Source organism: uncultured Porphyromonas sp. (genome assembly GCF_902489635.1).
GTDB lineage: Bacteria > Bacteroidota > Bacteroidia > Bacteroidales > Porphyromonadaceae > Porphyromonas.
Window position 1 is genome coordinate 1 of the sequence record NZ_CABUAN010000007.1, and the last position, 57,671, is coordinate 57,671.

Here is a 57,671-nt window from a genome sequence, read left to right on the forward strand (position 1 = left end):
GAGACTGTTGCAAAAGTCAACAGTCTCACAATCTTGCTTGCAAGATTGTCTAGACTTTGCAGAAAGGATGAAGCGCAAGGCGCTGAGGGTGAGGTCTGAAGGGAGCATACCTCCGTATGTGACCGAAGCCGAATCCCGAAAGCAACACAGCGATTCGCCTTTATGCAATAGTCTCTTTAGAGCTTGGTAGGGTCACTCGGCATCGTGCGGTGTAGGGTGCTGCTGATTGCGGGGGTGGTAGCGCAGGATGTCAGCACGAAGTGCAGAGCGGTCCACGTGGGTGTAGACCTCTGTCGTCGCTATGCTCTCGTGCCCCATCATCAGCTGGATAGCGTGCAGGTCGGCTCCACCCTCGAGTAGGTGCGTGGCAAAGCTATGTCGCAGCGTGTGCGGACTAATCTCCTTCTGTATGCCCGCGAGCTCAGCAAGCGTGCGGATCAGACAGAAGACCGTGATGCGAGAGATCGGTTGACCACGACGTGAGATGAAGATATACTGATCATACTCCGGCTTCGCATTGTAGCGACAGGGATCGTTGAGATAGCGCTGCACGTCAGAGACTGCCTTAGGACTCATCGGCACCAGACGCTCTTTGCGTCCCTTGCCCCAGACGTGCAAATAGCCTTCATCGAGGAAGACATCGGAATAGGTTAGCCCGCAAAGCTCCGAAACGCGTAGCCCGCAACTGTAGAGAACCTCTATGATCGCCGTGTCTCGTGATGCCTCGATACGATCCTCGTCGATAGCTGCGAGGAGGCTGTCTATCTCTGCCAGCGTGAGCACCTCAGGGAGCTTCTTATGTATCGGTGGGGTCTGTAGCATATCTGTCGGGTCATGCTCTATCTCCTCCTCTAGCGTTAGGAAGCGAAAGAAACTCTTAACACCGCTCAGCACACGCGCCAGCGAACGCATCGAGATGCCTAAGTCCAGCAGATGCGCCGCAAAGTTGTTGAGATGCTGCAACGTTACCTCCCGCAGACTCAGCCCCATATCGTCTATGTAGGTGTAGAGCTTGTCCACGTCGTAGAGGTAGGAGTCGATGCTATTGTCCGAGAGGTGCTGCTCCAGCCTCAGATAAGTTTTGTAGCGCTGTATCAGTTGCTGTCTTGGTTCTAGACTCATTGCAAGGGAGTTTCTTACTATCTTTGCCGTACGAAGTTAGCCATTTGCATCTAAACCGACAAGTTCACTAAATGGCATCCTTCCTATCCGAGAGGCAAAGAACACCCCAAGCTAAAGTTCACTAGCCCTTGTTTAGTACGATTATTTGTAGTACTTTTGTAACGTCAATAAGAGATCAAAAAGATGAGGCAAGAAACAATTCAAATGGAGGTAACACTCGCAGAAAAAGAACTCATCGAGACACTGCGAAACTACAACCGCTCCTATCCTAACGGCTATCCCGAACTATCATGGGACTTGCAGCAACTCTTTGACTCAATGGTACGACAACCATACGAGTAATCGCGCCCCACAGCAGACTAGTATCAAGAAAAATACCTTTCAAACACTACAGCACAATGGAAACAATAATCACTACGCCAGAACTCATCACTGATATGAAAAAGAAGATGCAAGGGATACTACAAGCGATTTCGTGGAGAGACTTTGCAAACACATACTTCCACCGATCTTCATCGTGGTTCTACCACAAGATGGACGGCATTGACGGAAATGGCAATCAAGGGGGCTTCAATCAAGAAGAAGCCTCACAGATGCGAGACGCACTCCTCGACCTAAGCGAACGTATTAGACAAGCAGCCGAAAGTATATAGGCGGGGTCTCATCACCCCCTTATTGACTAAAGTCGCTCTAGCCTATAGAGCGCACACCAGCCCCCACTAGCCGACTAGCCCGTGGGGGCTATTTGTATAGCCAAAATCACTACCTTTGCGAACAGAGTGAGCGACACCCAAGGTCCCTAGTTTGTACGCTTTTGATGCTCACTTGTTGCTCACTAAAGAGCATCTAAACCGACAAGTTCACTATGTCTACAAATAGTTTGATCGAATCTCTCTCTACCCCGACCACGGGCAAGCCAGCCATACTCATACTCAACGGTCCTAACCTAATCCAAGTGGGTCAGCGCGAAGCTGAGATTTACGGCTCGACGCCATTAGTTCCCTACTTGGAGCAGCTCGCCCGTGAGACCACCGAGGCGACAGTTGCTATCCGCTACTCGCACTACGAGGGCGCACTCATCGAGTACCTCTACATGGCTCAGGAACTAGGCTACCAGGCAGTCATACTCAATGCGGGGGGCTACACGCACACCTCCGTAGCTATCGCAGACGCGATACGCGCTATCGCACTACCAGTCATCGAGGTGCACATCTCCCAGCCACTAGCCCGTGAGTCCTACCGCCACACCTCGCTCATAGCGCCCTCCTGCCGTGGTAGCATCGCCGGCTTTGGCGTAGCCAGTTACGACTTAGCCGTACAGGCTGCCATTCAGCTGAGCCGTTGACATCTTATATTATATAGAGTATGGACGCAGAGCTAGAGCTTTATGCCCAGCAGCACAGTTCCTTCGGGCATCCCCTACTGGATGAGCTGCTACGCACGGCCTATGTGCGACTCTTACAGCCGAGGATGGTGTGTGGTGCTACACAGGCAGGGCTACTCTCGATGCTCATTAAGCTCAGTGGTGCCCAGCGTGTCCTAGAGCTGGGAGCCTATAGTGGCTACTCAACGATCGCCATGGCGATGGCACTAGAGCCTGTGGCGGGTGAGATCGACTCCATCGAGTGCGATGCCGAGATGATCCACTTCCTCTCCCCCTTTGTAGCGCGTAGCGGCTGTGCCGAGCGCATTCACATACACCACGGTCAGGCTCTAGAGCTGATGCCCGCACTACTCGCACAGCACGACTACGACCTCGTCTACATCGATGCCAACAAACGTCAGTACCCCGACTACTACCAGCTACTGCGCAAGCAACTACGCCCCGGGGCGATTATCCTTGCGGACAATACCCTCTGGGACGGCAAGGTAACCGCCCCCTCGCCCCATCACGACTTGCAACTCGAAGGGATCCAGCACTTCAACGAACTGATCGCTCAAGACAGTGGCGTGGAGCAGCTCCTCCTGCCGCTTCGTGATGGGCTGACGATCATTCGCATCCTACCAGCTTAGTCAGGCTGAGCCGGAGCGATAGGCTTTGCCGCCTGTGCTGCAAGCTCTGCTGGTGTAGGCATTGCCTTAGGCGCATCAGCCGTAGCAGACTGAGCGTTGCCACTCTTCGCCTGCATTTTATGCGAGGTCACCTCGTTGCGCAGCTTGATCAGCTCCTCACGCTGCTCAGTCGTGAGCTTATTGAGCTTGAGCCACTCTAGGAGGGCACGCACCGCCAGTCCGATCGTGATGACCGTGACAGCTCCGATAGCACCCGACCAAGAGACCGTAACAAAGGGCAGATCCTGCGTAGGCGTACGCCACCCGAAGAGTGCCTTGCAGAGGATCGGCATAAAGAGCGCGACCACCGCCACGATCACCACAAAAGCGATATAGCCGCCAAAGTGCCGACGGCGCATCATGTGCCCAGCTACATAGTAGTAGTTGAGGTAGAAGATCGCGATCAGAAAGATGTCGAGCAGCCATGTAGAGAGATAGTGTGATGGAGCCTGAAAGAAGGACTTAGCCATCGTGCTACTCTGCCCGATCAGTATGGACTGTATCAGCACGATGACGAGCCATGCCGCCAGATAGATGAGCCAAGTATAGCTTTTCGTCGAGTTTTGCTTTGCAGCAGTTGCGTCTTGTTTCATAGTACAGGTAGACTTATAGTTATTACACCACAAAGATACAACAGGATAATGAAAGAAGCCTATGTGTCCGCTCACATAAATGAACTATATTTGTAGCATCAACAACAATCAACCAAATCTATGAAGCGATTAGGAGTCGGTCTAGTGATCTTACTAGGTCTAGTGATGATCAGCATGAGCAGTCAAGGCAAAGAGCTACACACGCCCCAAGCGAATCAAGAAATGGAGGTAAAAGATGCTGAGAGAACTCATCCCAAAGACTCTCTTACCTACATCAACAAGGAGCTTAAGGCTCACCCCGAGGATCCCGTAGCCTGGGTTAAGCTCACCCTCTTCTATAGCAATTCAAAATCTGAGCTAGAAGATATAGACAAGCTCTACAAGGCTATCATGAAGAGTGTCATATTTATGCACAAGCACCCCAAGCGTGGCAACGAAGCCTATGCTATGTGGAGAGCAGCCTACCTTCCTGCGAAGCAGAGGACAAAAAAGCTCAAGGCCTTAGACAAGGCTATCCAAAAGGATCCTAACAATCTAGACCTCTATGAGCAGCGAGCTAATCTCTACTTATCAATGGAACAACAAGAACTCGCTCAGGTGGACTTTCTGCAGATGATCTATGTATCGCCTAATGATAAAAAAGGCTACGAAGCCTTGGAAGAACTGGGGAACGACAACCTTTCTCCAATTTGGGCTAGCATCTTAACCCTTGCGCCCACTGCTCCTAAAGCATATTACCGAGCCTCTGAGTATTTTCGTATGAGTGGCTCTCCAGATGAGGCGATGGACCTTGCTATAGAGGGATTAAGCAGACATGGCGACGACAAGGATCATACGCTCTATAAGCATCTATGTTTTTTGTTGACTCGGTCTGACGATGACGCAAGATGGATATCTAAGCTCCAAGAGGAGATGCGTAAGCAACCCAATCGTCCCGAGTGGGTGCTCCTGCTCGCGACACTATACGATAGCTCGTGTCATGCCGATTGTGAGCAAGCTGTTCACTACTTTCAGAAAGCTCTAAAAGCGGTACCCCAAGGTGGTTACTTTTACTTATCAACTATTGAGCAGATGGCAATATGCTACGTAGAGTTGGGAAGTCTAGACTCCGCTCTATTGTACACAGATATGGCGATCGAGACAGACCCTTCCTTCGCAGGCTATCACTACAACAAGGCGATGATGCTCCACGCTTTTGGAGATACAAAAGCTGCCATCACAGAGCTCGATAACTACTTTGCACATCCCAATTGCAACAAGGACGACGCTCATGCTTACTACAAGCTTGCTTACTACAAGAGTGAGATCAAAGACCTCTCTGGCGCACTCGCTGATGTAGAGCAAGCAATGGCGAAAGACTCCCATCCCGCCCCCTCAGCCTACCTCCTTCGTGGAGACATCTATGCTGCTCAAGGTAAAGGCAAGCAGGCCAAAGCCGACTACAAGACCATACTAGAAAAAACCTCTGGCGATAAATCCCTCACACGCGTCTTTGCCCTCGTTGGTTCGGGGGATAAGAAGCAAGCAATGCAAATCCTAACCGATAAGATCAAGGAGTGTAAAGAGCTAGATATCTTAAACGATAGCAACTTCTATCTCCTGCTTCGTACGCTCATAAAGCATGGGCATGTAGAGCTAGCACGCTACTTCTGGGAGGTTTCTGCGGAGTGGGGTTATCCCTATCCTTGCATCTTTGAAAACATACGAGTCTTGAAAAACAACCCAAAGTATAAGGAGCTACAAAAAAGGGGGGTCAACATCCTGTAATCCTCCTGCGGGTTATGGCGCAGCCAGACAGGGCTGACGCATTATAATTGCTCTGACAGGAGCTACACAACCAGACCAAGCACTCCGACATTTGCGAGGATTCGGATCTCTCCCGAGGAAATCCCCAATAGCTACGTGAAAAACAAAAAGTCTCCACGTAGGCGAGAAATAAAACTTCGGAAGAATCAAATGAAACTTCGGAAGAATGAAATCATAAGTCCGAAGAATTTTTCCACCCCTCACTAGATAATCAGAGATCTCTACCAGGGTATTTTCGATTTCCTCCATAGAGAGCTAGATGGGCTCATTATATATAATGTGTCCGCCCTGCTCTCTAATCTCTAACCTCTAATCTCTATTTACATATCTTTACGGGGAAATTCGTCCGATTCCCTCCTTTCTCGAATATCCACGTGGAAAATCTCAAATCTCCACGTGGATATTTTTTATTTTCCACGTGGGCGTCAAACAATTCCTCCGAAGTTTCATTTGATTCCTCCGAAGAATTTTTTATTCCCTACCTGGGAAATAAAAAATATCCACGTGGAGATTTCGAAATATCCACGTGGAAATCACTTTTCACCGACACAGCGCCGTATCGATATGTAGTCGGCTCTAAATTATTGTAACAAGCCGGCGTTGGATTTCCCCAGCCAGGGGTGACGCATTTTTGGCGATAAATCCGACCCTTCTTCGCAAATCGCGAAAAGAACTCGGAAGATATCACGGGTACCTCTCGGAGTCGTTAGATGGATACGGCTCCGATCAGCTCTTGAACGTCTGATATATGATTTTCTTCGAGATAGTTAGATAGCTGGTGGACAAGCTTGGAGGCTATGTCTGGCTCGACGAAGTTGTAGGTACCCACTTGCACAGCAGTAGCGCCCGCCAAGAGGAATTCGATCACATCTTCGATAGTAGCGATGCCTCCTAGCCCTATGACTGGTATCGACACCGCCTGCGCCACTTGCCACACCATACGAACGGCTATCGGCTTGACAGCAGGGCCACTCAGTCCTCCAGTGATTGTCGATAGCTTAGGTCTTCGCGTCTTGACATCAATCGCCATACCGAGGAGCGTATTGATGAGCGAAAGGCTATCAGCGCCAGCCTCTTCGGCAGCGCATGCGATCGATGTGATATCGGTGACATTGGGCGAAAGCTTGACCATCAGATGCCCTTTGTAAGCTTTTCGCACCGCCGAGACAACTTCGTAGGCACTGTCGCAATTGACACCAAAAGACATTCCGCCCTCCTTTACATTCGGACAGCTGATATTGAGCTCGATAGCACGCACCTTCGGGTGGTCATTTAGTCGCTCAGCGCAGGCTACATAATCTTCGATCGTAGAGCCACTCACATTGACCAGTATCTCTGTATCATAGTGACTTATCTCAGGTAGGATATGCTCTACCAGGTAGTCTACGCCCTTGTTTTGTAGGCCTACACAATTGAGCATACCAGCCGTCGTCTCTGCCATACGGGGGTATGGATTCCCTTGTCTGGGATGCAGGGTAGTTCCTTTGACTATAAATCCACCGAGCTCATTGAGATCTTGAAATGGAGCAAACTCCAACCCATATCCAAAAGTACCAGAAGCTGTTAGAATGGGGTTCTTAAGCGTAATGCCCCCTCCTATATTGACCGATGTGCTTACCATAATAGTTGATCAAAGTTAAATACAGGACCATCCGTACAGACGCATGTATTCCCCTGGTTTGCAATATTCTCCACACAGCAAAGGCATGCCCCCACACCACAAGCCATAAGGTTTTCGAGCGAAGCTTGGCCTGGCACGTTGTGCTTCTTAGCCCAGCTATGGATAGCTCGCATCATAGGGCGAGGACCGCAAGTGTAGACCATCGAGTAGTCGTCTTGCTCTAGCTCAGGAGCTGCCAAGACGGCTCCCCGAGTACCGTACGACCCATCGTCAGTCGTATAACTATAGGAGCAACCGATCTGCTCAATTTCATCGCGAAGTATCAGTAAAGAAGAGGTGCGAGCACCTATGATCAGATGCGGGTGCACTCCTGATAGTTGCTGCAAGTGGTGCGCCAGCATAATGATGGGAGCCATACCGACCCCTCCAGCAATTAGGAGCGGACGCGCTCCAGCAATGGCGGGATCTGTCGCAAAGGGCGTGCCCAAGGGACCAATTATATTGACCTTGTCACCCGCTTTTAGATCGCACATATAGTTACTGCCACGTCCCACACGCTGCACTAAGAGGGTCAGGCATAGCTCCTCGCTAGACCACTTATATATAGATATGGGGCGTCTCAAGAGTATTCCTGCTGGGCGACAGTCTATTTGCACGAACTGTCCAGGAGCCACCCCTTGTAGCCACGATGCACTAGAGCTAGAGCTGATCTCCAGCCTTAAGTAAAGTAGGTGATAGCGTGGAGCTACCTGCTTATTGTTTATGACAACAGCATCAACGCTCGCAGGCTGTGATGATTTGGTCCGATCCATATCCATTCATTTGTGTGCGTATAGAAAACTATCGAGAGCCTCTCTTTGGGACTCCTAGCTTCTGCTGAGACAAAAGTACGGCTTTTTTGCCGTTTGCTCCATATAGGTGAATAGCCAGGAGAAGGATCATAAGCGAATCACAAATGAAAAACCAACCAATCACAAACAAACAAATTGAAGTTACAACTCCAAAATCAAACCAACACAAACGTAACATCCAATACTTTACACAAGTGACACTCTCATTGCAAATACAGAAGCAACACTGTCGATTTAGTTGTGAAAGGAGTCGTTTCACGATATTATCATCGTCGCTAAATGTTTTTCTATAACCTATGTATGAGATAGATACAAGTAGACTGATAAGTGAGTCTACACTATTATATTGCTATATATAGGCATCTAATAGCCCCGTCCCTACCCTACTCTACTAGACGTATCGCTAACTATCAAATAACCAACCAATAGAATTTGATATACGTAGCTGAAGTGCAAGTAGAAAAGTAGCTACTTACTAAGCAATACCCTATTTGGATCCTATTTGTCAGCCAAGTTGCTTGTCGTTTCAATTGTATTTACTACATTTGTATCGAGAAGGTCGCTTGACACAATTCAACTGTCTACAATTTCACGCGTCACAAATGTATTGTTAAGGAAGAAGACTATGCTAATAGAATCTGAGAGAATTATAGAGCGTGTCCGCTATATGATGGAGTCTATGGAGCTAAATGCTACAGCGTTTGCTACTGAGGCGGGGATTACGCCGTCTGTTATTAGTCACATGCTCAACGGGCGCAATCGCCCCACCATAGAGACACTCAACAATATCATAGCTGCCTATCCATCGTGGAGCTATGAGTGGTTGCTCTTTGGCAAGGGGACACCTAAGCGTGAGGAGCAAAGCGTCTCACTACCCATAGAGAGTAGTCTCTTCGGGAGTTATGAGACCAGTGCACCATCTTCACAGACAGCGCACGCGACCCCCTCTTCTGAGTCAACATTACAGAGCGGGCTCACCTCCATACCGTTTACTTCAGAGGAGGTCGAGCAGATACGTCAAGTGCTACTTCAGCAGCATACAGCCACCCGTGAGGTGAGTGAAATACGCATCTTCTATAGCGATGGAAGCTATGAGATATTCGTTCCTCAGAGCAGTGCGAAGTAGTGATCGCATCTGACTGCCACCACTAAGTTAGTCGGCTATATCTCAAGCTTGAAGCCTAATCTCTACCTAGGCCAGAAATAAAACTCCCGACCTCAACTCCGCAAATCTCACGAGTAATGCACCGGCCGCAGCTTGTCGGAGCGTCCGTTGTCGTACAGCGAGACGAGTATCCGACCGCTTGCGGTCGGACGAATCATAGCCCCCAGTCGGAGGAGCAAAGCTCCGAACGACTGGGGGAGGGGGAAGCCACACGAAACAAGCGACCTCCCCTGTGTGGGAGGTCGGACTGGGACTATAAACCCGTCTAGTCCGACCCACAAGGGGTCGATAAACTACTGCCGTCTTGTCCCCGTGGGTCGTTCGGGGCTTTGCCCCTCCGACCCACGGCTATGATTCGTCGGACCTCTTACGAGGTCCTATCCATCGAAGTGATCGGAGGACTTAGAGGTTAGAGACTTAGAGCGAGACTTGTAGCCCGTGTAGGGAAGCATGACAGTGTCTAGCGGGAGGGTGTCCGTTGTCGTACAGCTAGACGAGTACTGAAGTCAAAGCGTGTGGTGCATTGTAATCTTTGACACCGCAAGCACGAAGCGACTGAGGCAGCTTGGGCGAATAGCAGTAACAGCGAAGTGACGGCTATGTGCCAAAGAACTTCACCCAATACGGATTCTCTCTATCGAAGATTGCTTTCTGCTCCTTCGTTAGTCGATCTGGATAGTCTTCAAAAAGATTGTAGACCATCTTCTTGTCAAATGAGAACAGATGCGAGTCTAGCTTGTCTATCTCAGAAGTCCAATAGATCACATCGTCTTCATTCTTCTTGTCAAAGTCGTAGAGAGCTTCGTATTCGCTTACATCTTTCATTTCTCAACGCATTCTGCACCAAAGGCACAAACTAACGACCAGCTATCGTGCAGACTATCTTACTATAAATACTGATGTAGCACCTAGAGTTGTCCATAAGACTATGAGCGACCTATGAGATACAGAGAGTCCTCCACTGAAAGCTCCCTAGCCACGCCATCCTTGACAAGAATAGCGGGAGGAATACCAACATACCTCATGGTATTAAGGTCTCCCAAGAAAGCCTTTCCTCCTTTGTACTCACAGACGAAACCAGCAAAGTCGTACCCGCACGAACGAGCCAACTCGTCAGCGAGCCTTTTCTCTTCAGCGGTATATCCTGCTTTGCCCATCTTCATAACTCAACCTATTCAACGCCAAAGGTACAAACTAACGACCAATAACACAACAAAGTATACCCCCCGCAGCCAGCCCGACAAGCTCTACGAAGAGCTCAGAACCCTAACGATAGGCACTACGAAGTACGACGAGTTAAAGCGGAAGTCTATCGAGTACTACGCACACTTCCAAGACTAGAAACAATCGTACGTCTCTTTGGAGACAATATCTCCAGCAAGAGTACATTCGAACGCCAGCCGATCGCCTTGAGGTTCCATCACAGTTATTCCTCCAGCGCTTTTCGCACCTTTACACTCGACCTTATCCCCGAATTTTGGGGAGTAGTGTACAGCAAGATCAGAGGCGTAGTCAATGATATAGGCATCACGACCAGCCGTGAGCTGTTCGTAAACGTAATCTAAGTTGCACATAAGGTAATTGGATTGATTGCACTCCAAAGATACAAACTAACGACCAATACTTCAACTTTGCAGAGTGAAAAGAAATCGATCCGAGATTAGGACAGTTAAACGGGTTGGTCTTACCTTTGTTGTAGTAAAGGTAAGGACAGCAACCAGAGGGGGATCTATCGTTCCTGCAGGTCATTGGCAATGAGATTTTCGAAGTGGAGTGTGGTCTCGTGTGCACTTTTTGGTCTCGTCTTTTTTGTATATCTTCGCACCTATAGAAAATCAGATCACTCATTTTCACACAAACCATATATCTATGAAACTACTCTCGAAGACTAGAGACTGTCAGACACAAAAGTCTCACAAACAAAGGCGTAGCTACTCAGTAGCACCTGGACTCTTCTCACTAGTGCTCTGTATGAGTGTACTGCTATTGGGAGCATGTCGTAAATCGCCCAAGGCGGTTACCCCAGTAGCTACGGATGGGAACTTGACGATACAGTTGAATTGCCGAGGAGTAGATCTTAGAGCTGGCGAGAATGATCCTATGTCCGCAGTAGAGAAACTAGATCTATACTTCTTCTCGAATGAGTCTGAGCCTGCAGAGCGGACGCTGGTAGCTCACCGCACTTTTGGCAAGGCTGAGCTGACGACGAACACTCCCCTATCTATGTCATTGCCAGTATCTTCCTATTATCTAGTCGCTGTGCTCAACGGCACACCGGCTATCCAAAGCACCTTTGGTCAGGGAGTCTCGTGGAGCAAGCTCTTTGACTCGACATACAAACTCGTAGATTTATACACTAAGTCAGGTGACAAGGTTACTTCTGTCGTATGGAGTAACGATCAGGGTCCTATCCAGATTGATAAGAGTGCATTTGACAAAGGAGCCTCACCAGTACTTGTTACACTGACACGGGCGATGGCTCGTGTGAGACTATTTGGAGAGCCTAAAGTCCCTCAGTATATGTCGATTGACTTGACCAATGGTGGTACATTTAAGGTCGGGAATAGCTCTCTTAAGTCGTTCTTAATGCGCGAGCTAGCTACACTTATCGGGACTGAGAGTGTCATGGAGAAGCCTGGTGATGGCTCAACCTTTGCTACGCGATATGCTTACTCCCCAGGTTATCAGGAGATCGCAAGTAGTAATCAGAGTAACCAAAAAGCTCTTCTTGATACTTACAGACTCCACAATAACAATAATACGATCTGCAACCTAGAGTCTCTCAAGCTCGTACCCAAGACACTTGATGAGTGTGATCTGACCTATTATGGGCACTACGCCTTGGAGACAACGGTCGATCCCGATCACAACACTTATTACTTCCTGCCAGCTCTGCTCATTGGCTACAAGCTTTATCCTGCTAGTTTGGATGCGCTTGGTGACTTTAAGTCTGACGAGGGGTGGGTTAGCTTCGACGGGCGGTACTATCGTGGGCATGACTTTGACACTTACCTCAAGGCCATCCACAAGCGCAACAAGGCTACGAGCAATCCGAAACCTGTCGTAAAAGTACCAGCGGGTTATCCGAAAGCTTTGCAAGAGGTCTGTGAAGAGTATGTAGCTACTCAAGGTGATAGGATGCTTATCACGACTCCTGAGCATCGTGGAGAGCTAATACCTATTGACTACAAGGGGTTGCGCTACTACCTCAGGAGCTACAACTACTATTATTTACCCGTTCAGCACGCCACGACTCAGGAACGTTACGGACGCTACGGCATTGTTCGAAACAACGAATATCGTATCGAGATCACCAGTATCTCAGACTTTGGCACTCCGCTCATGTTGAAGCCTGCGGATCATCCTGAGGAGTACATCCCCAAGCAGCCCATCTCTGCCACCATAACCCTCACGCCTCTTGAGGAGCACAATGATAAAGCCGACTTGTAGTCTCCCTTATCCAACAGATCACACTTAATTATAGACGCCACGCTTAGGAAAATAAGCTATTCTTCCTGAGCGTGGCGTTGCCTTTGCACAGTCATTGATCAGATTGGATCGCTTACACTCTTTCGATGCTTTTCCTTGCAACAAAAGAGACGATATGTGGCGTGATTTGCGTAGCTTTGTGCAGGAAGTTTGAATTTGCAATGAAGACGATATGAAGAATAGACTCTGCGACCTACTAGGCATACGTTACCCGATCATCGCTGGCGGTATGGTCTGGTGTAGCGGTTGGCGACTGGCCTCGGCTGTGAGCAATGCGGGGGGGCTCGGTCTCCTAGGTGCTGGCTCGATGTACCCGGAGGTGCTACGCGAACATATAGCCCGCTGCCGTGAGGCTACGGATCGACCTTTTGGGGTTAATGTACCGCTACTCTACCCTGAGATCGATACGTTGATTCAGATTATCATCGAGGAGCAGGCGCCTATCGTGGTCACCTCGGCTGGTAGTCCCAAGCGCTTTACTCCCCTCCTCCATGAGCACGGTATCAAGGTAATGCACGTGGTCAGCAGTACGAAGTTTGCCGTCAAGTGCCAAGAGGCAGGTGTCGATGCGGTAATCGCTGAGGGCTTTGAGGCTGGTGGTCACAACGGTCGTGAGGAGACGACGACGCTGGCGCTGATACCGGCTGTGGCGCAGGCTATTGACCTGCCCCTCGTGGCGGCTGGTGGGATAGCTTCGGGACGCTCTATCTTGGCTGCTCAGAGCCTAGGAGCCGATGGTGTGCAGATCGGGACGCTCTTTGCGCTGAGTGAGGAGAGTAGCGCGCATGCAGCCTTCAAGGAGGCGTGTGTCAAGAGTAACGAGGGAGACACGATATTGACCCTCAAGGAGCTCGCTCCGACACGCTTGCTGAAGAATGAATTTTACCAACAGGTGGCCACCCTGCAAGCTCGGGGTACCTCTACCGATGAGCTACGAGAGCTACTAGGGCGGGCCAGAGCGAAGCGCGGTATCTTCGAGGGAGATCTCGAGGAGGGCGAACTAGAGATTGGCCAGGTGGCTGCGCAGATAGAGCAGGTGCAGCCAGTGGCTCAGATCTTCGAAAATCTTATTGCTGAGTACAATGCTGCTCGTGCGGAGCTGCTCGATATGAACTGGACAAATTGCTAGGGGTTATACCTTATTATATATGTACGACAAATACACTTACCATCCTTATCGCCATCTGACGGGTGCTGGCGTGGCGTTGATTACTCCATTTCTGGAGAATGGGCAGGTGGACTCGGCTTCGCTGAGCCGTCTGACGGAGCATGTGGTCTCAGGCGGGTGCGACTTTGTGGTGCTGCTCGGCACTACGGGCGAGTCGCCTACGGTCGTTTATCCTGAGCGACTGCTACTGATCGATGTGGTGCGACGAGCCATCGATGGTCGCTGTCCGCTGGTGATCGGTGTCGGGAGCAACAACACGCAGGACCTGTGCCAGCGTATGAGCGACCCGATCTATGACAATGTCGATGCGATCCTCTCGGTAGTACCTTACTATAATAAGCCGACGCAGGAGGGACTATACCTCCACTTTATGGCTGTTGCGGAGGCGAGCAAGAAGCCGATCATACTGTACAACATTCCCTCGCGTACGGGTTGCGACCTGCTGCCCGATACTGTGGCACGGCTGCAGCGTGACTCGACAAAGATCATCGGCATCAAGGAGGCTTCGGGACATGTAGAGCGAATCGGAGAGATTCGTGAGCTATGCCGTCCTGACCTGCTGGTCTACTCAGGCGATGATCACCTGACGAAAGATATCATCCGTACAGGAGGCGATGGAGTCGTCTCAGTCGTAGCAAACGCTTATCCGCAAGCGATCAAAGCACTCGTCTCGGCTCTGATTACAGAGCAACGGGAGCGGGCGGATGCGATTGATGCACTCTTTGCGGAGATGTATCAATTGCTCTTTAAGGAGGGCAATCCCGTTGGCATCAAAGGGCTGCTACACACCATTCAGCTCATAGAAACCTGTGCGGTGCGCCTGCCACTCTGCCACGCTACGAAGCAACTCACGAGCCGACTACGTGCGGCACACGAAGAGCTACTCGCACCCATGCAGGAGTTAGGAATAGAGCCTCGACTATGATACTAAGCTCGCTGAGTGTCATCAACTTTAAGAATGTCGCTACGGCAAACTGTCACTTTGCTCCCAAGCTCAACTGCTTCTTCGGAGGCAATGGCATGGGCAAGACCAATCTCCTAGATGCTATCCACTACCTCTCGGTGGTGCGTGGGCATCTAGGCACGACCGATCGCTACGCCATACGCCAGGGGGCACAGGAGGCGATCATCCAGGGTGAGTACCTATGGGACGATGGGCAGGAGGACAAGATCAGCCTGCGCATCTCCACTGAGCGGAGCAAGCAACTCTCTCGCAATGGTCGTCTCTACAAGCGTCACAGCGACCACATAGGGCGCTACCCTCTGGTTATCATCTCGCCACACGATCAGAGACTCATACGTGGAGGAAGCGACGAGCGCAGACGCTCTGTGGATCGTATTCTCTCACAGCAAGATGCGACCTATCTGGCGAACTTGATCAACTACAATAGAGCACTCGACCAGCGCAACAATATGCTGCGCAACCAGATCCACGAGCCAGCTCTGATGGATATCCTCGAGGAGACCTTAGCGACGACGGGACTAGCGGTCACGACGATGCGACAAGCTTATGTCGAGGAGCTCGTCCCCACCTTCGATCAGATCTATCAGCATCTCGCTGCGGGTGTAGAGCGTGCCGTCCTATCCTTTAGTGCCGGCAGTGCCAGCACCACCGAGGAGCAGCTGCGCATACTACGAGACCGTCGTCAACGAGACTACGAGTATGGCTTCACGGCGACCGGTTGCCACAGAGATGACTTTGAGATGCTCCTCGGCGAGAACCTCATGCGCAAGATAGGCTCCGAAGGTCAAAACAAGACTTACCTCATCGCCTACAAGCTAGCCGAGTACCGCTATCTGCAGCAGCATCTGACCAATCAGACCGCTCCCCTACTGCTCCTCGATGATATCTTTGACAAGCTAGACAGTGACCGCGTGGAGCGCATCATCGAGCTCGTCGCTACGGACACCTTCGGGCAGATCTTTATCACCGACACGAACCGCAAGTACCTCGATGAAATCATCTCCTCGAAGCAAGTCCCCTACCGCCTCTTCCAAATCCAAGAAGGCTCTCCGACAGAAGTCACAGCTGGGTAATAAACTGCTGAGAAAGAGATCTGACGGGGCACTTTTCAGTTCGAAAAGAGAACTTTAGCGCAAAGTCTTGTGGAAATAGTTTGTTTCTCCACTTTAATTCCGTATCTTTGTAGGGGCAAAGAGAGGAGACTCTAAAAAGCTTTCCCTTTGTCCCTTCTAACGTAAAGCAAAAGGAGGTCACAGCGACCGCCCATTGCCTAGATAGACAAGCATATAATCCCAAAACAATAAATATAGTAAGATGAAAAAGCACAACTTCTATGCTGGTCCCTCGGTACTAAACCGTGGCGTGATCGAGCGCACTGCTGATGCGGTGCTGAACTTTGCTGACATGGATCTCTCACTCCTTGAGATCTCTCACCGCAGCAAGCAATTCCAAGCTGTAATGGACGAGGCCGTAGCTACCTTTAAGGAGCTACTAGACATCCCCGAGGGTTACGAGGTACTCTTCCTCGGTGGTGGTGCTAGCCTCCAGTTCTACATGGTACCGCTCAACCTCATGGGCAAGAAAGCAGCTTACCTCAACACGGGTACGTGGTCTACTAACGCTATCAAGCAGGCAGGCTTCGTAGACAAGGTCTTCGGTACGGAGACAGTTGTTGTCGCTTCTTCAGAGGACAAGAACTTCACCTACATTCCTAAGAACTTCACCATCCCCGAGGATGTGGACTACTTCCACTACACCTCCAACAATACCATCTACGGTACAGAGATCCGCAAGGACTTCGACTGCAAGGTACCTCTTGTTGCCGATATGAGTAGTGATATCTTCTCTCGTCCAGTAGACGTCAGCAAGTACGACTGTATCTATGGTGGTGCTCAGAAGAATATGGGTCCTGCTGGTACGACCTTCGTAGTCATCCGCAAGGATGCGCTAGGCAAGATCGATCGTCCACTACCTACGATGCTCGACTACCAGACGCACGTCAAGAAGGGCTCTATGTTCAATACGCCTCCTGTCCTACCTATCTACACTTGCCTCCAGACCATGAAGTGGTACAAGGAGATGGGCGGTGTCAAGGCTATGGAGCAGCGTGCTAAGGAGAAGGCTGACGCTCTCTACACAGAGATCGACCGCAACAAGCTCTTCCGTGGTACTGTCGAGGCTGAGGATCGCTCTCGCATGAACGTATGCTTCGTCCTCAACGATGAGTATGCAGAGCTGCAGGATGACTTCTTCAACTTCGCTACCGAGCGTGGTATGGTAGGTATCAAGGGTCACCGCTCTGTAGGTGGCTTCCGTGCATCTCTCTACAACGGCCTCGAGATGGAGAGCGTACAGGCTCTGATCAAGGCTATGCAAGACTTCGAGAAGAAGCACTAATATCTCTCTCATCACTTACATAACTCTATCTGTCCTACCCCGCAGCACCTCACACCAATAGGGGGTCTACGGGGTAGGCTCCTAAATAAAGATATCACTCAATTACTATGACTAAAGTACTTATCGCAACTGAGAAGCCCTTTGCACCAGTCGCTGTAGATGGCATTCGCAAGATTGTAGAGGGTGCTGGCTTTGAGCTAGTACTCCTAGAGAAATATACAGAGCGTCAGCAGCTCCTCGATGCTGTCAAGGATGTAGACGCTATCATCGTACGTAGCGACAAAATCCAGGCTGACGTCTTTGAGGCTGCTAAGAACCTCAAGATCGTCGTACGCGCTGGTGCTGGCTATGACAACGTAGACCTAGAGGCTGCTACCAAGCACAACGTCTGCGTCATGAACACCCCCGGACAGAACTCCAACGCTGTCGCTGAGCTCGCTTTTGCGCTCATGCTCGCTATGGTGCGCAACCACTTCAACGGCAAGTCTGGCTCTGAGCTCAAGGGCAAGAAGCTCGGTATCCAAGGCTTCGGACACATCGGTCGCTGCCTCGCTAAGATCGCTCAGGGCTTTGGCATGGAGGTTTACTACAACAAGCGTCACCGCCTCGATGCAGCTGAGGAGAAGGAGCTCGGGCTCACCTACTGCAGCCAGGAGGACCTCTTTAAGCAGTGCGACATCGTATCGCTCAATACGCCTAAGACCGCTGAGACTGTCAAGAGCATCAACGGCAAGTATGTCAAGATGATGCCTAAGGGTGGTGTCATCGTCAATACGGCTCGTAAGGAGATCATCGACGAGGAGTGCTTCCTAGCAGCTCTCAAGGAGCGCACAGACGTACGCTACGCTACCGACATCCAGCCTGACATGCACGAGGAGTACCAGAAAGAGCTACAGGATCGCTACCTAGCTACCGCTAAGAAGATGGGTGCTCAGACGGCTGAGGCAAACATCAACGCTGGCCTAGCTGCTGCTAACCAGATCGTTGGCTTCATCAAGGATGGTTGCGAGACTTTCCGCGTCAACTAATCTCTAAATGACTTAGAGACTTTGGTCCCCTCAACTTGAGGGGACCGAAGTCTCTCTTTCTTTTCATTCTCACCCTACAAAGACTCTCTATTATGGCTATAATCAAACCATTCAAAGGATACAGACCACCTCAAAACCTTGTTGAGAAGGTCAACTCTCGTCCCTACGACGTGCTAAACTCTGACGAGGCTCGCAAGGAGGCTGAGGGCAACCCCATGTCTCTCTATCACATTATCAAGCCAGAGATCAACTTCCCCGCAGGCACCGACGAGCACGATCCCAAGGTCTACGACGAGGCTGTCAAGCAGTACCAGCACTTCAAGAAGGAGGGCTGGCTCGTACAGGACGACAAGGAGTGCTACTACGTCTATGCTCAGACGATGAACGGCAAGACACAGTATGGTCTCGTCATCGGTGCTTACGTCAAGGACTACCTCAACGGTGTCATCAAGAAGCACGAGCTCACACGTCGTGACAAGGAGGAGGATCGTATGAAGCACGTTCGCATCAACAATGCGAACATCGAGCCGGTCTTCTTCGCTTACCCTGACAATGCTGAGCTGGACAAGATCGTCGCTAAGTACACCGCCGAGAAGCCTGTCTACGACTTCGTCGCCAACGATACCTTCCAGCATCAGTTCTGGATCATCGACAACGATCAGGATATCAAGCGCATCACCGAGCTATTTGGCGAGATGCCTGCACTCTACATCGCTGACGGTCACCACCGTAGCGCTGCTGCCGCGCTCGTAGGTGCTGAGAAGGCTAAGCAAAACCCCAATCACCGTGGTGATGAGGAGTACAACTACTTTATGGCTGTCGCTTTCCCCGCAAACCAGCTCACCGTCATCGATTACAACCGTGTCGTCAAGGACCTCAACGGGCTCACCAGCGAGGAGTTCCTCAAGAAGCTCGAGAAGAACTTCGTCGTCGAGAAGAAGGGTACAGATATCTATAAGCCCGCTAAGCTGCACAACTTCGCACTCTACCTCGATGGCAACTGGTACTCGCTCACCGCTAAGCCAGGCACCTACGATGACAACGATCCTATCGGCATCCTAGACGTCACCATCTCGTCGAATCACATCCTCGATGAGATCCTCGGCATCAAGGATCTACGTAGTGACAAGCGCATCGACTTCGTCGGTGGTATCCGCGGTCTCGGCGAGCTCAAAAAGCGTGTCGACTCAGGCGAGATGAAGGTCGCACTAGCCCTCTACCCCGTCACGATGAAGCAGATCATGGACATCGCTGACACGGGCAACATCATGCCACCTAAGACCACATGGTTCGAGCCTAAGCTCCGCTCCGGTATCGTCATCCACGAGCTCAGCTAAAGCACAAACACATCTATATACGATTAAGGGGACTGTACCTTTTGCGGCGCAGTCCCCTTTTCTTTTGCGTTTCGAGTCTTATTCTTTAGGCTTATCTCCCTTCTGACACCTTCGAGCTAGACTTCGTCCTCGGCTACGAGGTACAAGTCTCGGGTACGAAGAGTTAAAACGGAAATCTATCGAGTACTATGCACACTTCCAAGACTAGAAGCAGTCATATTCTTCTTTGGATACGATTTCTCCTGCAAGGGTACACTCAAACAACAACTCATCACTTTGTGGACACATCACCGTCACACCTCCAGCACTCCTTGCACCCTTTCCCTCAACTTCATCGCCAAACTTTGGAGAATAGTGTACAGCAAGATCAGAGGCGTAGTCAATGATATAAGCATCACGACCAGCCGTGAGCTGTTCGTAAACGTAATCTAAGTTGCACATAAGGTAATTGGATTGATTGCACACCAAAGGTACAAACTAACAACCAATAATACAACACCATGAACGACAACAACGCACCACACTACACCGAGCTACCCATAGCACAGCTCGACGACTGGGGCATTGACCTGCCCGACTTCACAGAATCCCCCCCCCTGTATGGACGCCCTGTCCCTACAGAAGTCATCACGCTATCGTACTGATTTCGTTGCGTATATGAGTTCCAAAAGTAATTCCCCTTTTGGAACTTTTTAGTTCCTACGGAGGAACTCTTTAGTTCCTACGGAGGAACTTTTCGGTTCCAAGGAAGGAACTTTTTAGTTCCTACGTAGGAAATCGTTAATCTCCACGTAGGCAAGAAATAAAACTTCGGAGGAATGAAATGGAACTTCGGAAGAAATGATTTGCGTCCACGTGGAGAATAAAGGATATCCACGTGGATGTTTTGCTTTTCCTCGGAGTCTTTGTCATTGTAGTGACAACCTTTATCGACAAATCAACGTAACTATCAGTGCCACCTAGGTGAAACTGGAGTGCCAACCCCTATTGGCACTGGAGTTTCATACGGGTGAAACTGGAGTTTCATAGGTAAGAAACTAGAGTTTCATAGGTAGGAAACTAGAGTTTCATAGGTAGGAAACTGGAGTGCCATACGTGTGGCACTGATTTCTCTAGCGGTATCCCGTCTGATTTCGTACCTTTGTGCTAGAAGTCTCCGCAATGTCGTGGAGACATTTACCTCTCTAGATAGCTTTATGAATCAAGTATCTCCTTCTCCTGAGACTCTAGCCGCAGCGCATGAGGCGGTCGATATATTACAGCGTGGTGGTATCATCCTTTACCCGACCGACACGATCTGGGGCTTGGGATGCGATGCAACCAATGAGGAGGCGGTGGATCGCCTCTCGGCACTTAAGGGTCGCCCCACGGGCAAGCCGATGCTGATGCTGGTCGATAGCGACATGCGGATACCATCATACGTGCGCACGGTGCCATCGATGGCCTACCAATTGATCGATGTGGCTGTGCGCCCGCTCACCATTATCTACCCCGAGGGACGCAATGTGGCGCCACAACTACTGGCAGACGATGGCTCGATCGGGATACGTATCGCTAGTGATACGCTCTGTCAGGAGATCTGTCGCATGCTACGCCGACCACTCGTCTCCACCTCGGCCAATCTGGCGGGGACTAGTTCGCCACACAACTATTCGGAGATTGATCCAGCACTGATCAAGATGGTCGACTATGTGGTCCCGCTACGCCAAGATGAGCATATCGATGGCATGCCCTCAGATATTATCAAGCTGGGGCTCAATAATGAGGTGCGGGTCATTCGCTAAGTAATAAGATTGGTTAGAAGCCACTAAATGCCAATTTAGAGGCTCCTAAACACGGCCCGATCTATGAGCAAGAAGTCTCGACAAGCTACGGTACGTCTGCGCTACATCGTCTCTGACCTTGTGGCGGTGCTGCTGGCGACGACGCTCTTCAACGTGGTGCGCTACGTGGTCGAGGATCAGAGCGCGACCTTTGGCGAGCTGTCGCTCTTCCTCTTCAACACGAAGATGTACTGGGTGACGCTCGTGGTGGTGCTCTTCTGGATGGGCTTCCTGACGCTCTCTGGGTACTATAATAAGGTATTAGCGAAGAGCCGCATCGACGAGTTCTTCCTGACGGCTGGGAGTGTCTTCGTGGGGGTGGTCATCGAGTACCTCTTCCTTGTCGTGGACGACGTAATCGATGGGCGCAGTGCGCATCTGCTCCTCTTCGCCCTACTCTATCTGACGCACTTCCTCCTCATCTATGCGGGTCGCCTGACGATTACTTTGCAGCAGATCAGGTATGACCGCATGCCAGAGCATTGGCCACAGATCCTACTCATTGGCTCGCCCGAAGTGATCGACAAGTTGCAAGCGGTGCGTATGGAGATGCATTACCACGCTGTGGCGCAGCTCCCCTTTGGATCTGAGCCTGTCACACTAGAGCAGGTGCAGACGATACTAGAGGTGCAGGCGATCGAGGCAGTCTATATGGTGGCCAATGAGGCGGACACGCTACGAGCTACGCATCTGCTCTACGAGCTGTATCGTTGCAAGCTCCCAATTAAGATATACCTAGAGGGGGTGATGGGGGTACGCTCCTCGCTACAAGCGCGCACGCTCCGTGGGCTACCACTGCACGATGTGACGCAGACACAGATGAGCGAGATGGAGCAAAATGTGAAGTGGCTTTTCGACCGTCTCGTATCGCTTCTCCTGCTGCTACTCTTGTCCCCTCTCTTTGCGGTGCTGGCTGTCTTGGTTCGGCGCTCTTCGGAGGGACCTGTCTTTTATCGTCAGGAGCGTGTGGGACGCGGCGGGAAGCCTTTTTGGATTTATAAGTTTCGCACGATGTACACGGACGCAGAGGCTGCGGGTCCCCAGCTTAGCCACGAGGGAGACAAGCGGGTCACACCACTGGGCGCCAAATTGCGCAAGTACAGACTGGACGAGCTACCCCAGTTTTACAATGTATTGCGAGGAGATATGTCTATCGTAGGGCCTCGCCCCGAGCGCGCTTACTACATCAAGCAGATCCTCGAGCGGGCACCCTACTACTACCTGCTACACCAGCTACGGCCGGGCATCACGTCGTGGGGTATGGTGCGGTACGGCTACGCCTCGACGGTCGATGAGATGGTCGAGCGACTATACTATGACTGGCTCTACTACGAGCACATGTCGATCAAGCTTGACCTAGCGGTGCTGCTCTGCACGGTGGGCACTATTATCAAGGGAAAAGGAAAGTAACACGGCTACGATGACGACTACGACTACACGCATTTCACTACTACAACGCTTCATCCTATGGCGCGAGGCTCACATCAGTGAGCGCATCTTCGTACTGATTCTATCTTTCATCATCGGTATCTTCACGGCTCTGGCTGCCTTTGCGCTCAAACAATTAATCGGCACGATACAGCATCTCCTGATGCCCGCTATACGTCAGGCTAATGTGTGGTACCTGATCCTGCCTCCTATTGGCGTCTTGCTGACGGCGGGCGTGGTCAAGCTCTTCATCCGTGACGACATAAGCCATGGTGTGACGAAGGTGCTGGGCGCTATGTCGCAACGCAAGAGTCGTATCAAGCCACACAACACCTGGTCATCGCTCCTAGCTAGTTCGATCACTATCGGCTTCGGTGGATCGGTCGGTGCCGAGTCGCCTATCGTGATGACGGGAGCCGCCATCGGGAGCAATACGGGACGGCTCTTCAAGCTGGAGCAGCGTCAGCTGATGCTCCTCGTGGGGTGCGGTGCGGCGGGTGCTATTGCGGGGATCTTTAAGGCACCCATTGCGGGCTTGGTCTTTGTAGTGGAGGTGCTACTCCTCGACTTGACACTGAGCAGTGTGCTACCGCTACTGATTAGCTCCGTTACATCGGCTACGATGGCTTATCTGCTGACGGGACAGCAGGCGATGTTTTCCTTTTACCAAAGCGACCCTTTCACGGCAGAGCGCATCCCCTACGTGATCCTGCTCGGTATCGCCTGCGGCTTCACCTCGCTCTACTTCTCCAAGGTGATGTTTGCACTGGAGAGTTGGCTCAAGAAGCGCAGCAACTTCCTCAAGCGTTACGGCATCTCGATGCTGATCCTCAGTGTGGCTATCTTCCTCTTCCCTCCGCTCTTTGGTGAGGGTTACAACACGCTCAGCGACCTGATGACGGGACAGTACAGCTCCGTGACGGACAATAGTATCTTCGCCTCCTTCGGGAGTAACTACTGGGTCATCTTCGCCTTCCTCCTCTGCACGATGCTGGTGAAAGTCTTTGCCTCTGTAGCGACCAATAGCGGTGGCGGGTGTGGCGGACTCTTTGCGCCTAGCCTCTTCGTGGGGGGCTTGTGTGGCTTTGTCTTTGCCTATGCGCTAAACTTCTTCCCATTCATTGAGGTCTACCTACCGCAAAAGAACTTTGTCCTCATGGGTATGGCGGGCGTGATGGCGGGCGTGATGCATGCGCCGCTGACGGGCACCTTCCTCATCGCTGAGCTGACGGGTGGCTACAACCTCCTTCTGCCACTTATGCTCGTCGCTATCTGCTCCTACGGGACGATCCGCATCTTCATGCCTCACAGCATCTACTCCCTACGTCTAGCACAGCAGGGCAAGCTGATGACTCACAGCAAGGATCAAGCGGTGCTCACAGTGATGAGCATCGATAATGTGATCGAGACAGACTTCGATAAGGTCTACCCCGACATGACGCTCGGCGAGCTGGTTCAGGTGGTGGGACGTGCGAAGCGCAATCTCTTTCCCGTGGTGGAGCGTGAGACAGACAAGCTCCTCGGCGTGGTCTCGCTCGATGATATACGCAATATCATGTTTCGCCCTGAGCTGTACGACCGCTACAAGGTGGATCGTATTATGGTCTCCCCGCCAGCCCGCATCCAGAGCGATATGCACATGGATCATATCATGCACCTCTTTGACCAGACCAAAGCCTGGAACCTCCCCGTCGTAACGCCCGAGGGGCAGTACCTCGGCTATGTCTCTAAGTCTAAGATATTCAACACCTACCGAGAGGTGCTCAACGTCCTCTCACCTGACGAATAAACAGCTATGAAGAAAGATCAAGTCCGCATCATCTTTTACGGCACCGCTCCCTTTGCGACGGCGTGCCTAGAGCGTCTCGTTGACGAGGGCTACCCTATTGTCGCTGTCGTCACGGCTCCCGACAAGCCTGCGGGTCGTGGACATCGCCTACAGCCCTCGGCGGTCAAGGTCTGTGCGACCAAGCTCGGACTACCTATATTACAGCCGACAAACCTACGAGACGAAGCTTTCGTCCAGCAACTCACGGAGCTAAAGCCAACGCTCGGCGTGGTGGTCGCCTTCCGCATGCTACCTCGTGAGGTGTGGAGCCTGCCCCCGTGGGGGACGGTCAATATACATGGCTCGCTACTCCCGCAGTATCGTGGCGCCGCTCCGATCAATTGGGCACTCATCAATGGCGAGCGGGAGACAGGCGTGACCCTCTTTCAGCTACGTCACGAGATCGACACGGGAGATATCATTGCCGCTTCGGCTTGTCCGATCGAGCCAGAGGACAACTTTGGTACGCTTTACGACAAACTGATGGCTCTGGGTGCTGAACTCCTAGCTCACGGCTTGAGTCTACTGACGCAACACGAAGGTAGCTACCCACAAGCACTGCCGCAAGTGGAGCGTCCCGACCTGCGCCCTGCACCTAAGCTCACGAAGGAGAATACACGCATCGACTGGCACCAGTCAGCGCACGAGATACACAACCTGGTACGTGGCTTGGCACCTCAGCCTGGTGCCTGGACGATGCTAGAGCTTCCCAACGAAGAGCCACTTCTCGTCAAGATCTACGCGACCACGCTTCCGCAGCAGGAAGCGGACGAGCGACCCGTGGGAGAGTGCCTCTCGCCTCGCAAAGATCAGCTAGCCGTGCAGTGTGGCGATGGACTCCTCCTCATCGAGCAGCTAAAGCCTCAGGGCAAGAAACTGCTCTCGGCACGTGACTGGCTCAACGGACTCAAAGTCTCTGTCGAGGAGGTTCGCTTCGTCTAGCCACTTCCATACAAGCAAAGTGACCCCACAGCTATCTATCACCCTGCCCCCCTCGAAGAGTCTCTACAACCGGCTCTTTGTGATGGCACGACTGGCGCATCGGCCCATCCCCTCGCTGTGGCATCAGCTAGACCTCTGCGAAGACTTGGCGGTGATGTTGCACGCCTCGGGGAGTAGCGAGGAGCGCATATCCGTAGGGGCTTCGGGTACGGCTATGCGCCTCTTGACGGCGCTCTTCGCTTTGACCACAGAGCGAGAGATTCTGCTGGTCTCGCCAGTTCGTCGTATGACGGAGCGACCAGTGGCACAGCTCATCGCACTACTCACGCAGCTCGGAGCCAACCTCGCCCAACCATCGTCCCAAGAGCCTGTCGAAGGGCTCTACCCACTGGTTCGCATTCGTCCTATGAGCCTGCAGCAGAAAGGACTCCCCACGCTAATCCTGCCGAGCGGATTAGAGAGCAGCCAAACGGTCACCGCGCTACTCCTCATTGCTCCCTATCTGCCCCACGGACTAGCCCTTCGCTGGCAAGATGACCAGCTCCCCAGTGCCTCTTACATCCAGTTGACCTGCTCCCTGATGCAGGCGTGCGGTATCGACCTCTCAGTAGATCGCCATGGGATCTATGTCGCTCCAGGAGCCTACTGCGAGGCAACGCTCACACGCCTACTCTCGCACCCCATCGGTGACTGGTCCTCGGCACAGTATCCCCTCCAGTGGGCACTTATGGTGCCACGCCCCTGCCAGCTCTTGTTGACCAACGTCCCAGCGCAGAGCTTGCAACCTGATGCCCGTGCCTTAGAACTGCTACAGATATTCCCCAACTGGCTAAGCGCAGGCGACGACACCCTTTGCCTTGACAGCGAGCTACTGCAGAAGCATCTGCGTAAGCTAACCTTCGGGAGCCTTTCGCTGTCAAACAATCCCGACTTCGCCCCCACACTCATTGCGCTACTGCTCTACTATCAGAAGAAAGCGCAGCTCCGTGGACTAGACCTCCTACGGCTCAAAGAGAGCGACCGCATCGCCCTCATCCTGCGCAATGGCGAGCAGCTCGGTTATCAGCTCACCTACGATACGAAGAGAGGCTTTTGCTTAGCCGGCAGCGCACCAAGCTCCGTTCACACCCCAGTATCCATTGCTACAGATGCTGACCATCGTATGGTGATGGCATGGGCTCCTTTCGCCTGGTATCACCAGCTACAGATCGAGACTCCGCAGGCGGTGGACAAGAGCTACCCCACTTTCTGGCGAGACCTTCGCAAGCTCTGCGAGGTCATCGAGACACCTTTATATATATGAGCACGAATCCCCTTCACTATGACCTTTGACACACTAGACCTTTCGCCCGAACTCCTTCGTGCCACCACCGACCTAGGCTTCTCCGAGCCGATGCCTGTACAGCAGGAGGTCATCCCATACCTATCCACTCATCGAGGGGATCTGATCGCGCTCTCCAAGACCGGCTCGGGCAAGACCGCAGCCTACGGACTGCCCCTCTTAGAGCGCATCATCCAGGCAAAAGGCTCCTCACCCTGTGGACTCATCCTCACGCCAACACGAGAGCTGGCAATACAGGTGCAGAGCGACTTAGTCGCCTTGGCTAAGTACACCTACGTTCGCCAAATCCTAGCACTCTACGGCGGTGCCTCCATCGAGGAGCAGATCCGTCAGCTCGCCAAGGGATACCATATTATAGTAGCCACTCCTGGCAGACTCTGCGACCTGCTCCGGCGCAAAGCTCTCAAGCTGCGCAAAGTCTCGGTCGTCGTCCTCGACGAAGCCGATGTGATGCTTGATATGGGCTTCCAGCGAGATCTGCAGGAGATTCTGCAGGCGGTACCGCAGCAGGTGGAGCATTGGCTCTTTTCCGCCACCATGAGCCGAGAGGTGCGGGAGATAGCCGACAACTATATCAGCAATGCCAACGAGGTGCAGATAGGTGCGCTCAATAAAGCGAATGCGGACATCAAGCATCTCTACGTGGCGGTCCCAGCACGGCACAAGTACGCCGCACTGAAGCGTGTTGTCGACTACTACCCCAATATCTACGGAATCATCTTCTGTCGTACCCGTGCCGAGACCAAGGAGATAGCCGAGTGGCTCATACGAGATGGGTACAATGCCGATGCGCTACATGGCGACCTGAGCCAAGCGCAGCGGGATATGGTGATGAACCGCTTCCGCATACGCAACCTGCAGCTACTCGTTGCGACCGACGTGGCAGCACGTGGACTCGATGTCGACGATGTGACTCATGTGCTTCACTATGGCCTGCCCGCCGATCCCGACAGCTACACACACCGCAGCGGACGCACCGCTCGTGCCGGCAAGACGGGTCTCTCGATAGCCATCTGCCATCTACGCGACAGCAAGCAGATACGCATCATCGAGCAGCACGCTGGCATTCGTATTGAGTCGATGCCCCTCCCCTCTGGTCAGGAGATTTGCAAGAAGCAACTCTTCGCCCTAGCGACCAAGATTGAGTATGCCGACAGCAACGAGCATGGCACCCAGTACGATGAGCTGCTCAATGCGATCGTGCAGAAGCTCGCCTGGCTTCCTCCTGAGGAGATCATACGTCGTGTGCTCACGCTGGAGGCGGACCGCATCATGCGCTACTACGCCAATACACCCGACCTCTCGGCTCAAGAGCTGGCCTCCGAAGAGCCTAAGTATAGGACAAAAGGTTCCCACGAAGAGCATCGCAAAGCACCCAAAAAGCGTAGCCGCACCGACCTACCGCCCATGACTTCGCTACGGATCAACCTCGGCAAGCGCGACAAGCTCTATCCGAACCGTCTCTTAGAGTTGATCAACCGTACGCTCCCCTATAAGATCACCATCGGCAAGATAGACCTCAGTCTCAGCTACAGCTACTTTGAGGTGGCCAGCGAATGGGCCGAGACCGTCGCAGCAGCCCTTAGCGAGGAGGAGTACAACGGCCGCCCCATCCGTGTCACCATTCAGAAGGATCGGTAAAAACCCACGAGCCTGTAGACTGCCCGCTCTCACTAAAAGCATAGCCATAAGAGTCACCAGACTCCCTCTTTTCCACGCTGAGGCACCTTTTAGGTATTGCAAAATTGTGAATTATTTGCTACCTTGCGACAAGTTTGGTGAGAGGCTAGTCAAGTAAGCCTAAGTAAGGGGAGAAACAAAGCATCAGGAACCCCTACTTTCGTCCACATCTGAGTAGCATATCCGCTAAGCTTACAAAGACGATCGCTGCGTTAGGTAGCGACGTCTAGGAGGTTGCAAACAAATTATTCACTCTAATATAACAGGCTATGCAATTGTATCAGACATCAGACATTCGAAACATCGCCGTCATCGGCGGCTCGGGTAGCGGCAAGACAACTCTTGCCGAGGCTATGCTCTTTGAGAGTGGCGTCATCAAGCGCCGCGGGACTATCGAGGCACAAAACACTGTGTGCGACTACTTTCCCGTAGAGAAGGAGTATGGCTATACCGTTTTCTCCACCCTATTTAGTGTCGAGTTTGCTAACCGCAAGCTCAACTTCATCGACTGTGCAGGCTCCGATGACTTCGTAGGTGGCACTGTCGCTGCACTCCATGTGACTGACTCGGCTCTAGCTGTGGTCAATGCCAAGGAGGGCGTCGAGGTCGGCCTGATCAACCAGATGCGTATCATAGAGCAACTGCATAAGCCTGTGCTCTTTACGATCAATCAGCTGGATAGCGACAAGGCAGACTACGACAGCACAGTAGCTGGGCTCAAAGCGCGCTACGGTGGCAAGGTGGTCGTCATACAGTACCCCGTACAGGAGGGCCCTGACTTCCACCAGGTGGTCGATGTGCTCAATATGAAGATGTACCAATGGAAGCCCGAGGGCGGTGCTCCCGAAGAGCTCGAGATACCTGCAGATCAGCAAGCACGCGCTGAGGAGCTACGCCAAGCACTCATTGAGTCAGCTGCTGAGCATGAGGAGCATCTGATGGAGACTTTCTTTGAGAAGGGGTCGCTCGACGAGGAGGAGATCGTACAGGGCATGCGCAAGGGTATCGTCCTTGGCGATATGTACCCCGTCTTCTGCGTCAGCGCACTCAAGGATATGGGCGTACGTCGTACGATGACCTTCCTGGGCGATGTAGCGCCTCGCGTTACGGAGTCTGCGCTACCCGTCACGACAGAGGGCGTAGAGGTAGCACCTGATGCTACAGCTCCCGTGAGTCTCTACTTCTTCAAGAGTACCGTGGAGCCTCATATCGGTGAGGTCTCTTACTTCAAGGTCATGAGCGGTACACTCAAGGAGGGTATGGACCTGACCAATGCTAAGAACGGCTCTAAGGAGCGCCTCGGTCAGATCAATGTGGTCGCTGGATCGCAAAAGGAGAAAGTGAGCCAGCTCGTCGCTGGAGACTTTGGCGCAGCCGTAAAGCTCAAGGATGTACGTCGTGGAGCCACCCTCAATGACAAGGGCGTGGACTACCAGTTCCCTGATATCGAGTACCCTGCTCCCAAGTACCGTCGTGCTATCGCTCCAGTCAATGGTGCTGATGCTGAGAAACTGAGCGAGTCACTCAGCCGTATGCAGGAGGAGGATCCCACATGGATCGCTCAGCAGAGCAAGGAGCTACGCCAGCTGATTGTGTCCGGTCAGGGAGAGTTTCACCTACGTACGCTCAAGTGGCGACTGGAGAACAATGACAAGATCCCCGTCACCTTTGAGGAGCCACGCATCCCCTACCGTGAGACCATCACGAAGGCAGCACGCGCTGACTACCGTCACAAGAAGCAGTCGGGCGGTGCTGGGCAGTTTGGCGAGGTGCATCTAATTGTCGAGCCTTACGAGGAGGGCAAGGAGCTACCGAGCGTCTTCCGCTTTAACAATCAGGAGTTCAAGATCACGGCTCGTGACACCCAGACTGTCGAACTAAACTGGGGTGGCAAGCTAGTCTTCGTCAATAGTGTCGTAGGTGGCGCCATCGACAACCGCTTCATGCCAGCGATCCTCAAGGGTATCATGGAGCGCATGGAGCGTGGCCCGTTGACTGGCTCTTATGCTCGTGACGTGCGTGTGATCGTTTACGATGGTAAGATGCACCCCGTAGACAGCAATGAGATCTCGTTCATGCTGGCTGGGCGCAACGCCTTTAGCGAGGCCTTCCGCAATGCTGGTCCTAAGATCCTCGAGCCTATCTACAGCGTCAATGTGACCGTGCCCGCAGACTACCTCGGTGATGTGATGAGCGACCTGCAGGGACGCCGTGCACTGATCATGGGTATGAGTAGCGATGGCAACTACGAGCAGCTCTCTGCCAAGGTGCCTCTCAAGGAGATGAGCGACTACGCTACTTCGCTCAGTTCGCTGACGGGTGGACGCGCCTCGTTTGTCATGAAGTTTGACGCTTACGAGCTCGTACCGTCAGATGTACAGGAGGCACTCCTGAAGGCCTACGCAGAGGAGAGCGAGGAGGAGTAACAGACAGCACCCCGCTACCCTACTAAGTTCTAAGAGCGGTCTCAGGTCACGACGACTTGAGGCCGCTCTCTCTGTATGTCCTCGGGAGGATGGCGTGTTTTAGTCAAACGAGATGAAGAGACGATACCCACGTGGGGATCTGATTGACCGACGGACTAGTCACCTAATTTATGTACCTTTGTAATGATCGGGTACTTGATCACTAGATTAAGCTCTCCACCACACTAATTACGGACTAAACAAATTAACAATGAACATCAAACAAATCCAGAGGCTACTATACCTCCTCCTAGCGACTAGCTTAGCCATAGTTAGTTGTAATAAGCCTGCCCCCCTACCTAATCCAGGCAATGGAGAGGATACCACAAAAAACATCCCCATCGGCGAGTACACCCCTATCTACGAGCTAGATGCAGATGGCAATCTGAAGCATCTGCCGATCCCCTTCGTAGATTTTATGGAGGGTGAGCTACCCCTCAAGAAGTGGGAGGCTGCTCACGGAGCCATGCTACAGAAAGAGGTGGTTGCTGACTTTAAGGGGCAGCAGGTCAAGAATTACGTCTTCAACACTCAGGACAAGAGTGGCAAGCAACCGCTGCGCATCTATCTCATCGGAGATGCTGGCAAGAGTAGACTACAGATCTCGACCGTACTCCTGGACAAGAAGCTTGTCTACAATGAGCAGGGCGAGATCAGAAGAGAGTTTGACATCATGACCATCAATGATGGCTTTGAGGCGATGGACGACAGCTCCAGCAAGACGCCTATGTACCGCAGGGGTAACCTTATCGTAGGGGTCTCTCAGAGCAAAGATCAGGCTGGATATGCTCAGCTCTCCTTCCTGCCTATGCCAGGATCGGTCCCTACGGGATACTTCGACAAGAGTCTCAAGGACTTCCCCTTCGCTAGTAAGAAGGCTGAGGATACCTCTCTAGATGAGATCCGCAAGTATGAGGCCGCTCTAGGACTCAGACAGGAGAAGGCGCAGAGTGATCCCAAGCGTGCCAACTTCATCACGAAGGACAAGAAGAAGGGCAACTTCGACCTAGTCGCTTACTACCCACAGGGCTACACCTCCAAGGGTGACACCTACAAGCCTGGTATCCTAGCACTCAGCTATGCACTCACCCTAGATATGGTAGAGAACAATGCCGAGGTAGCCGAGTGGTTTGTAAGCAACGGCTTTAGCAAGCCTCAGAAGTCAGACATTAGCGACAAGACCTTCACCAGCGAAAACGACTACTACACGCTCCTCATCATGGAGGGTGGTCAGGGTATCGCCTTTAGTTTTTCTGCCAAGGAGAAGGCACCCACGCCTGATCCCGTAGAGGACACCAGCATCTTCCCCTCCTACAACTTTGGCGAGAAGTTTAACCCCGCTGACGTGCCTACCCCAGGGACACCCGCAGGCTCTATCTACACCAGTGAGATGGCTAAGGGAGAGAATGTCACCTACAACGCTCCTGAAAAAGGCGATGATGGCAAGATAGACTATAGTATGACCAACCTTCAGGTTATGATCAAAGATCCCTTTAAGGATAGAACTGCTGCCATCAATGGCTATTACTACTACCCCTCTTACAATGCCACCGAGGCTACGATGCACGTCTATGATAATGGTGGACTAGCCATCAATCACGCTAGGCAGTTTAAGACGGGCATCGACAAGGAGCTCAAGGCTGCTCTCGAGAAGGCGGGCTACCAATACACTGGAACGGAAAAGAGAACCTCGGGTACTGAGTACTGGTACTGGTTTTACTACAACGCTGAGCACAATGTTTCCCTCCACGTCTATAAGATGAAAGATAGCAGCTTCCTCATCGCTAGCTTCTGGCCTGGTGATGAGTACAAGCCCAAAGCGGGCAAGCAGATCCGCCTGAACACACGCTACTTACGTCACTAAGCAGGAGCCTGTCGCCCCTGTGCGACACGCCCAACGTACTAAACAGAGCAAGAGCCTACTCGCTAATCAGCGGGCAGGCTCTTGTTTTATCTTGCCATCTCTCTAAGTCACTCCCCCCCCCCTATCAGTCACTCCGTTTGAGACTGTTGCATAAAGGCGAATCGCTGCGTTGCTTTCGGGATTCGGCTTCGGTCACATACGTAAGTATGCTCCCTTCAGACCTCACCCTCAGCGCCTTGCGCTTCATCCTTTCTGCAAAGTCTAGACAATCTTGCCAGCAAGATTGGGAGACTGTTGACTTTTGCAACAGTCTCCGTTTGTTAACTTTCCAAAATGCTTCCAAGCTTGGAAAAATAATTTTCCAAGGGAGGAAACTTTACTTTCCAAGGGAGGAAAAATAAATTTCCAACGCTGGAAAGTTTCTTTTCCAACGGTGGAAATGTTTCGTTCCAACAGAGGAAAGGGAGCTGACCTCTGTTGAGACGTTTACACGCCCCAGCTAGACAGCGAAAGATAGGTATAGTGCTTGGGGCTAGCTATTAGTCTAGCTTTTGGGCTGCGGGACTAAGATGGGCAGTTGCTGCTTTTGGATCGTGATCTCGATGCGACGCCCCAGCTCGATGAGCTCACCATCGACCTGCGCATAGTCCTCCTTCTCACGCTCTATGATGAGGTGATCGGTGCGATAGATGTCGATGGAAGCACTCTCGTTGATGTTTTTAGTAAAGAGGTTGATCGCCACCTGCGGAGCTTTTAGGAGCGACATATTGCGGATGACCACCACGTCAAAGAGCCCGTCGTCCAGCTCAGCCTCTGGGGCGATGATCGCATTATTGCCATACTGATCCGCATTAGCGCAGGTCACGAGGAAGGCTTTCTGCTCGATCACCTCACCATTGAGATGAAGGCGATAAAGCGAGGACTTGTGCTTGATAAACTGATCGACCGTCGAGAGGACGTAGGAGAGTGGCCCCCGGAAGCTCTTCTGGTCGTAGCTCGCGGTCACCTGAGCATCAAAGCCCACGCCGAAGGTCACGAAAAAGGGAACCCCATCGGCCTCGCAGCAGTCGATACGCTTGGTATACCCTCGGCGAATAACCTCTAGGGCTGCTTCGGGGTCTAGCGGTATGTCTAGCGAGCGCGCCAACCCATTGCCCGACCCCATCGGGACGATGCCGAGAGACATCTCTGTCGTGCGCACCGCATCGGCTACCTCATTGATCGTACCATCTCCACCGATCGCGATAACCGTGTCAAACCCTTGACCAGCTATATCCTTGATGATGCGATCGGCATGTCCCTCTCTGTTGGTATAGACGAAGTATAGCTCACTGTCATTGTCCGAGAGCATGTTAAATGCGAGCTCTGGCAGGCTCGTCTTCCTAGAGGTGCCAGAGATAGGATTGATGATGACGAGATACTTCTTTTGAGAGCTTAGCATACGACCAGTCTCTAGTGGTGGAAGGCCAGCATACGCTCACGAGCATACGACTCGTAGGGCGTGCCTGGACGGCCATAATTGCAAAAAGGCACAATGCTAATGCCGCCTCGTGGCGAGAAGTCGCCCGTCACCTCGATATACTTCGGGTCCATCAGACGGATCAGGTCATCCATGATGATGTTGACACAATCCTCATGAAAGGCACCATGCGAGCGAAAGCTAAAGAGATAGAGCTTGAGGCTCTTGCTCTCGACCATACGCATGTCTGGGACATACTCTATATATATAGTGGCGAAGTCTGGCTGCCCGGTGATAGGACAGAGCGCTGTAAACTCAGGGCACTCGAAGCGTACGCGGTAGTCTCGGTCTTGATGCCTATTCTCAAAAGCCTCTAGCACACTCGGATCGTAGTCCTGTGCGTAGACGGTGCGCTTATTACCTAGGAGGGATAGCCCCTCGACAGCTCCGTCACGAGCCGTGGAGTGAGATGTAGTTTCTTTCATGTTACAATTTAGGGTATTGGACTAGTGCTACTAAGCTCTAGTAGCACTAGTCTCTATAGCATTAGAGTAGGTGCGAGGCCAGCTCACTCAGCTCGCTGCGCTCACCCTTGATCAGGTTAACGTGTGCGAAGAGCGTCTCGCCACGCATCTTATCAATCATATAGGCGAGACCATTGCTCTGGCTGTCTAGATAGAGCGAATCGATCTGCTCCACGTCACCGCAGAAGATCATCTTCGTCCCCTCACCAGCACGTGTGATGATCGTCTTGACCTCGTTCGGAGTTAGGTTTTGCGCCTCATCGACGATCACGATAGCGTCCGCCAGACTGCGACCACGCAGATAGGCCAGAGCCTCGATGATGAGCTTATTGTCCTGCTGTAGCTTCTCCAGCTGCGCCTGCTGCTTACCGCCCTTAAACTGTGACTTGATCACATTCAGGTTGTCAAAGAGAGGCTGCATATAGGGACGTATCTTCTCCTGCTCCGTACCAGGCAGAGCACCGAGGTCCTTATTGGAGAGCGCCACGATAGGACGCGCCAGCATGATCTGTCCATAGCGATCTGCCTGATCGAGAGCAGCGGCGAGTGCTAGGAGCGTCTTACCTGTACCAGCCTTGCCCGAGAGTGCCACGAGGAGCACGTTGGGGTCCATCAGCACGTCAAAGGCAAAAGCTTGCTCCGCATTTCTCGGCGTGATGCCCATGTGGGTGAACTTATCTACCCGTCGCACCATCGCCTCAAAGGGATTGTAGCGCGCCAGCACACTGCTCTGGTCACTCTTGAGGACGAAGCACTCATTGGGTTGTATCTTGCTGCCAAACTCAAACTCGTCAAGTGCTACTCCCTGCTCACTGTCATAGAGACGATTGATAAGCTCTGCATCGATCCCCTCGAAGACTGGCTGAGCCTCCTCAAAGAGGTCGAAGGTCTGCACCTTATCGTTGAAGTAATCCTCGACAGGGATGCCGAGCGACTTAGCCTTCATACGGAGGTTGATGTCCTTGCTCACGAGGATCGTCTGCTCCCCCTCATTTTCTTCAGCGATGTGCAATGTGGCACTCAGGATCTTGTGGTCTGGGATGTTTTCCCCAAAGGCATGCGCCACACGCTCATGAGGCTTGTTGCCTAGATAGACGTAGAGACGTCCTCTCCCCTCTCCTAGGTCAGCACCATGCTCGAAGAAGTCAGCTTCCGTCAGCTCATCAAGCCTGCGAACGAAGGCACGTGCGTTGAAGTTGATCTGATCGGAGCCTTTCTTAAACTTGTCCAGCTCCTCGAGCACCACGATGGGGAGATAGATGTCGTTGTCCTCAAACTTGTCGATGCACTCATAGTCGTGCAGGATGACGTTGGTGTCTAGGACAAAGTTCTTACTGTGCGATACTCTTGTAGCCTTGCCCTTAGCACTGGAGCGGGGCGTCGTCTTAGAGTGACTCTTGTTGGTAGTCTTCTTTCGCTCTGTAGTAGCAGAGGAGGTCTTCTTTTGAGCTGTTGGCATATTGGTCTGTTTTTCTAGTTCATATTCGCAAGTTTATCTCTTGCTCGTCCCAAAGTTAGCTATTTTGCTTCAAACGGCCAGCATCTAGGAGAGAGAATCTTTTGTGCCGATAGGCGGGCTCTTACTGAGAATGCGAGCCTAAGATGTCGCTGGTTTGAAATATATTTGGTAAGTTTGTACTATCGAATAGGAACCAATCTAACAACAGAATATTCTATGGCAACTTTATCACCCGAACTAATACAACAAGCACAAGAGCGTGCCAAGCAGTGGCTCGCACCTGCCTTCGACAGTGAGACACGTCAGCAAGTAGAGGCTCTCCTCTCCGCTGAGGACAAGACGCCTCTCGTGGAGGCTTTCTACCAAGTACTAGAGTTTGGCACGGGCGGTCTGCGTGGCATCATGGGCGCTGGCACCAATCGTATGAACAAATACACCGTCGGCATGGCTACCCAGGGACTGGCTAACTACCTCCTGCAGTGCTTCGCTGGCGAAGAGATCTCTGTAGCTATCGGCTACGACGGGCGCAACAACAGCCCCTTCTTCGCGCAGACGACGGCCGACGTGCTCACGGCAAACGGCATCAAGGTCTACCTCTACGATGCGCTCCGCCCCACCCCGATGGTCTCCTATGCGATCCGTCAGCTGGGTTGTAAGAGTGGCGTCATGGTGACCGCCTCGCACAACCCCAAGGAGTACAACGGCTATAAGGTCTTCTGGAGCGACGGTGCTCAGATCATCGCTCCGCACGACAAGGCAATCGTCAATGAGGTGAAGAGTATCACGGACATTGACCAAGTGAAGTGGCAGGGCAATCCAGCACTCGTCGAGATGATCGGTGCCGAGATAGACGACCGCTTCATCCATGACGTCTGTACCCTATCGCTCTCGCCTGAGTCGGTAGAGCGTCATCGTGATATGGGGATCGTCTACACACCCATTCATGGTACTGGCGTGCGTATCGTACCTCGTGCGCTAGAGGCTTTTGGCTTTAAGAACATCATCCATGTACCTGAGCAAGATGTGATCGATGGCAACTTCCCAACGGTCGTCTCACCGAATCCCGAGGAGCCGGCAGCTATGAAGCTCGCCATAGAGCGTGCCGAAGCAACGGGCGCTGACCTAGTCCTAGCGAGTGACCCTGACGGTGACCGCATCGGTGTCGCTGTACGCAACGAGCAGGGCGAGATGCACCTGATCAATGGTAACCAGATCTGCGCCCTCCTGACCTACTATACGATAGCTCGCCGCAAGGAGCTGGGCGACCTACGTCCCGATGACTTTGTGGTCAAAACGATTGTGACTACGGAGCTAATCCCCGCCATTGCCAAGGACTACGGAGTGGACTATATGGACTGCTACACAGGCTTCAAGTGGATCGCCAACGAGATCCGTGAGCAGGAGGGCAAGCGTCGCTATATAGGTGGTGGAGAGGAGAGCTACGGCTACCTCTGGGAGACTTTCGTACGAGACAAGAGTTCGGTGTCGGCTTGCGCTATCTTTGCAGAGCTGACGGCGTGGGCTCTGGACAAGGGCTTGACCATTGATATGCTCCTGGAGAAGATCTACTACGAACATGGCTACTTCCTCGAGCAGGGCATCAGCGTAGTGCGCAAGGGCATCAAGGGTGCTCAGGAGATTAGCCAGATGATGGTCGACTACCGCTCCAACCCGATGAAGGAGCTAGCGGGCAGCCCCGTGGTGAAGATCCTAGACTATCAGTCGCTCGAGGGTAAGTGCCTCAAGAGTGGCGAGACCTTCCCGATCAAGATGCCTGCGACCAGCAATGTGCTACAGTACCACACGGCCGATGGAACAGTTCTCTCGATACGTCCCTCAGGCACGGAGCCTAAGATCAAGTACTACATCGGTGTCACCTACAAGCGTGGCTCCGATCCCGCTTGCGACCATCCTGAGCAGCTACTCCGCGACCGCATCAAGGCAATACGTGAGCAGCTAAGCATCTAAGAGCTGGTATACATTATATATATGGTTACAGACGACATCTACCAGCTCATCTCTGATCATCAGATCGCCGCAGCTGTCAAGCTACTAGGCGAGCAGATGCAGTCTCATGTGCGTATCCCCGTGGAGCAGCGTGACCGCTACCACTCGGCCAAGCGCATCCTAGAGACGATGCTACACTATCTAGAGTCTCCGATACAAGACCCAGAGCTGGTGACTAACTACAGCTACCTGCTCCGGACGCTCTACGAGGTGACCGATGCGCTACGAGATACCGAGTGGCTGGCCCAATCGCCCCAGTACGAAAAGCAAGCGAACTACTACTCCCTACTGCTGGACAACGGAGGACTTGCAATGGTTGTCGAGCAACTGACCCTCCAGTCCAATCTGGCCACAGTAGATCGTCCACGTTACGATGAACTGGTCAAGCGCCTCACGATGGGGCTGCTCTACACACAGGAGTGGAGCGACGAGGTAGCCTCTGCGATAAACCAGCTCGACGACTACATACAGCAGGCGGCACTCACAGCTGTCACCCTAGCTTTGCTACGCACGTGGCACTGGGGCAAGCTCTGCTGGCTACTCGCTAAACTGATGGAAACACGAGGCGAGCAGACGATGGTGCGCATTCGTGCCGTCGTCGGGGTGCTACTCGTCGGCGAACTATACAATAGCCGTCTAGCACTCTACGAGGAGCAGCTCCCCTACACGCTCCAGCAGATCGGAGAGGCAATCACCCTCGAGGAGTATGATATGATCTGGAGCCACCGCCTCCGCATGAAGTACACGCCACAAGTGGTGGAGTATGTGCAGAAGCTCTTCGGACGCTTTAACAGTCCTGAGTTTCAGCAACGCTTTCAGGAGATTATCTCCTCGACAGGCGATAGCTCCGAGCCAGCCACCTTCGAGAGTGTCTTCGGTGATGAGGAGGAGCTACTACCCCTCGTGGACGATGTACAGGATGGGTACGAAGCTCTGAAGCGTCTTGTAGCGCGAGGCTTCGATGTCAACGCCTTTGCGACTAACTCGCTCCTGCAGGGTCCTTTCTTTGAAGATGAGACGCACTGGCTTATCCCGTTTGACCTGCAGCACAGTTCGCTAGCGGCTGTGATGGCTCAGTTTAGCAATGAGTACCAGCTCGGCGAGGATCAGATCATGACGCTACTGCAGGAGTCCATCTTCCAGCAGGTCGACATAGACTTCTACGGCTCTATCTTTAGGATTAGCCAACTGCCTGGTCAGGTGCTACAAGGCATCTCGCAGGGCGTCCTAGCTATGGAGAATGTGATCAATCGCACCCCATACATCCGCCCACAAGAGCGACGAACGCTAGAGGCGGACGACTATACGAAAGCACTGCAAGGGTACATCTGTCAGCTGGCACGCATCTTCGCCTCTATTGAGGCAAAGGTAGCTGCTAGGACTCCCTTTAAGATTCTCTTTGGTCAGCCTAATCCCTTTGCACAGGCTCAGTCGGAAAAGCTCTGCGACAAGCATCTTGACCTACTGCGCGCTTACTGCGTTCAGACGAAAGAGTATGCTGGCGAGCAAGCGACGATACAGGTGCAGCTGGGACGCACCTCAGATCCTGAGACTCGTGCCCAGCTTATGTACCGCCTCGCACAGACCTACTACGAGGAGCAGAAGTACATGCAGGCTTACTTCGTCATGCAGCAGATTCCTCAGCAGCTACTCTCGGGAGACACGAGTCCCCTCTTTATCGCACAGATCCTCTACCGCATGGAGCAGCCGATGCTCGCCATCTCACTACTAGAGCAGGTGCGCCAGCAGGCAGAGCCTGAGAAGCCTTCGCTCGCTATCTCACGACTACTCGGCGTGCTCTATGTGAAGCTCCGCACTTACGACAAGGCACTCCCGCTGTTGTTACAGTGCGAGTTTGAGGATGAGCACCCCGATACGCTCTATCCGCTCATCGCTTGGTGCCTCATGATGACACAGCGCTGGGAGGAGGCAAAGGCTTACGCCAGTCGCCCCGTCACCTCGTACGATCAGCTGGACAAAGACTCTCTCGAGCTTCACTACAAAGAGTTTGTGCCCCTACTACCGGTACTTCTTACGCTCATCGGTGGAGATCTACAGGGCACCCTACAAGCTCTAGGTAAGCTACTAGCATCGGCTGACGAACAGCAACAGAAGAAACTTATCTCTGCCTACGGGGAGTGCGTGTACGACCTGATGCAGCTAGGCGTGCCGAGTCATCTGCTGGTGCTAATACATACCTGGCTCCATCAGCGTGTAAACACTTTCTAAGTTCATTCATACAGACCAATTACATACTTCTATTCATGACAAACATTCATCAGTTCGACTTCTCTGGTCTCCGCGCACTCGTTCGTGTAGACTTCAACGTCCCCTTTGACGATAAAGGGCAGATCTCTGACGACACCCGCATGCGTGCCGCCCTGCCTACGCTACGCAAGATCCTATCCGATGGCGGCAGTGTCATCATCGCTACGCACCTCGGTCGCCCCAAGGGTCGTGATCCCAAGCTCTCTACCGCACTCATCGTACCGCATCTCAAGGAGCTCACCCACGTACCGGTCATCCACTGCCCCGTGAGCCGTGGTGCACAGGCACAGAAGATGGCGCAGGCACTCCAGCCGGGCGAGATACTAGTTCTGGAAAACGTACGCTTCGAGGAGGAAGAGCAAGGCAAACTCAACAACCCCGATCAATACACCAACGAGAAGGACCTCAAAGCTGCTAAGGCTGATCTCAAGGAGCGTCAGAAAGCTTACGCCGAGGAGATGGCTACGCTAGCAGATGTCTACGTCAACGATGCTTTTGGTGCAGCACACCGAGCACACGCTACGACGGCTCTCATTGCTCAGTACTTTGCCGCAGACAAGAAGATGTTTGGCATGCTCATGCTACAAGAGGTTGAGGCTGTGCAGCGTGTCCTACATGGTGCTAAGCACCCCTTTACCGCTATCTTAGGAGGCTCTAAGGTCTCTTCCAAGATCGACATCATCCTTAACTTGATGGACAAGGTGGACAACCTCATCATCGGGGGCGGTATGGCCTACACCTTTGTCAAGGCGCAGGGCGGCGAGATCGGTCGCTCCCTCTGTGAGGAGGACAAGATTGACGTGGCACGAGACATCATGGAGCGCGCTAAGGCTAAGGGCGTGCGACTCCTCCTACCCGTAGATACGGTTGCCACGTGCGACTTTGCCAACGATGCCCTTGCCGAGACCTACCCGACCAACCAGATCCCTGCCGACCGTATGGGTATGGACATCGGTGCTCAGGCTTGTGCCGACTATCGTGAGGTCATCCTGACTAGCAAGACGATCCTGTGGAATGGACCTGCGGGAGTCTTTGAGTTTGACAACTTCGCTCGTGGCTCCGAGGCTATCGCTCAGGCAGTTGCTGAGGCTACACGACAGGGTGCCTACTCGCTCGTTGGTGGCGGGGATAGTGTCGCCTGCATCAACAAGCTCGGTCTAGGCGACGAAGTATCTTACGTATCCACTGGTGGAGGTGCGCTCCTAGAGGCTATCGAGGGGAAAGCTCTCCCAGGTATCGTAGCCATCGATCCCAACTATGGCAAGTAGTTCAGAGGGTGGCTCCTCCGCTACCCCACTCGTCTCGCTCGTCCGCATGACGCGGTGCGATCTCTGCAATGAGACGCACCTGAGCCATCTGCCTGCGCTCAGAAAGCTCTACGAGGAGGCCTTCCCCCGCAGTGAGCGTCGCCCTTGGAATGACCTAGAGCAGCTCATCGGGGAGCAAGGTGCTTACCACTTCTTCCTCTTAGAGTATCCCGAGCTAGGGGTCGTGGGCTTCGTCACGCTGTGGCACTTCGACGACTTCTACTACGGAGAGCACTTTGCCATCCTGCCACAGCTGCGCAACCATCGTCTAGGCGAGCAAACACTGCACACGGTCAAGGAGTACATCGGGCGCGAACCCCTTTACTTCGAGGTAGAGCCCGAGACACTCTCCGAGATAGCTGGGCGACGCATCAACTACTACGAGCGCAACGGCTTTCAAGTGGTCAAGCGGGACTACCTACAGCCCCCGTATCACCGTGAGGAGCAGGGCGTACCGCTCTACATCATGTCGTCCGAGCTAGGCGAGAAAGACTTCATCGAGCGGGTCTGCCAGACACTCGTCGATCGAGTCTACCCGCACTTCTAGACACGACATCCCCCATCAACGTAAGAGGAGACGGCCACACGAGTTGGTCGTCTCCTCTTTTTCTTGTCTCTTTGATACTCAGTTTCCCTTGGAACTGAAAAGTTCCTCCCTTGGAACTAAAAAGTTCCAAGAGGGGAACTATTTTTGGAACTCGTATGTACTACACAGCCAGCACGATACAAAGAGATCCCAAGTCCGCTCCTCAGCTTTCGCCAATGGGGGGCAGTAAGAGCTGCAGGGCTAAGTTGCCTTTGCCTAGCTCTCTACCCGCTGCAGGTCACAAGCGGTGCGGTAGTAGCCTGGCACATCGTACAGTTCGTCAGGCGTGCCAGAGGCAGCGACCGTGCCCCCAGAGAGTACTACGATGCGGTCCGCATTGCGTATCGTGCGCATACGGTGGGCAATGATCAGCACCGTCTTATCCGTCGTAAGCTGTGAGAGAGCCCGCTGTATATGCGTCTCGCTCTCCGCATCTTGGCTCGCAGTCGCCTCATCGAGAATGATGATCGGAGCATTCTTGAGGATAGCTCGAGCTATCGATATGCGCTGACGCTCACCGCCAGAGAGGCGACTACCATTCTCCCCTATCTGCGTCTGGTACCCCTCGGGCAACCGCGCTACAAAGTCGTCACACTGTGCCAGCCGAGCTGCCTCGAGGACCTCGGCATCTGTCGCCTCTTTGCGTCCGACGCGAATGTTTTCCATCACCGTATTATTAAAGAGTACCACATCTTGGAAGACGATGGCGTAGTACTTGAGGAGTGTCTCCGGGTCGACTGCTGTTAAGTCTTCGTCCCCGAGCGATACGACCCCACTCTGACAGTCCCAGAAGCGGGAGGCCAGTCGTGCACAGGTACTCTTGCCCCCGCCGCTCGGACCAACGAGAGCCGTCACCTGGCCCTGCTTGGCGGTAAAGGAGACATGACTCAGCACCTGCGCACCCTCATTGTAGGAAAAGGATACATCCTCAAACGTTAGGTCGAAGCTCTTAGGCGCAAAGTCCGTCCGCCCCTCCTGCGTCGGCATATTGTAGATCTCATTCATACGATCTATCCGCACAGAGGCAAAGAGCGTTACGAGTGCATTCGTCATCAGCATAGTCAGTGGTGTATAGACCGACACAGAGATGAGCAGGAAGAAGAGGAGAATGCCGAGCGACAGCCCTCCCGCTAGGTAAAGGTGGCTCCCCACGATGACTAGCGTCGGTATCGCCAGCTGTAGCAAAGAGCGTAGTCCATTGACCACGACGGAGCTAGCTAACTCGGTGTTAAAGCAAGTGCGCTCATGACTCGCCAAGACGGCATCCAGCTCTGCCATATAGAGCGTTTCGCCACCGTATGCCTTGATCGTCTGATGTAGCTGTAGCCCCTCCTCGACCTTTTCGCTCACAGAGAGCTGCGACTTGGATGCCTTGACGAAGGAGCGCTTTTGCGAAGCCAGACATCCCCATAGGATCAGAAGCGACACGGGTGCTGCCCAAAAGAGTGCCAAGGCTAACCGCCAATCTAAGAAAGCTAATCCACATCCCGCCAAGATGAGGACGATAAAGGAAGCTACCATCTGTGGCAGAGTATGCGAATATGCGTTTTCAAGAAATGAGACATCAGACATCACACGACTTGTCAGATCGCTCGCATCGTGGCGGTCGAAGAAAGAGAGCGGTAGTCGTCTCATCTTCTCCGCTAGTCGTATGCGCATCGTAGCACTCTCGCTGTAGACAGCTAGGAAAGTGCTGTTGTACTGTCTGCGAGTGATGACATACATACCTATTATAGATAAGAGTGCAATCCCTACCAGTGCCCAGAGGGTGAGGTCTCTGCTCTCGCCAAATAGCTCCATCATTAGGAGGTAAACGAGCATCACGGGGAGCATGAAGGAGAGGTTTTGCACACCAGTCCAGAGACAAGCCGAGAGGAAGTTGTGCGCTCCTCTAGGCGAGAGCGCCATCTTGCGCTCCATCCAGTTGATTAGATTTAGATGCTTCATAGCTTATATAGTCCATTTGATAGATTCTTGATACTCTTGCCACATAGAGGCATAGAGTCCATTAGTACGAGCCAGTAGCTCCGTGTGGGAGCCTTGCTCTACGATGCGTCCCTGCTGCATCACCACAATAAGATCCGCATTGACCACCGAGGAGAGACGATGCGCTATCATCAGGACGGTCTTGTGCGCCATCAGACGATGCAGGCTCTCCTGGATCGCATGCTCACTCTCAGGATCGGCAAAGGAGGTAGCCTCGTCAAGGAGCAGTATAGGCGCATCCTTGAGGAAGGCTCTCGCCAGAGCTATCCGCTGCTGCTCTCCCCCACTGAGGTAGATACCCTTAGAGCCGATGACCGTGTCCAACCCGTGTGGCAGACTACGCACCAGCTCTAGGCAGTGCGCTTTGTCGAGAGCCGCATAGATCTCTTCGTCCGTAGCCTTAGCAGACCCATAGGCTACATTGTCACGGATGGACTTCTTAAAGAGCCTTTCACTCTGGAAGACGAAAGAGATGTGCCGTAGCACCTCCTCGACAGCGACCTGACTTATATCTTCTCCACCGATAGTAATACGCCCTGTCTCTACATCCCAAAAGCGAGCCACGAGACGAGCCAGCGTTGTCTTGCCACTACCGCTAGCTCCTACGAGAGCCACACAAGCGCCCTCAGGAATTGTGAGCGTCACATCACTCACTGCCAGAGGAGCCTCTGGAGTATATCTAAAGGATACCCCCTCCAGCTGGATCGTATGACTAGAAAGCTTGAGAGGCGTACTGTCCTTTGCCCCCAAAGAGGCATCGCAGAGGGCATCCAGCCTATCCAAAGCCTGCACAGCCTCACGCTTACCACTGACCACATACATGAGCCGCATCGTACACTCACCGATGAAGGGCGTCACAAGGATAAAGAAGACCAAGCTGCTCACCACACCGACCATATCTTCGCCTCGGCTCAAGAGATAATAGGCAAAGGGTACCAAGATAAAGGCATAGCCAAAGGAAGCTACCGTGTAGATGCTAAACATACGCCGACAACTACGGGCATAGACCTTCGCCCACTTAGCATAGTCCAGTAGCGTCTGGTGAAAAGCATTGAAGGAGTAGATCGACTGCTGAAAAGCTTTCACCACGGGCATACCACGCACATACTCGACCGCCTCGCTGCTCATCCTTTGCTGGTGATTCATATAGGCACCCATACTCTCACGGTACGCTTTGTTGGTCATCATCGAGCCCATCGCTAGGAGCTGTATCAAGATTGGTATGAGACAGAGCAGAGCCATGCGCCACTCCAGGACAAACATCATCACGCAGAGCGTCGCAAAGCAGACCAGCGTCCCAACGAGGTCTGGCAACTGGTGAGCGCAGAAAGTGTGGGTCAGGCCAACATTGTCGTCGATGACGTTCTTGAGCTTGCCTAGATCCTGCTGATCAAAGAAGCCCATGGGCATCTCCAACATACGCCTCATAGCATCCCCTCGCAGAGTCCGCTCTACCCTAAAGGCTGCCACATGCGTCAGCATCAACGCCACCCCATAGAGGAGTATATAGAGCAGTCCCGCCCCGACTGCCCACCAAGCCCATCGCGTGATGGCACCTGAGTCCACAGAGCCACCGAGCAACTCCCGCAGGATAAGCCAAATAAAGATGAATGGCACCAGTGCCACCACGTGCGCCACAGCAGAGCAGACCAGCCCTAGATAAGCTAGCGGTCGCTTGCTCCCCATGGAGCGTCCTAGGCGTCCCAATGCGCCTAGGGATTGATTGTTTGATTGTCTCATATTGATCTGTTGTTATATACTTGGAGCCGTTTTGCGTAAATAGGCCCTATGCGCAAGAGCATTCAGCGAGGAGGTGAAAAAGCATCGCCCTATGGACACCCTTACACCGTGCAAAGGTAGAGCGTAATCCTTAAAACAGCAATACCAAATAGTCGGTAATCTGTTGTATATCAAAACGATGTGAACGTTCAGCATCTATCGTTCGAAGCTTGTACTGTCTCCTTCCTTCGACTGGTTAAATTCTGAATACTATAGGTAGATAGATGCGCTCAGAGACTGGTTTCTCACGAGGAAATTGAAGTTCTCCAGGGAGCAATCGGCAAATTCCTCGGAACTTTCATTTCATTCTTCCGAAGTTTCATTTCATTCTTCCGATCTATTTCGGCTTTTCTCGGTAGAGATTTGAGATTTCCTGGTGAGTTAGTTGGCAAATAGTTCGTATGCCCCCGAAGTTGTCGCTACAATGTGTCAGCTCCAGATGGCTTCTTTCCAGCACCCCAAGTAGGAATGGAGGGACTTGACTCAGCTTTTTAGATTTTGGTGTGCTGAGGGCTTGCTTCATTGGGAAATTAGGCGTAACTTTGTGGTACATATCCGATAATCCTAATCATTAAATCAAATGAAGACAAGTGAGATCATTGCCCAGCTAGAGGCAAAGCATCCCGGCGAGCCGGAGTTCATCCAGGCTGTCCGTGAGGTCCTCCTTTCTATCGAGGACATTTACAACCAGCATCCAGAGTTTGAGAAGAACAAGATCGTCGAGCGCCTCGTCGAGCCTGACCGTATCTTCACCTTCCGTATCCCCTGGGTGGACGACAAGGGTGAGGTTCAGATCAACCTCGGTTACCGCGTACAGTTCAACAACGCCATTGGCCCGTACAAGGGTGGTACGCGTTTTCACCACACGGTGAACCTCTCTACCCTGAAGTTCCTCGGCTTCGAGCAAACCTTCAAGAACGCCCTCTCTACACTTCCTATGGGTGGTGGTAAGGGTGGCTCTGACTTCTCTCCAAAGGGTAAGAGCGAGCGCGAGATCATGCGCTTCTGCCAGGCTTATGTCACAGAGCTCTACAAGTACATTGGCCCGGACATGGACATCCCTGCAGGCGACGTAGGTGTAGGTGGTCGTGAGGTAGGCTTTATGTACGGTATGTACAAGAAGCTCACCCGTGAGTGCACTGGTACCTTCACAGGTAAGGGTCATGAGTTCGGTGGTTCACGCCTCCGTCCTGAGTCTACTGGCTACGGTGCTATCTATATGGTCAATGATATCTGCAAGCAGCACAACATCGACTTCAAGGGCAAGACGGTTGCTGTATCAGGCTTCGGCAACGTTGCTTGGGGTGCTACCATGAAGGCTACTGAGCTAGGTGCTAAGGTTGTCTGCATCTCTGGTCCTGATGGTTACATCTACGATGAGAACGGTGTCAGCACACAGGAGAAGTTTGACTACATGTGCGAGCTCCGCAACAGTGGTAACGACGTCGTAGAGCCATACGCTAAGAAGTTTGGCGCACAGTTCTTCGCAGGCAAGAAGCCCTGGGAGCACAAGGTAGACATCGCTCTCCCCTGCGCTATCCAGAATGAGCTCAACCTCGAGGACGCTAAGAAGCTTGTCGCAAACGGCGTAACCATCGTTGCTGAGGTTTCTAACATGGGTTGTACAGCAGAGGCTGCTGAGTACTTCGTAGAGAAGCGTCTCATCTTCGCTCCTGGTAAGGCTGTCAACTGCGGTGGTGTCTCCTGCTCTTGCCTAGAGATGTCACAGAACGCAGCTCACATCTACTGGTCTGAGGCTGAGGTAGACGAGCGTCTACACCAGATCATGAAGGACATCCACACTCAGTGCGTAGAGTATGGTAAGGAGCCAGACGGCTACATCAACTACGTCAAGGGTGCTAACATTGCCGGCTTCATGAAGGTCGCTAAGGCAATGGTTGGTCAGGGCGTCTGCTAAACAGATATACAGCACAATAGCCTAGCTACACACGTATGCGTGTCAGCTAGGCTATAGCTTATACCTTATTTGTTTGCCTTTTCATTAGAGAGGGTCGCTACTCATACGAATAGCGACCCTCTTTCTATCTTATGTCTACGGTCTTATCACCAGCGGATCGGCTCGTAGCCGTATCGCTGTAGATAGGCATTGGCCTTAGAAAAATGCCGGCAGCCGAAGAAGCCTCGATGAGCTGACAGAGGACTAGGATGAGGCGCCTCGAGGATGAGGTGCTTCTGGCGGTCTATCAGTGCCCGCTTACAGCGCGCATAGTTGCCCCACAGCATGAAGACGAGGTGCTCTCTCTGGCTACTCAAGAGCGAGATGACCTCATCGGTGAAGGTCTCCCACCCGCGTCCCTGATGCGAGCCAGCTTCGTGTGCCACGACCGTGAGCGTAGCATTGAGCAAGAGGACTCCCTGACTGCACCAGGGCGTCAGATGCCCGCCGACGATCTGCGACGGATGCCCTAAGTCGGAGGCAATCTCGGTCAGTATGTTGCGCAGGCTGGGTGGCACCTCGACACCCTCTGGCACAGAGAAGGCTAGCCCCTCGGCCTGCCCCACTCCGTGGTAAGGATCTTGCCCGAGAATGACGACTCGCACATCTTCGAAGGGACAAAGGTCAAAAGCTCGAAAGATCTGTCCCCCAGGTGGGTAGATCCTCTTCGTCTGGTACTCCGAACGCACAAAAGAGGTCAAGGTCTCAAAGTAAAACTTCTCGAACTCCTCCTCCAGCACCCGATGCCAGCTAGGCTCTATGCGGACATTCATACGATACGGCTTAATAGTTTTATCAAAAAGCTAAGCGAGCCTCCTCTGAGCAACGATACTGGTGTCGCTACTAGAGAAGACTCGCATATAATGATTGGTAAGCTACGACTACTTGCCCCAGCGCTTGATGACAGCCTCCTGAAGCATCTCTCTAAACTTAGGATGTGCGATGCCGATGAGTGCCTCAGCGCGCTCACGAGCCGTCTTACCACGCAGACGCGCTACACCATACTCCGTGACGACATAGTCCACGTCGTTGCGTCCAGTCGTGATGGCTGCGCCCTCGGCTAGGATCGGCACGATACGGCTGATCTCGCCGCCCTTGGCAGTAGAGGCGAAGGCAAGGATACTGCGACCGCCCTTGGAGCGTCTGGCACCACGCATGAAGTCCACCTGACCGCCAGAGCCACTCAGCATGCTGTATCCGATGCTCTCAGCATTGACCTGACCGAGCAGATCGATCTCTAGACAAGAATTGATCGAGACCATGTTGTCGATGCTAGCCACGACAAAAGGATCATTCGTATAGCTCACAGGATACATCTCGACCTCCTCATTGTGATCGAAGAAGTCGTACAGCTCCTTCGTACCCATCGCAAAGGCTGTGACCACCTTGTTGGGGTTGCGCGTCTTACGCTTGCCTGTAATGACCCCTTGACGCATCAGCTTCATAACACCATCGGTGATCATCTCCGAGTGGATGCCTAGATCCTTGCGATCGGCGAGGTTGCTTAGGACTGCATCGGGAATAGCGCCGATACCGAGCTGGAGCGTATCGCCATCCTTGATCATCGAAGCACAGATCTCACCGATCTTGCGCTCGATCTCACCAGGCACAGCGGGGGGTACCTCAGGTACAGCTGTGTTCACCTCGATGATATGATCCAGTTTCGTCACATGGATCAGGTTGTCGCCACCGATGAAGGGAAGCTGATCATTGACCTCTGCGATCACGACACGAGCAGCCTCTGCAGCTGGCTTGGTGTAGTCGCACGAGAGACTGAAGGAGCAGTAGCCCTCTTCATTAGGTCTGGTCAACTGAACGATAGCTACGTCTACAGGGTAGAAGCCATCAGTAAAGAGCCCTGGCACCTCATGGAAGTGGCAGGGGAAGAAGTCTACCAACCCCGCACGGCACGCCTTGCGAGCATTGGCCTCGAGGAAGTTGATCTTGAGGTTGAAGTGATGTGCTATCTCTGGCGTAAACTGGTACCCAGCACCATAATACAGGACGTGAAAGATATTACCTGTGGGTAGCTCAGCGACATGCTCCATCATACTCTTGAGGATTGTATCTGGGGCAGCAGCCGCATGACCTATGACAATGTTACACCCCTCTGTGAGCTCCTTCTTGAGTGCCGCTAGGGGGGTGGTCAGGTGAGATTGATAATAGGACTTCCAGTCCTGATTCTTTTGCATAGTGTGCCTTGCTTATCTGTTATTTGAAATGATGTATATACTTAACCCTTGGAGGCGCAGCCCCGCTCATCTTGAACTTAGAGCGAGGAGCGCATCAAACTTTATCGGATACAAAGATACACATTATTAAGGAAGCGACTTACTCGTAAGCCAGCTCCAGGATCTGTCGTACGATCTCAGGTGTCATATTCTGATGCTCACCGAGCACGGTGCCACGCTCCGTAAAGCGACGCACCACCTCATCGATCACCTCGTGAGGCACCTCCGCATCGCGCAGCGTAACCGAGAGGCCGAGCTTGGCAAAGAACTGCTTCGTCGCTTCGATAGCTGCCGTGACAGCGTGCTCCTCGCCTTGGCACGCCTGAGGGGTCAAGCCCCAGATCCGAGCCGCATACTGCAGGAGCTTGTCCTGCTTGCCCAGATGGCGCATCACCTGTAGCGTGGCGGGGAGAATGATCGCGAGCGTGTGTCCGTGCGTCAGTCCCGTCAGGGCGGTCACCTCATGACCTATATAGTGCGTACTCCAGTCTTGGTCCACGCCCCACGAGAGGTAGCCATTGAGCCCGACAGTAGCGCAGAGCATGAACTCACCCATCAGGTCGACATCCTGATGGTTGTGCGTCAGCCCTGGGGCGATCTCAATGAGCGTGTGTAGCACTCCCTCGGCCATACGATCCATCAGGAGCGGACTGCGCATCGTCGTCATGTACTGCTCCATAACATGGACGAAGGTATCGGCTATACCACACGCTACCTGATAAGGCGGTAGAGAGGTCGGTACACGAGGATCGAGGATGGAGAATTGTGGGTGCTTGCTTGAGAACGAATACTTCTCCTGCGTCTCACGACAAGAGATGACTCCACCACTATTCATCTCCGATCCCGTAGCGGGGATCGTGAGCACGACACCAAGCGGTAGATGCTCGCCCCGATGCTTGCCAGCACGGACTATATCCCAGGGGTCTTGGTCACTGCACATCGCAGCGATGATTAGCTTACTTGCGTCGATGACTGAGCCACCGCCTACGGCTAGGACAAAGTCGCAATGCTCCTGACGCCCCAGCTGGACAGCCTTACGAATCGTCTCGACCGTAGGATTGGACTCGATGCCCCAAAACTCGGTCACCGAGCGGCCCTCCAGTGCTTGGCACACAGCGTCGTAAACGCCATTGCGTCGTATACTACCACCGCCCATCACGAGGAGGATACGATAGTGTGGATCAATGAGCCGAGGAAGCTCAGCAATGCGTCCCTCGCCGAAGACAAGCTTCGTGGGATTGTAGTATGTGAAGGGTTGTATCATGCTTCTTGGTAGATTAAAGTGTGAATTAGAAGATAGGCTTCGTAGCCTTGCCAAGAGCAAAGATACGAGTTTAGTCCATTATCTTCAGGTAAAGCTGGTCGATGATGCCATCTGCGACACCAATCGTTGGTACGATCACCTGATCCGCATGTAGGGCCGCGACGACTCTGGTGAAAAGCTCACCCGCTGGGACAATCACATCGGAGCGGTCGGGCTTTAGATTAAAGCGGGTCATACGCTGTTCATCCGTCAGTGCCGCCAGCGTCTCGTAGATCTCTTGCAGCGCCTCAGCAGAGATGAAGCGGGTATCCGGCATGGAGGGGTCTGTCGTGCCGTTGATACGTGCGAGCCGATTGATGTTGCCACCCGTACCAACGATGGTCGCTGCTCCATACTGACTATACAGCTCCGAGAGATACTGGTCAAAAGCCTCGAATGTCGCATCTCGCACTACCCCACTCAGCATACGCACCGTGCCGATGTCAAAGGAGCGTGTGGCGACAGGCTCTCCTCCTACATAGAGGTTCAACTCCGTGCTACCTCCGCCCACATCCATAAAGAGGTAGTTACGATCTGTCGTGACGATACGATGTATCTTGCTCTGCGCCACGAGAGCCGCCTCCTCCTCTCCTGAGATCACCTCTATCTGTATACCCGTCTTACGTAGCACCTTGTCCACAATCTCATTAGCATTGCTCGCCTCGCGCATCGCTGAGGTAGCGCAGGCGCGGTAGTGAGCCACGTCGTAGATCTTCATCAGATGCTTGTAGACCTTCATAAGAGAGAGTATATCACGCTGCTTCCTCTTAGATATTTGTCCAGAGATAAAGGCGTCTTCGCCCAGTCGGAGTGGCACACGTAGGAGCTGCACCTTGCTGAGCGGTTGCTCGGAGAGATCGCTATTGACGCACTTGATGAGGAGCCGCACGGCATTCGAGCCGATGTCGATGGCGGCGAGGTTGAGCTTTCTCATATCTTCGTATCAGTGTCTATATCTTGCTGTAGGTAATAAGCGTAGAGGTCGGTCTGCGAGCGGTACCATGGCGTCGGAGCCTCCTCACGCCGAGGACGTCCGTCGTGACTGTTGACGTAGTGTCCCTGCGATACATCTTGCAGTCCGCACGCCACGATGTGATGCAGGTCTCGCTGTATCTCCTTATCGTAGACAGGAGCCACCACCTCGATACGACGATCCAAGTTGCGCTGCATCCAGTCCGCTGAGCCGATGAAGTAGAGCGGATCGTCATTATTGCAAAAGATAAATATGCGCGAATGCTCCAGATAGCGGTCTATGATGCCGTAGACGCGAATGTTCTCGCTTACCCCCTTGACACCTGGCACCAGCGAACAGTTACCACGCACCAAGAGGTCAACGTCCACACCCGCCTGAGAGGCTGCGTAGAGACGCTTGATGAGAGCTGGGTCAACGATGTGATTCACCTTGACCATTATGTAGGCAGGCTTGCCAGCGAGCTTGTTTTTGATCTCCCGATTGATCAGAGCGGTAAAGCGACGACGCATATCATTTGGCGAAACCAGTAGCTCCTTAAAGTGGGTGTCTAGGTAAGGCTTCTCGATGTACTTAAAGACATCTGCCACCTCCCTCGCCACATTCTTATTAGCCGTCATCAGCATCACATCGGTGTAGACGCGGGCTGTACCCTCGTGCATATTGCCCGTACCGATGCAGGCTATATCGCCATGTCGGGTCGTGATATGGACCAGCTTGCTATGTATCTTCAGCGTCTCAGGACCAAAGAGCACATTGATGCCCGCCTCGATCATCTCTTTAGCCCAGGCTATGTTGCTCTCCTCATCAAAGCGCGCCAGCAGCTCCACGACGACCGTCACTTTCTTGCCATTCTTAGCCGCAGCGATCAGGGCGTTGATCACGTTCGAGTCCTTGGCAACACGATAGAGCGTACACTTAATCCCACGCACCTCATCGCTAATAGCTGCCTCACGCAGGAGACGCAGGAAGCGGTTGAAGCTGTGATAGGGGAAGTGCAAGTGCCGGTCTCGATGCAGCACCTGATCGATCATACTCTCCGTAAAGTCAATGCCATCACCTAGGATCGGCATCTGTGGCTCATTGCACAAGTCTTGGCGACCGCACTTAGGGAAGTCCATCAGATCACGCAGGTTGTGGTAACGCCCGCCCGCCACCTTGGCATCGTTGCTGTCTAGTCCTGCCTTGCGAAAGATCTTATTGCGCAGCGAGCCAGGCATATCGGCATCGTAGACCACACGGAGCATCTCACCCTTGCGACGGCGACGCAGACCCTTAGAGACACGCTGTACCACACCCACATCGACATCCTCCTCGCGAATGTCCATCTCCGCATCCTTGGTAAACTTGAAGGTGTAAGCCTCAAAGTCATTGCACCGCAAGCCCGCAAAGATATACTTAAGGTTGAAGCGGATCACATCATCGAGAAACATGATGCAGACCCTTCCCTCCTCGTCGTCAGCTATGCGGATAAATCGGCCGAACTTCTCTACCGGAGCCTTGATGATGCCGACGCTCTGACGCAGTGGTTTGTCGCTGCCCGGCTCCAGCTCTTTCATCTGCACCGCTAGGTAGATCGACTCCTCTATCTGATCTGCCGAAAAGTCCATCTTGCGCAGCGAGAGCGGATTAGTACTTGCACCCAGCTGCCTAATATAGAAGTCAAAGACCTGCTCCTCCTGTCGAGGCGTCAGCTCCCGCTCGTTGACCACTCGTATGCCCTCCTTAGCGAGATCATCCAGTGCCTGCTGAAAGTTCTCTTCAAAGGTCTCAGCATACTCCTTATTGAGCTTGTAAATCTTGCGCAGCGTCCGCTCCGCTTCTTTACGCTGCGGTGCTGACAGCTCCTCGTCCTCTGCGATACGCCGTAGCGAAGCCACACGCACACGAAAGAACTCGTCCAGGTTGTTTGAGTAGATGCCCAAGAAGTTCAGGCGCTCCATCAGCGGGACATCCTCTCGGGCACTCTCTAGGAGGATGCGCCGATTGAAGGACATCCAGCTTACATCTCGATCTATGTAAGGGAATTTGTTCACTTTGCGTTTTGTTGTTTTGCCCATAAGTTGCGATACAATGGTATTTGGGCAAATGTACCACTTGTATGTTGAGGTTCTGTTAAGAAAGCGTGTATACCCCCCGCTCTAGTCACGGCGGAAGATATCTCGTGTGTAGACCCGCTCAGCGACATCGTCGAGATCCGCATGGTAGCGGTTCGTAATGATCGCCTGAGAGCGAGCCTTAAAGGTCGCTAAGTCGTTCTCCACAAGGCTCCCGAAGAAGGTCGTATGATGCGCCAGCGTAGGCTCGTAGATAATCACCTTGGCCCCCTTAGCCTTGATGCGCTTCATCACCCCCTGGATTGAAGAGTGGCGGAAGTTGTCACTGTGGCTCTTCATCGTCAGGCGGTAGATGCCGATGACGCACTCACGCTCTTGCGTCGGGTCGTACTGATTCTCCTCCATATAACTATAGTAACCCGCCATCTTGAGGACCTGATCAGCGATGAAGTCCTTGCGCGTACGATTGCTCGCCACGATAGCGCCGATGATGTTTTGCGGCACAGCATCGTAGTTGGCGAGGAGCTGCTTCGTATCCTTAGGCAGGCAGTAGCCTCCATAGCCAAAGGAGGGATTGTTGTAGTGATCGCCAATGCGGGGATCTAGGCAAACGCCCTCGATGATGCTCTTGCTATCGAGATCCTTAAGCTCCGCATAGGTGTCCAGCTCGTTGAAGTAAGAGACACGCAGTGCCAGATAGGTATTGGCAAAAAGCTTGACCGCCTCAGCCTCCGTCGTACCCATCAGCAGCACAGGCATATCTTGGCGAATGGCTCCCTCACGTATCAACTCTGCGAAGCACTCTGCATGCTCCCGCTGATGCGCGCTCTGCTTGTCATACCCCACGATAATGCGCGAAGGGTAAAGGTTGTCGTAAAGCGCCTTGCTCTCACGAAGGAACTCTGGCGCAAAGAGGATATCGTCGTAGCCCATCAACTCGCGCAGGTGAGCCGTATAGCCCACAGGCACCGTCGACTTAATCACAATCGTCGCAGAGGGGTTGCAGGCACGTACGGCAGTGACCACCGCCTCGACGGCAGAGGTGTTGAAGAAGTTCTGCACCGAGTCATAGTTGGTCGGCGTGGCCACCACGACAAAGTCCGCCCCACGATAGGCCTTCTCGGCATCTAGCGTAGTGCGTAGCTGGAGCTGTCGTGTCGCCAGGTACTCCTCGAGGTAATCGTCCTGTATCGGTGACTTACGCTGATTGATCAGGTCTACCCGCTCGGGCAGGACGTCCACGCCAACGACCTCGTGGTGCTGTGCCAGAAGCACCGCCACCGAGAGTCCCACATAGCCCATGCCTGCGACTGCTATCTTCATACGTTGAGAGGTTACATTTTAGTGTTTGGACAAAAATACAACAATTCGTGGATAGCGGCTCATTACTCCCCTATCCTCAATGCCGCAAGTCGCTACAGGTCGCATCGTTATTCGTCTTGTCTTGCCACAACTGCCACCCTCCCGCTAATCTATCTCTGTGAGTCTCCATCAAGTAGTCGCCTCGTCTGCGACGATCGTATCGTGCTGAGTACATTATACATACGAGTTCCAAAAACGGCTCCCCTCTTGGAACTTTTTAGTTCCAACGGAGGAACTTTCGAGTTCCAACGGAGGAACTTTTCGGTTCCCAGGTAGGAGCTCAAGATTTCCAACGGTGAAAAATTAAATTTCCAACGCTGGAAAGTTTTTGGAAACTTGTGGGAGAGCCTCTCCGTTGATGTCGTTCCCTGAAAATGGTTGACTTATTTTTTGTTGAAACGGATGTCGGTTGACATCGTTTTTGTCGTCAAACTAGAATGAGTTGTCTTGACCTTTCAAAGATACTGATTTTAGTTGACTCTGGCAATTGGGGTAGTTTTTTCGTGGTATCGTACATTCCACCCGCTAATGCAATTTCTCAAGAATGATGTTTTTGATGACTTCATTGGGTGTCTTATAGTTTAGGTTTTTACGAGGTCTATTGTTTAGTAGGTTCTGGAAACGTCTAAGGTCTGCGTCAGTTAAGTCCTCGAAAGTAGAGGACTTAGGGATAAACTGGCGTAGCAGTTTGTTTAGGTACTCAATATGAGGCTTATCCCAGGATTGATAGGGGTGGGCAAAGTAGACGGGCGTTTTGAGAGACCTCTCTATGGTCTTAAACTTGGCAAACTCACTTCCATTGTCGGTTGTGATCGAGTGTAGCAGTCCCATCTTCTTGTAGTACCTCAGAGCTTTATTTACCTCTCTGGCAAGAGCTTTGGCATCCTTGCCATGCTCCAGAAGTCGTATGATAGTAAAGCCTGTAACACGCTCTACAAGCGTCAGGATTGCCCCCTTCTGCTCTTTGCCTATAATGGTATCCATCTCAAAATCTCCTACTCGTGCTTTCTCGTTAATGCACTTAGGACGAGTCTCTATGGACTTTCGCTTAGGCCAGTCTGTTTTTATTGGGACGGCAAGGCGTCGCTTGCGATAAGCTAGCCCATGCCTTGTGTGTTTGTAAAGCTTGCCTCCAGCTTTCTTGTCTTGATGCAGGAACTTGTAAATGGAGGTCTTACCGACCATCGGCTTACCCTCCAGCTTTCGCCTTCCAGCAATTTGCTCTGGAGACCATTTACGCTCTACAATGCATTGGACAATGTCAGCTTTCATAGCGTTCGTCAATTTAGCTCTTGCTTTGTTCTTCCAGTCTTGTCGCTCTTTGGCAAACATATGAGCCTGAGTAGGGCTATAGTTGCCAGCGGGTGTCAAGTTCCTCTTGATTTCTCTACAGATGGTGCTAGGGTGTACTCCTATAACCTCTGCGAGCCAGCTTCTTTCTTATCCTGCAA

The 57,671-nt window shown here is 52.6% G+C and carries 46 protein-coding genes; 27 read left to right on the forward strand and 19 right to left on the reverse strand.

Translation table 11 applies throughout. The features are described 5' to 3' along the window. Positions 1-192: 192 nt before the first annotated feature. On the reverse strand, positions 193-1,122 hold the full coding sequence (gene xerA, locus RDM37_RS02465; protein ID WP_308554693.1) for a site-specific tyrosine recombinase/integron integrase: 930 nt from the start codon (positions 1,120-1,122) through the stop codon (positions 193-195). A gap of 204 nt (positions 1,123-1,326) precedes the next feature. Between xerA and RDM37_RS02470 the strand changes: the two genes are divergently transcribed. The 4 genes from RDM37_RS02470 (at position 1,327) to RDM37_RS02485 (ending at position 3,135) form a co-directional block, all read left to right on the forward strand. Further along, positions 1,327-1,464, forward strand: a complete 138-nt coding sequence (locus tag RDM37_RS02470) for a hypothetical protein (RefSeq protein ID WP_308554797.1) — start codon at positions 1,327-1,329, stop codon at positions 1,462-1,464. Positions 1,465-1,520: 56 nt separating this feature from the next. Further along, a complete protein-coding gene (locus RDM37_RS02475; protein WP_296953370.1) occupies positions 1,521-1,775 on the forward strand; it encodes a DUF5053 domain-containing protein in 255 nt (84 codons plus the stop codon). 212 nt (positions 1,776-1,987) lie between these two features. Further along, a complete protein-coding gene (locus RDM37_RS02480) occupies positions 1,988-2,467 on the forward strand; it encodes a type II 3-dehydroquinate dehydratase (RefSeq protein WP_308554695.1) in 480 nt (159 codons plus the stop codon). A 20-nt stretch (positions 2,468-2,487) separates the two neighbouring features. Further along, positions 2,488-3,135 carry a class I SAM-dependent methyltransferase gene (locus tag RDM37_RS02485; protein ID WP_308554697.1) on the forward strand — a complete coding sequence of 216 codons (648 nt, stop codon included), beginning with the start codon at positions 2,488-2,490 and terminating at the stop codon, positions 3,133-3,135. Here RDM37_RS02485 and RDM37_RS02490 read toward each other — a convergent pair. Then, entirely contained in the window at positions 3,132-3,767 is a 636-nt protein-coding gene (locus RDM37_RS02490) for a hypothetical protein (RefSeq protein ID WP_308554699.1), read from the reverse strand. The two genes, RDM37_RS02485 and RDM37_RS02490, sit on opposite strands and share 4 nt — an antisense overlap. Positions 3,768-3,887: 120 nt before the next feature. On the opposite strand from RDM37_RS02490, the gene RDM37_RS02495 reads away from it, so the two are divergent. Beyond that, positions 3,888-5,534: a tetratricopeptide repeat protein gene (locus RDM37_RS02495; protein WP_308554701.1), complete on the forward strand. Its 1,647-nt coding sequence runs from the start codon at positions 3,888-3,890 to the stop codon at positions 5,532-5,534. Between the two features lie 745 nt (positions 5,535-6,279). Here RDM37_RS02495 and RDM37_RS02500 read toward each other — a convergent pair. Beyond that, positions 6,280-7,194, reverse strand: coding sequence for a dihydroorotate dehydrogenase (locus RDM37_RS02500; RefSeq protein ID WP_308554703.1), 915 nt, complete (start codon positions 7,192-7,194; stop codon positions 6,280-6,282). Then, positions 7,188-8,006, reverse strand: coding sequence for a dihydroorotate dehydrogenase electron transfer subunit (locus RDM37_RS02505; protein ID WP_308554705.1), 819 nt, complete (start codon positions 8,004-8,006; stop codon positions 7,188-7,190). Before RDM37_RS02505 ends, RDM37_RS02500 begins: the two co-directional genes overlap by 7 nt. Before the next feature lie 664 nt (positions 8,007-8,670). On the opposite strand from RDM37_RS02505, the gene RDM37_RS02510 reads away from it, so the two are divergent. Continuing rightward, a complete protein-coding gene (locus RDM37_RS02510) occupies positions 8,671-9,171 on the forward strand; it encodes a helix-turn-helix transcriptional regulator (protein ID WP_308554707.1) in 501 nt (166 codons plus the stop codon). Positions 9,172-9,807: 636 nt separating this feature from the next. Here RDM37_RS02510 and RDM37_RS02515 read toward each other — a convergent pair. Together RDM37_RS02515 and RDM37_RS02520 are read right to left on the reverse strand one after the other, a co-directional pair. Beyond that, entirely contained in the window at positions 9,808-10,035 is a 228-nt protein-coding gene (locus RDM37_RS02515) for a hypothetical protein (RefSeq protein WP_308554709.1), read from the reverse strand. A 101-nt stretch (positions 10,036-10,136) separates the two neighbouring features. Further along, a complete protein-coding gene (locus tag RDM37_RS02520; protein ID WP_308554711.1) occupies positions 10,137-10,373 on the reverse strand; it encodes a hypothetical protein in 237 nt (78 codons plus the stop codon). Between the two features lie 937 nt (positions 10,374-11,310). Here RDM37_RS02520 and RDM37_RS02525 point away from each other — a divergent pair. The 7 genes from RDM37_RS02525 (at position 11,311) to RDM37_RS02555 (ending at position 19,593) form a co-directional block, all read left to right on the forward strand. Beyond that, positions 11,311-12,660, forward strand: a complete 1,350-nt coding sequence (locus RDM37_RS02525; RefSeq protein ID WP_308554713.1) for a fimbria major subunit — start codon at positions 11,311-11,313, stop codon at positions 12,658-12,660. Between the two features lie 211 nt (positions 12,661-12,871). Beyond that, on the forward strand, positions 12,872-13,828 hold the full coding sequence (locus tag RDM37_RS02530; protein ID WP_308554715.1) for a nitronate monooxygenase: 957 nt from the start codon (positions 12,872-12,874) through the stop codon (positions 13,826-13,828). Between the two features lie 19 nt (positions 13,829-13,847). After that, positions 13,848-14,792: a 4-hydroxy-tetrahydrodipicolinate synthase gene (gene dapA / locus RDM37_RS02535; RefSeq protein WP_308554717.1), complete on the forward strand. Its 945-nt coding sequence runs from the start codon at positions 13,848-13,850 to the stop codon at positions 14,790-14,792. After that, positions 14,789-15,904: a DNA replication/repair protein RecF gene (recF, locus tag RDM37_RS02540; protein ID WP_308554719.1), complete on the forward strand. Its 1,116-nt coding sequence runs from the start codon at positions 14,789-14,791 to the stop codon at positions 15,902-15,904. The genes dapA and recF overlap by 4 nt, the downstream gene beginning before the upstream one ends. A 241-nt stretch (positions 15,905-16,145) precedes the next feature. Beyond that, positions 16,146-17,228 (forward strand): 3-phosphoserine/phosphohydroxythreonine transaminase, encoded by a 1,083-nt coding sequence (gene serC, locus RDM37_RS02545; RefSeq protein ID WP_004331663.1) that lies wholly within the window; start codon positions 16,146-16,148, stop codon positions 17,226-17,228. A 107-nt stretch (positions 17,229-17,335) separates the two neighbouring features. Continuing rightward, positions 17,336-18,256: an NAD(P)-dependent oxidoreductase gene (locus RDM37_RS02550; protein WP_308554721.1), complete on the forward strand. Its 921-nt coding sequence runs from the start codon at positions 17,336-17,338 to the stop codon at positions 18,254-18,256. A gap of 92 nt (positions 18,257-18,348) precedes the next feature. Next, on the forward strand, positions 18,349-19,593 hold the full coding sequence (locus RDM37_RS02555) for a DUF1015 domain-containing protein (protein WP_308554723.1): 1,245 nt from the start codon (positions 18,349-18,351) through the stop codon (positions 19,591-19,593). Positions 19,594-19,797: 204 nt separating this feature from the next. On the opposite strand, the gene RDM37_RS02560 is transcribed toward RDM37_RS02555, so the two are convergent. Further along, positions 19,798-20,034, reverse strand: a complete 237-nt coding sequence (locus RDM37_RS02560) for a hypothetical protein (RefSeq protein WP_296953297.1) — start codon at positions 20,032-20,034, stop codon at positions 19,798-19,800. Between the two features lie 59 nt (positions 20,035-20,093). Here RDM37_RS02560 and RDM37_RS02565 point away from each other — a divergent pair, with 59 nt between their 5' ends. From RDM37_RS02565 to RDM37_RS02605, 9 genes are all read left to right on the forward strand, one after another. Next, positions 20,094-20,237, forward strand: a complete 144-nt coding sequence (locus tag RDM37_RS02565) for a hypothetical protein (protein WP_308554725.1) — start codon at positions 20,094-20,096, stop codon at positions 20,235-20,237. A 552-nt stretch (positions 20,238-20,789) separates the two neighbouring features. Then, positions 20,790-21,377, forward strand: a complete 588-nt coding sequence (locus RDM37_RS02570) for an L-threonylcarbamoyladenylate synthase (RefSeq protein WP_297116361.1) — start codon at positions 20,790-20,792, stop codon at positions 21,375-21,377. A 63-nt stretch (positions 21,378-21,440) separates the two neighbouring features. Further along, complete coding sequence (locus RDM37_RS02575) at positions 21,441-22,826, forward strand: exopolysaccharide biosynthesis polyprenyl glycosylphosphotransferase (protein ID WP_308554727.1); 1,386 nt, start codon at positions 21,441-21,443, stop codon at positions 22,824-22,826. A 10-nt stretch (positions 22,827-22,836) separates the two neighbouring features. Continuing rightward, entirely contained in the window at positions 22,837-24,633 is a 1,797-nt protein-coding gene (locus tag RDM37_RS02580; protein ID WP_299369863.1) for a chloride channel protein, read from the forward strand. 6 nt (positions 24,634-24,639) lie between these two features. Next, the gene (gene fmt / locus RDM37_RS02585; protein ID WP_308554729.1) at positions 24,640-25,614 is read left to right on the forward strand and encodes a methionyl-tRNA formyltransferase; all 975 of its coding nucleotides are present in this window, start codon (positions 24,640-24,642) and stop codon (positions 25,612-25,614) included. Positions 25,615-25,633: 19 nt separating this feature from the next. After that, a complete protein-coding gene (locus RDM37_RS02590; protein ID WP_308554731.1) occupies positions 25,634-26,917 on the forward strand; it encodes a 3-phosphoshikimate 1-carboxyvinyltransferase in 1,284 nt (427 codons plus the stop codon). Positions 26,918-26,935: 18 nt separating this feature from the next. After that, positions 26,936-28,597 carry a DEAD/DEAH box helicase gene (locus RDM37_RS02595; protein WP_308554733.1) on the forward strand — a complete coding sequence of 554 codons (1,662 nt, stop codon included), beginning with the start codon at positions 26,936-26,938 and terminating at the stop codon, positions 28,595-28,597. 308 nt (positions 28,598-28,905) lie between these two features. Beyond that, positions 28,906-31,062: an elongation factor G gene (locus tag RDM37_RS02600; RefSeq protein ID WP_308554735.1), complete on the forward strand. Its 2,157-nt coding sequence runs from the start codon at positions 28,906-28,908 to the stop codon at positions 31,060-31,062. A 250-nt stretch (positions 31,063-31,312) separates the two neighbouring features. Next, positions 31,313-32,965: a hypothetical protein gene (locus RDM37_RS02605; protein WP_308554737.1), complete on the forward strand. Its 1,653-nt coding sequence runs from the start codon at positions 31,313-31,315 to the stop codon at positions 32,963-32,965. Between the two features lie 544 nt (positions 32,966-33,509). Here RDM37_RS02605 and RDM37_RS02610 read toward each other — a convergent pair. The 3 genes from RDM37_RS02610 to RDM37_RS02620 form a co-directional block, all read right to left on the reverse strand. Next, complete coding sequence (locus tag RDM37_RS02610; protein ID WP_308554739.1) at positions 33,510-34,406, reverse strand: diacylglycerol kinase family lipid kinase; 897 nt, start codon at positions 34,404-34,406, stop codon at positions 33,510-33,512. A gap of 11 nt (positions 34,407-34,417) precedes the next feature. After that, positions 34,418-34,909: a preQ(1) synthase gene (gene queF, locus RDM37_RS02615; protein WP_308554741.1), complete on the reverse strand. Its 492-nt coding sequence runs from the start codon at positions 34,907-34,909 to the stop codon at positions 34,418-34,420. Positions 34,910-34,970: 61 nt separating this feature from the next. Next, positions 34,971-36,407: a PhoH family protein gene (locus tag RDM37_RS02620; protein WP_308554743.1), complete on the reverse strand. Its 1,437-nt coding sequence runs from the start codon at positions 36,405-36,407 to the stop codon at positions 34,971-34,973. Between the two features lie 216 nt (positions 36,408-36,623). Between RDM37_RS02620 and RDM37_RS02625 the strand changes: the two genes are divergently transcribed. From RDM37_RS02625 to RDM37_RS02640, 4 genes are read left to right on the forward strand one after another with little or no spacing between them, the layout of a single operon-like run. After that, the gene (locus RDM37_RS02625) at positions 36,624-38,375 is read left to right on the forward strand and encodes a phospho-sugar mutase (protein ID WP_308554745.1); all 1,752 of its coding nucleotides are present in this window, start codon (positions 36,624-36,626) and stop codon (positions 38,373-38,375) included. A 21-nt stretch (positions 38,376-38,396) separates the two neighbouring features. Then, positions 38,397-40,643, forward strand: coding sequence for a hypothetical protein (locus RDM37_RS02630; protein WP_308554747.1), 2,247 nt, complete (start codon positions 38,397-38,399; stop codon positions 40,641-40,643). Positions 40,644-40,678: 35 nt separating this feature from the next. Then, positions 40,679-41,950 (forward strand): phosphoglycerate kinase, encoded by a 1,272-nt coding sequence (gene pgk / locus RDM37_RS02635; RefSeq protein WP_308554749.1) that lies wholly within the window; start codon positions 40,679-40,681, stop codon positions 41,948-41,950. Continuing rightward, complete coding sequence (locus tag RDM37_RS02640; protein WP_308554751.1) at positions 41,940-42,536, forward strand: GNAT family N-acetyltransferase; 597 nt, start codon at positions 41,940-41,942, stop codon at positions 42,534-42,536. The genes pgk and RDM37_RS02640 overlap by 11 nt, the downstream gene beginning before the upstream one ends. A 255-nt stretch (positions 42,537-42,791) precedes the next feature. Here the strand turns inward: RDM37_RS02640 and RDM37_RS02645 are convergent, their stop codons facing one another. Next, a complete protein-coding gene (locus RDM37_RS02645) occupies positions 42,792-44,522 on the reverse strand; it encodes an ABC transporter ATP-binding protein (protein ID WP_308554753.1) in 1,731 nt (576 codons plus the stop codon). 3 nt (positions 44,523-44,525) lie between these two features. Further along, positions 44,526-46,301 carry an ABC transporter ATP-binding protein gene (locus RDM37_RS02650; RefSeq protein WP_308554755.1) on the reverse strand — a complete coding sequence of 592 codons (1,776 nt, stop codon included), beginning with the start codon at positions 46,299-46,301 and terminating at the stop codon, positions 44,526-44,528. Positions 46,302-46,920: 619 nt separating this feature from the next. Between RDM37_RS02650 and gdhA the strand changes: the two genes are divergently transcribed. Next, complete coding sequence (gdhA, locus tag RDM37_RS02655) at positions 46,921-48,258, forward strand: NADP-specific glutamate dehydrogenase (protein WP_300970009.1); 1,338 nt, start codon at positions 46,921-46,923, stop codon at positions 48,256-48,258. Positions 48,259-48,404: 146 nt separating this feature from the next. On the opposite strand, the gene ung is transcribed toward gdhA, so the two are convergent. From ung to RDM37_RS02690, 7 genes are all read right to left on the reverse strand, one after another. Beyond that, positions 48,405-49,070, reverse strand: coding sequence for a uracil-DNA glycosylase (gene ung, locus RDM37_RS02660; RefSeq protein WP_308554757.1), 666 nt, complete (start codon positions 49,068-49,070; stop codon positions 48,405-48,407). Positions 49,071-49,178: 108 nt separating this feature from the next. After that, positions 49,179-50,489, reverse strand: a complete 1,311-nt coding sequence (locus tag RDM37_RS02665; protein WP_308554759.1) for an acetyl-CoA hydrolase/transferase C-terminal domain-containing protein — start codon at positions 50,487-50,489, stop codon at positions 49,179-49,181. A 139-nt stretch (positions 50,490-50,628) separates the two neighbouring features. Beyond that, a complete protein-coding gene (locus RDM37_RS02670; protein WP_308554761.1) occupies positions 50,629-51,792 on the reverse strand; it encodes an iron-containing alcohol dehydrogenase in 1,164 nt (387 codons plus the stop codon). A gap of 70 nt (positions 51,793-51,862) precedes the next feature. Continuing rightward, a complete protein-coding gene (locus RDM37_RS02675; protein WP_308554763.1) occupies positions 51,863-52,765 on the reverse strand; it encodes a Ppx/GppA family phosphatase in 903 nt (300 codons plus the stop codon). Further along, positions 52,762-54,861, reverse strand: coding sequence for an RNA degradosome polyphosphate kinase (locus RDM37_RS02680; RefSeq protein ID WP_308554765.1), 2,100 nt, complete (start codon positions 54,859-54,861; stop codon positions 52,762-52,764). Before RDM37_RS02680 ends, RDM37_RS02675 begins: the two co-directional genes overlap by 4 nt. Positions 54,862-54,942: 81 nt before the next feature. Next, complete coding sequence (locus tag RDM37_RS02685) at positions 54,943-56,181, reverse strand: nucleotide sugar dehydrogenase (RefSeq protein ID WP_308554767.1); 1,239 nt, start codon at positions 56,179-56,181, stop codon at positions 54,943-54,945. Between the two features lie 564 nt (positions 56,182-56,745). Next, positions 56,746-57,636, reverse strand: a complete 891-nt coding sequence (locus RDM37_RS02690) for an IS30 family transposase (protein WP_308554793.1) — start codon at positions 57,634-57,636, stop codon at positions 56,746-56,748. Positions 57,637-57,671 lie beyond the last annotated feature (35 nt).

Excerpts from the sequence above, each read along its gene's own strand:
- RDM37_RS02475 (WP_296953370.1), top strand. The coding sequence starts at position 1,521 with ATGGAAACAATAATCACTACGCCAGAACTCATCACTGATATGAAAAAG.
- RDM37_RS02580 (WP_299369863.1), top strand. The coding sequence starts at position 22,837 with ATGACGACTACGACTACACGCATTTCACTACTACAACGCTTCATCCTA.
- RDM37_RS02575 (WP_308554727.1), top strand. The coding sequence starts at position 21,441 with ATGAGCAAGAAGTCTCGACAAGCTACGGTACGTCTGCGCTACATCGTC.
- RDM37_RS02595 (WP_308554733.1), top strand. The coding sequence starts at position 26,936 with ATGACCTTTGACACACTAGACCTTTCGCCCGAACTCCTTCGTGCCACC.
- RDM37_RS02495 (WP_308554701.1), top strand. The coding sequence starts at position 3,888 with ATGAAGCGATTAGGAGTCGGTCTAGTGATCTTACTAGGTCTAGTGATG.
- RDM37_RS02525 (WP_308554713.1), top strand. The coding sequence starts at position 11,311 with ATGTCCGCAGTAGAGAAACTAGATCTATACTTCTTCTCGAATGAGTCT.
- RDM37_RS02605 (WP_308554737.1), top strand. The coding sequence starts at position 31,313 with ATGAACATCAAACAAATCCAGAGGCTACTATACCTCCTCCTAGCGACT.
- RDM37_RS02490 (WP_308554699.1), bottom strand. The coding sequence starts at position 3,767 with ATGAAACAAGACGCAACTGCTGCAAAGCAAAACTCGACGAAAAGCTAT.
- RDM37_RS02505 (WP_308554705.1), bottom strand. The coding sequence starts at position 8,006 with ATGGATCGGACCAAATCATCACAGCCTGCGAGCGTTGATGCTGTTGTC.
- RDM37_RS02620 (WP_308554743.1), bottom strand. The coding sequence starts at position 36,407 with ATGCCAACAGCTCAAAAGAAGACCTCCTCTGCTACTACAGAGCGAAAG.
- RDM37_RS02515 (WP_308554709.1), bottom strand. The coding sequence starts at position 10,035 with ATGAAAGATGTAAGCGAATACGAAGCTCTCTACGACTTTGACAAGAAG.
- RDM37_RS02510 (WP_308554707.1), top strand. The coding sequence starts at position 8,671 with ATGCTAATAGAATCTGAGAGAATTATAGAGCGTGTCCGCTATATGATG.
- RDM37_RS02610 (WP_308554739.1), bottom strand. The coding sequence starts at position 34,406 with ATGCTAAGCTCTCAAAAGAAGTATCTCGTCATCATCAATCCTATCTCT.
- RDM37_RS02500 (WP_308554703.1), bottom strand. The coding sequence starts at position 7,194 with ATGGTAAGCACATCGGTCAATATAGGAGGGGGCATTACGCTTAAGAAC.
- ung (WP_308554757.1), bottom strand. The coding sequence starts at position 49,070 with ATGAATGTCCGCATAGAGCCTAGCTGGCATCGGGTGCTGGAGGAGGAG.
- RDM37_RS02640 (WP_308554751.1), top strand. The coding sequence starts at position 41,940 with ATGGCAAGTAGTTCAGAGGGTGGCTCCTCCGCTACCCCACTCGTCTCG.
- RDM37_RS02570 (WP_297116361.1), top strand. The coding sequence starts at position 20,790 with ATGAATCAAGTATCTCCTTCTCCTGAGACTCTAGCCGCAGCGCATGAG.
- xerA (WP_308554693.1), bottom strand. The coding sequence starts at position 1,122 with ATGAGTCTAGAACCAAGACAGCAACTGATACAGCGCTACAAAACTTAT.
- RDM37_RS02470 (WP_308554797.1), top strand. The coding sequence starts at position 1,327 with ATGGAGGTAACACTCGCAGAAAAAGAACTCATCGAGACACTGCGAAAC.
- RDM37_RS02550 (WP_308554721.1), top strand. The coding sequence starts at position 17,336 with ATGACTAAAGTACTTATCGCAACTGAGAAGCCCTTTGCACCAGTCGCT.
- fmt (WP_308554729.1), top strand. The coding sequence starts at position 24,640 with ATGAAGAAAGATCAAGTCCGCATCATCTTTTACGGCACCGCTCCCTTT.
- RDM37_RS02680 (WP_308554765.1), bottom strand. The coding sequence starts at position 54,861 with ATGGGCAAAACAACAAAACGCAAAGTGAACAAATTCCCTTACATAGAT.
- dapA (WP_308554717.1), top strand. The coding sequence starts at position 13,848 with ATGTACGACAAATACACTTACCATCCTTATCGCCATCTGACGGGTGCT.
- RDM37_RS02520 (WP_308554711.1), bottom strand. The coding sequence starts at position 10,373 with ATGAAGATGGGCAAAGCAGGATATACCGCTGAAGAGAAAAGGCTCGCT.
- serC (WP_004331663.1), top strand. The coding sequence starts at position 16,146 with ATGAAAAAGCACAACTTCTATGCTGGTCCCTCGGTACTAAACCGTGGC.
- RDM37_RS02630 (WP_308554747.1), top strand. The coding sequence starts at position 38,397 with ATGGTTACAGACGACATCTACCAGCTCATCTCTGATCATCAGATCGCC.
- RDM37_RS02675 (WP_308554763.1), bottom strand. The coding sequence starts at position 52,765 with ATGAGAAAGCTCAACCTCGCCGCCATCGACATCGGCTCGAATGCCGTG.
- RDM37_RS02645 (WP_308554753.1), bottom strand. The coding sequence starts at position 44,522 with ATGAAGCATCTAAATCTAATCAACTGGATGGAGCGCAAGATGGCGCTC.
- RDM37_RS02665 (WP_308554759.1), bottom strand. The coding sequence starts at position 50,489 with ATGCAAAAGAATCAGGACTGGAAGTCCTATTATCAATCTCACCTGACC.
- RDM37_RS02565 (WP_308554725.1), top strand. The coding sequence starts at position 20,094 with ATGAACGACAACAACGCACCACACTACACCGAGCTACCCATAGCACAG.
- gdhA (WP_300970009.1), top strand. The coding sequence starts at position 46,921 with ATGAAGACAAGTGAGATCATTGCCCAGCTAGAGGCAAAGCATCCCGGC.
- RDM37_RS02485 (WP_308554697.1), top strand. The coding sequence starts at position 2,488 with ATGGACGCAGAGCTAGAGCTTTATGCCCAGCAGCACAGTTCCTTCGGG.
- RDM37_RS02560 (WP_296953297.1), bottom strand. The coding sequence starts at position 20,034 with ATGTGCAACTTAGATTACGTTTACGAACAGCTCACGGCTGGTCGTGAT.
- RDM37_RS02555 (WP_308554723.1), top strand. The coding sequence starts at position 18,349 with ATGGCTATAATCAAACCATTCAAAGGATACAGACCACCTCAAAACCTT.
- pgk (WP_308554749.1), top strand. The coding sequence starts at position 40,679 with ATGACAAACATTCATCAGTTCGACTTCTCTGGTCTCCGCGCACTCGTT.
- recF (WP_308554719.1), top strand. The coding sequence starts at position 14,789 with ATGATACTAAGCTCGCTGAGTGTCATCAACTTTAAGAATGTCGCTACG.
- RDM37_RS02670 (WP_308554761.1), bottom strand. The coding sequence starts at position 51,792 with ATGATACAACCCTTCACATACTACAATCCCACGAAGCTTGTCTTCGGC.
- RDM37_RS02685 (WP_308554767.1), bottom strand. The coding sequence starts at position 56,181 with ATGAAGATAGCAGTCGCAGGCATGGGCTATGTGGGACTCTCGGTGGCG.
- RDM37_RS02480 (WP_308554695.1), top strand. The coding sequence starts at position 1,988 with ATGTCTACAAATAGTTTGATCGAATCTCTCTCTACCCCGACCACGGGC.
- RDM37_RS02625 (WP_308554745.1), top strand. The coding sequence starts at position 36,624 with ATGGCAACTTTATCACCCGAACTAATACAACAAGCACAAGAGCGTGCC.
- RDM37_RS02600 (WP_308554735.1), top strand. The coding sequence starts at position 28,906 with ATGCAATTGTATCAGACATCAGACATTCGAAACATCGCCGTCATCGGC.
- RDM37_RS02650 (WP_308554755.1), bottom strand. The coding sequence starts at position 46,301 with ATGAGACAATCAAACAATCAATCCCTAGGCGCATTGGGACGCCTAGGA.
- RDM37_RS02530 (WP_308554715.1), top strand. The coding sequence starts at position 12,872 with ATGAAGAATAGACTCTGCGACCTACTAGGCATACGTTACCCGATCATC.
- queF (WP_308554741.1), bottom strand. The coding sequence starts at position 34,909 with ATGAAAGAAACTACATCTCACTCCACGGCTCGTGACGGAGCTGTCGAG.